Here is a 57,671-nt window from a genome sequence, read left to right as displayed (position 1 = left end):
TCAAAGGCCATTTCAGGCGTCGCCGTGACCTCGTGGTGATCTGTCCCCAAATGCTTGGCGATTGCAGCGGCGTAGTCGGCCTCGTTTGTAGCATCATGGTCGAACCGGACGGTAAAGCTGATGACTTTGCCAGCAGCTTGTTCCTGCATCATAGCGGTGATCAGGCTGGAATCGATCCCGCCTGACAGAAAGGTGCCAACAGGGACATCCGCAACCATGCGCTCACCAACTGCGGAATGCAACGCATCCTCAATCCCGCCAAGTGCCTGTGTCTCATCGCCGTAAGGATCTGCCCGGCACGCTTCGACCCTGTCCCGCAGATCCCAAAACGTGCGCAACCCATCGACCAGATCTTGTGATGACACAGGGGGGGCGTCCAGTTGCACTTCAACCATAGTCCCCGCCGGGAGCTTCATCACATCCTGGTAGATGGTCAGCGGCGCTGGGATAAACGCGTAGCGCGCGTATTGCGCCTGCGCGCGCCTGTCGGCCTCGCGTGTTCCAAACGCGGGGTGGGCGCGCAAGGCTTTCAATTCCGAGCCAAAAAGCAGATGCCCGCCTTTGACGCCCAAATACAAAGGCTTCTTGCCTAGTCGATCACGGGCAAAGACGACCCTGTTGCTTTGCCGGTCGAGTACCGCAAAGGCAAACATGCCGTGCACCAGGTCAAGGGTTTTGCGAATACCCCACAGATCCATCGATGCAAGAAGAACTTCGGTATCGGATGTACCGCGGAACGTGACCCCATGATCGATCAGCTGTTGGCGCAGGTCCAGAAAGCCGTAAATTTCACCGTTGTAGACAATGCAATACCGGCCGCTGGGGGACGTCATCGGTTGTTCACCGGTCTCCGTTAGATCCACGATCGCCAAACGTCGTTGCCCCAGCGCAACGCCCGTGTCGGGATCGACGAACATGCCGTCAGCGTCCGGCCCGCGATGCTGGATACTGTCGCACATCGCCTTTAGGGTCGAAGTCCCGTTCTCTAGGCCGACGGGTTTGAACGCAAGATATCCGGCTATTCCGCACATGAAATCATCTTCCTATCCGGCATGCCAGGCAGTAGATGCCCGCGTCTGCTCTCCAACACCGCTCAGCACTGAATCATAGGCTTTGGCGATGGCCGCCAGTGAGTAGCTGTCTGCAATGCAATCGCGAGCGGCTTGACTGCGCCCTTCATATTCTTCGTGTGACCAGTTCGCCGCATCAGTCAGAGATTGGCCAAGCGCCTGCGCGTCACGCGCGGGTACAACATACCCGCTTTCGCCAACGATTTTGGCTGCATCACCAACATCTGTCGTTACAACGGGTCGGCCGTAACTCATGGCTTCTGCAATGACATTTGGAAAACCTTCGGTGCGCGAGGATAAAACCAACATGTCGATGCTGTTGTAGAAGTCCGACATGTCATGCAAATCACCACATAGCACCACGCTGTCTTCCGGAAGCTCGTTTTTGGCAAGTAAATCGCGCAGCGCGAGGTTGTCGGTGGTGACACCGTCTCCGGCCAGTCGGGCCGTCAAGTCTGGCACAGAACGTCGTGCGATGGAAAAAGCCCAAAAGAAGGTCTCAAAATCTTTTTGCGGATGAAACCGGGCGGCCAACCCAAAGACCCGTGCCGGACCTTTTCGCGATTGCGCATTTTTGGGAAGCAAAAACCCGTTTGGCACGACGCTTGCGTTTGCTTCTGAGAATCCATACTTGGCGTGTTGCTGCAATGCGCGGGTCGAGTTGTAGATGATCCCATCGCTGAACCGCGAAAGCTTCTGCGACAAGCCAACTGCGACCCGGGTACTGCGGGTAAAGGCAGCCGGATCGTCCAAGGCCTGCCGCACCGTCCAAACCACTGGTACCTGCCGCATCGACATCAGTTTCGCAATCAGCCCGACGACCATCGCGTGATACATCCAACATAAAACTACGTCAGGTTTGTGGGTCCGGATCAGCCGCGCGATACGCCAGATTGCGCGCGGAAAGGACAGTGGGGATCTGGCATTTAGCGAGACGTACTCAACCTTGTCATTGCCCGCCATGGCACGGCAGCGGTCCGACACTTCGGTCAGGGCCACAACAACAGCGCGCTCACCCGAGTGTGCCAGCAAGCGCGCCAACATGGCTTGGGCTCCGCCCTGCGTCGAAAAATCTGTGACCACATGCAGAATCATCTAGCCAGCCTTCTGCACAGCCAACGCACGATTGCCGACGTCTAGAATACACTGGGCGAGGCGCCCGATATCGTCCTGAGACCAGGCCGGATCGATAAGGAAGGCCAGACTTGTTTCACCCAGCTCCCGCGCGACGGGCAGGCGATGGGTTGGGCCTAATCCATTCTTAGTAAAGGTTTCCTCCAGATAGATCTCGGAACAACTGCCCGAGAATGCAGGGAACCCGGCATCGGCAATCTCGGCAATTATCCGGTCGCGGGACCAGCCCGAGGCCAGAGCTTCTGGACGCGCAAACGCATAGAAACGGTAGTAAGCGTGGGTTAGCCCTTGGGACGGAACTGGCACTCGGAATGCCGGGCACGAGGACAAGGCGTTGGCCAGCAGTTCAGCGTTTGCGGTCCGGTGGGCGCGCCAATCGTTGAGCCGCTTCAACTGCACGCGACCCAGCGCGGCGGAGGGGCCGGTCATGCGCAGGTTTGTACCCGGACCTGAATCGTGCAGCCAACGAAAACCGGGCGGGTGTGATTTGTTGAATACGGTGTCATATCCTTTGCCGTGGTCTTTGTAGCTCCAGACCTTTGACCAAAGCGCGTCGTCGTTGGTCAGCAGCAAGCCCCCTTCGCCGCCCGTTGTCATGATTTTGTCCTGGCAGAATGAATACGAACCAAAGGTACCAATGGTGCCAACATGCCGGTCGCCGATCATCGCGCCGTGGGCCTGTGCACAATCCTCGATCACCCACAGATCATGCGCGCGCGCCAGATCCATTATCGCATCCATGTCACAGGGCCAACCGCCCAAATGCACTGGAATGATCCCGCGCGTGCGTGGTGTTATGTGAGGCGCAATTGTCTCGGCAGTCAGATTCTGTGTGACTGGGTCGATATCCGCAAAAATGGGTATGCCTCCCGTCAGCATCACGGAACTGGCGGATGCGATGAAACTGCGCGGCGTCACAATCACTTCATCCCCGGGGTTCAGATTCAACACATGCATCGCGGCGTCCAGTGTCAGGGTGCCGTTGGCCATCGCGATCGCATGAGAGGACCCGGTATAGGCGCAGTATTCTTCTTCGAACGCGCGCACATCAGGACCGGTCCAGGCATTAACCTTACCCGAGGCCAAAACCTGACTGACGGCATCGATCTGTTCCTGATCGTAGATGGGCCATGAAGGCATGTTCAATCCTCCTGTTAGACGACGGTCCGCACCAGCACGAACCCTTCGGCTGCGTGTCGGTGAACCGTCGCGCCGCGCAAGGTTGCCAATGCTCTGATACTTTCGACCGAGCGTTCGTGCGGTGGAAGCTTGGCCTGGCTTTCAAACATGGCAAACGCCTTAAGTTTACGTTCCAGCGTGTCCGTGATGTCGACAAAGACATTGGGTATGAAAGGCGGCGTCAGATACGGCGCGTTCCAGTTTGTTTCTGATAATGTTTCGTAGGCGGCAATGGTCGCTGGATACTCATCCTGATGTGGACGACTGGCCACGAGGCTGGACAGGAACGTCAGCTGGTGGTCCATGTGGATGTCGCCAGGATGGGGCGCCAGGATCAGATCAGCTCCAAGGTCGCGCACCAACGCACCAAGGGCTGCGTTCAGGTCGGAATGCGGCTGTTCGGACAACTCGGCTGCGGTGAAATCCAACCAATGCGTTTTTGTCACCCCCAAAAACTCATGCGACCGGCGAGCCTCAGCCCGGGTAATTTCAGTCTGGGCATCATCGAATTTTGGCGGTTTTGCGCGTGTGACGACAACCACATGCACTTCACGACCCGCATCGGCCAGCCGCGCGATCGTGCCACCCGCACCCAACACCTCATCATCGGGATGAGGGGCGATGACCAGCGCGGGGCCTGCCCCGGCGCTGAGTAGATCAGTGGTAATCATGTTGTCTTTCCCAATTTCGAATGTATGGCCGGGGGGATGTCGGCCCCTGACCATTCCAGAATATCCAGACATCGCCCGTCGCCGCAGGCCACGGTGAAGCCCTGGCCGTTGATGGCCTGCACCTGACCGGGCAGCCCAATGTAGTATCCTTCTGGCTCGGTACGGGCGGATTTTGTCACCACCAGTTGACGGCCATCAGGTCCATAGGTGAAGGCACCCGGGTAAGGTGGGCCAGATGCCCGGATCAATCGATCAATCTCGGCAGCCGGGTGGGACCAGTCGATCAACCCGTCTTCGGGTCGGCGGCGCGCGCATACACTGATGCCGGTCTGGGGCTGTGGTTCACGTGGAATGTCGCCGACGGCGATCTGCTCCAGTAAGGGCGGCAAAAGACCTGAAATTGCGCGCAGTGACCGATCATAAAGATCGCGGGCTGTGACCTTGTCAGGATCAACGGCATATCGCGCCTGGGCCGCGATTGGTCCGTCATCCGCCCCTTCGCCCAACCAGAATAGCGATGACCCGACATTGCTTTCCTGCATAAGAACAGTCCACGGTATCACGCCACGTCCGCGCAGACGTGGCAGGGCCGAAGGATGAAACCCAATGCAACCGATCCGTGGTATGGCGCGAAACGCTGCATCGCAAATTTGCGACCAACCGATGACGAGGATCAGATCAGGCTGCACCGCTTCGATTTTTTCAAGGGTTTCAGGGGCGTTGGTCTTCTCAATATACTCAACCGGAACGCCGTAACGATCGGCCACAATGTTCAGATCAACGAAATCAGAGTGGCGATGAGAAAGATGAGGCGGCAGTGTCAGAACCAGATCTGGTGCATGGCCTGCCGCGCAAATCGACACCAAGGCGGCATGAGACGTTTCGACAGCGCCAACCAAAATCGTTTTCATGCCGGTGACCCCTGTAAATTGGCCTTTGCTGGTGGATGGTCCCGCAGCCATTGGGCGGCGGCGTCAATACGATCGGTCCGGCGGTTTTCACCCCAGATGGCGACGCCAACAGTTTCAGCCATGATGCGCAGATCCAACAGGGTTGATCGATGCGCCACGTACCAGATATCCAAACCTAGTTTTTCTGTATTGCTGAGGTTGGTGTTGCCGCTGACCTGTGCCCAGCCTGTCAGGCCGGGTCGAACGGAACAGCGATACTGACCTTCCGTCCCAAAGCTTTCAATTGTTTCGGGCAACAACGGACGGGGTCCGACCAGCGCCATATGCCCGCGCAAAATCAGCAGCAGCTGCGGGATTTCATCCAGCCGCAGTCGCCGGATAAGTGCCGTCACCTTGGTTTGACGTTGATCATCAGGCAGCAATGCGCCGTTTGGTCCACGGGCTTCGGACATGCTGCGCAGCTTGAACAGTTGGAAGATCTGTCCATCGCGCCCGCATCGTGGTTGCGAAAACATCAGCGGCGCACCCACAGAAAAAAGCACAATAAGGCAAGCGATCAGGAAAAAGGGCAGGGCCACCACACCCAAGACTACGCATAGCAGAATTTCGGGCACTCTATTCACACTTCAATCCAACTCAGTACTATGCGGCGGGCCACAACACATCAAAATCAAAAAAAATTCGTCAAGCAGGGCTGACGAGAAAACTGCACGCGGGGTGAAGAAAAAGATACGCGCACCCCACTGTGTTCGAATTGGATATGATTTGCAAGAAGTGCTGAGCCGGGTCAGGCGAATCAAGTCATACGGGGCGCTGTTCCCCGAGTGGGGCGCTTTGACCAGTAAGAAATCATAAACGATTCGCCGCGTTTTAATGAAATTGTTTCCGACTTCAGCATCTGAGAGTACGAGAGTGGCAACCGGGACCAAATTACCCAGTTTTGTGCGAATGCCCTCTGTTTTCTAGGATTGTCCCGACAAATACACTAAGAGCATCAACAGTGTCTTGCGATTGTCACCAGATACCGGTTCAATCGCAAGAGGCGAGATGGGTTAACTCCCGGATGACACGAAACCGATTCTTTGGGCCAAGGTCGCGTAAATGTGCCGCCCAGATGAAGGTCGGAATAACGTTTTACTAACTGGAAAGAGCAGTGCCAGATAATCTTGAACGACCCTATCAGGCCAATCAATTCGAACGTTTTGCTCGGCCGATGATCTGGACCGTATTGCGACGGCATGCGGTGCTCATGATCGGGATTTGCATCCTGTTTTTTGTGGCAGCTTATTTCGTGCTGAAACGGTTGGAACCGAGCTATAGCGCGCAATCCACTGTTGTGATGGCGCAGCTGGATACCCGCGTTCGAACGACGGACGTTCAACTGGAAACTTTCGAACTATCGCGCGTGGCGATCGAAACCCAATTGGATATCCTCAGATCCCGCGTGTTTGCCGCTGACGTGGCACAGAACATGGATCTATACACCAACACCGAGTTCATGCCGGCACCGCCACCGGATCAACCCGCACCGCCCGAATTGCGGCGCGAGCAGGTCGTGGACAAGTTGTTGGGGTCTTACAGCATTGCGAGGCAAGGCGAGAGTCTGGCGATCAAGATTGATGCGGAATCCCATGATGCACGACTGGCTGCAGATATAGCCAACACGGTCGCCGAAACGTATATTGCCGAAAGCGACCGGGATCGTCAGGCCGGTATCACCCGGTCCATCGATTTCCTGCGCACCCGCGTCACACAGCTGAATGAAGAGTTATCTGCTGACGAAATCGCGCTGGCTGCGTTCGTTCGGGAAAACAGTCTTGATGACGAAACAATGCCTGACCGCCAACGTGCTGATATTGAAAGATTACAGGCGATATACGACGTTGTATCGGGTGATGATCCTACATCGCCCGAAGCAGAAGAACTGAAGGTCGAATTGGATCTGGCACGGTCGGATCTCTTGATCCGATCAAGGGCCGAGCTGCGATTGATAGGCATGGAGCGTTCGCTTGAACTGCTGCGGTCGCGGTACCAAAGCTCGATTGAGCGATTGAATGAGTTAGAGACTCAGTTGCAGTTTGTATCGGAAGGGGCCCGGCAGGTCACAATTGCCCGTATCCCGTCCCGCCCGTTCTGGCCCAACCCTGTCGTGATTTTGGGTGGCGGCATTTTCGCTGGAGCATTTTTGTCCATACTCCTTGTCGCGTTGCTCGAAGCGTTGAACACCCGGATCTGGAGCGACGGGCAAATCAGCGCGTCTGTTGGAGCCGTAAACTATGGCTTTCTACCTAAAATCAAGAGACGCAAGCTATGGGACAAAAAACAGGACCTTATCCCGTTTTTCATAGAAAACCCGCGCTCACCATATGCCGAGGCATTGCGAAATTTCCTGACGCTTTGGTTCAATCGCGAAGGTCTGGGGAGGGTTGTGCTGGTGACGTCTGGCCTTCCGAGCGAAGGAAAATCGACCGTTGCCGTCTCGATTGCGCTGGCGGCTGCCCGTGAAGGTTTGAAAGTTCTGGTTCTCGATCTGGATTCCTACAGGTTAGGCGCCAGCCGCACGCTCGACGCCGTGCACTCGATAAATTCACTAGAGGACGCGGCGTCGGGGAAAGCCCGGCCAAAGGCGTTGAAAATAGAAGGACTGCCGGAGGGCTCGATTTCGCTGCTCAACGTTGCTGTCCGCTCGGATGCATCGGTCAAAGATGAAAACGCGCTCTTGAGTGAGCTTAAGTCGCGTATTGATCCCAGCTATGACCTGGTTTTGGTGGATACGCCACCGATTCTGGTGGTCAACGATGCCTGCCGGGTCGGATCGCTGATTGACGGGACATTGTTTGTTGTGCGCTGGGGGCGTACGCGGCTTGAAGAATTGCAAGACGCATTCGAAAAGCTGGATATGCATGGGATCGAGGCAACAGCGACCCTGATCAATGATGTGGATTTGGACAAGCAGCGCCAATACGGTTACGGGACTTATTCGTATTATAGTGACTATAGTAAGGCGGGTTACTCGTGACGGGAAAGCTTGTTGCCCTTGCCAGTCAGGTCGGCAGACACTAGCTTTCTTGACATAGGCGATGGCCCAGAGTTTTTTCAGCGCGTGATTGATCGATCATTTTTGATCAGTGTGTAAGAATTGGTACCGCAGAGTTTTGCATGATCATCTGGAAATGATCGCACGCCCTGCAGCGTTAGTGAGTTGGGAGACAAGATTTTGAACAGCTGTTTCAGAATATTCCTTTTGATTTTTGCGATGGCGGCCAGCTCGGTCTTGGCCGAAGGCTATCGCTTGTTGCCGCAGGACCGAGTGTCCCTCAAGGCGATGCGCTGGGACTCAGCCTCTACGACTTACGTGACCTGGGACGGCGTAACCGGCGAGTATTCGATTACCGGAGACGGAACCTTGATGGTCCCGCTTGTCGGTCAGGTTGATGCCGAAGGGCACACCCCGGCGGAACTGGCTGCGCTTCTGGAACTGAAGTTCCGCCGTCAGATTGGTATGGCAGAGCCCCCCAGGATTGCACTGGAAGTCGTGGGCCACCTGCCCATTTACGTACTTGGCGACGTGAACTCGCCGGGCGCATATGACTTTCATTTCGGGATGACCGCGCAGCAGGTGCTGGCCTTGGCAGGCGGCACCATCCGGCCACCGATTGAGTTTTCGTCCAGCAATGATTTCCAGATTCTGCGCATGGGCGGCGAAATCCGTTTACTGTCGACGCAGATCGGAGAGCTGGAGCAGGAAAGACAGCGGCTGGTTGCGGATTTGGCGATCCTGGAAAGCGACGAGAACAGCGGCGAGCTCCCTGAACCTCCGACAGGTCTTGAAGGCGAGATACTTCAGGCAACTCTGTCTGCGCGCGAAGGTATGGGAGAACGCATACAGGATTTGCAAAGCCTTTTGACTGAGCAGATCGCAAGTCTGACCACACAGCTTGAGCTGCGCAACACGCAGATCGCGAATGTCAGCAAAGAACTCGAGAACCTGAACTCCCTTAAGGAAAAGGGCCTGACGGTTTCAAACAGGGTCACAACAATGACCAATCAACTGAATGATCTTGAATCCAAGAGATTGGACCAGGAAGTTGCGCTGTTGGTCGCACGGCAGGATTTGAACCGCGCGGAACGGGATCAGCTGGAACTGGGCGACAACGCGCGTTCGGACACGCTGGTTCAGCTAAACAGTGTGGAAAGTGAGCTGGGGTCCCTGAAAACAAGATTAGAGACCGCAACGACCCTGCACGGCGAATTGGCAGCTGCAGGCTTGCTCAGCGACGACGACGTGGCCAGTGAAACGATCATAGAGTTCGTCGTGACCCGCGGCGTTGGTGGTCAAACGCAACGCGTGACGGGCACTGATCTTGTCAGGCCTGGTGATACAATCGAAGTTGTCAGGCGAACTGTTCTGACCTCAAATTGATGATTTTGGGTTTCCGGGGGATGACCCCAAAAGTTCTAGTTTACGAGTTTGTATTATGACATTGCCTGAAGACCACCCTGTCGACTTTCTGATCATTGGTGCTGCAAAATGTGCCACCACTTGGTTGCAGCAGTCATTGACGCAAACGCCGGCCATTTACATGCCGGGGCCTGAGCTGCACTTCTTTTCCCGTGAATACGATAGGGGGATCGGTTGGTATCGGAACCAGTTTGACGGCTGCGAAACCGCGGATCTGATTGGCGAAAAATCGAACTCGTATCTGACTGTGCCCGAGGCCGCTGCGCGCATCCGTGATTTCGCGCCCAATGCCCGGTTGATCCTGCAGATGCGTGACCCGGTGCAAAGGGCCTATTCCGACTACTGCATGTTGTTTCGTCGCGGCGAAGTCTCTGAGCATATTGAGGACTACCTCGATCCGGCGCGCGCTGCAGATGGTCGATTTCTATCGGACGGTCGCTATGCCCATCACCTCGACCGTTTCTATGATCTGTTCCCTGTTGACCAGATTTTGCTGCTTGCGTTTGAAGACGTCCGAGGCAACCCAGTTGGGAACCTAGAGAAGGTCAGGGCGCATCTGAATCTCAGGGAAACGTTGGAGCCGCCTATCAGTAAGAAGGTCAAGGATAAGAACGCAGCAATGGTTCCTCTGCCTCTGCGCAAGGCGCTGGCGCCAGTTCGATTTGTGCTGGATCCGGTGCGCAACACGTGGCCGGTTCGATCTTTGCGCAACGCCGTCGCACGGCAAGTGGAATATCCTGCACTGACTGACGATCTGGCCAGACGCATGGCCGATTTTTATGCCGAAGACATTGCCCGGATCGAAAAGCGTGATCCGGATGTCAGCCACGCATGGGCACATGCCCAAAAACACCAACCAGCGCGAATCAATTGACTGCTTGTCATGATCAAAAGGCAGCTAAGTTTCCGAAGTGGAAACAAAAGCCGAATGTGGACACTCTCGTATCTGCTTGGCGAGCTTCGGCTCCAGTGCCCCTAACAGAGAGAACAGCAAGCGAACGCTGGGAAATTGGACATTTCTTTGGTCAAATGATGTCGACATTGTCAAAAAAGCGTTTTGATCCGGCTATCGCTGTGATACGTTAACGCTATATTTAGACGATATTGGCCGATGTATCGGTTGGTTTGAATATTAGTTTGGTTTGTATGAGTGAGAAGGGGGTCTTGGTTTCGGGTACTGTTATTTCTTGTGCTTGGACCGTTGTGGGGGACTTTTACTGAAATAAGTCAGACTTGCTGATGCCATGTGGGCGTTGGTGAATGAGTGCGGCTTTTGAGGCGGAACGGCTGTTTATCGGTCCGTCAGGTTGAGTCGATTAGTAGTTGGGCAATTTGTACGCCGGAGTTCAGAGTATGTATGAGCGTGAGTTGGTTAAGCTCAAAAATGGATCAGTTAATGATAACGCGGTCGAGCCCGAGCTGAAGCTGGGTGATTTTGGGTCCATAATAAAGCAAAAACTAAATGAACTGAGAGCGAACCGCCGTCTGGTGATTGGCGACGTGCTTGCTTCGGCAATTTCTGTTGTCGTGGCAGTGGTTCTTGCAAATGGCGGCGTGTTGCCCGCCCAGCCGGCGGCCGTATTGGTTCCCCTGGTGCTTATGTCGTGCCTTGTCGCGCTGGCAATTTTGCCAATGTCCGGAATTTACAAGCGTCACACACGCTCGACGTCGTTGCGTGATGTCACATTGATCGTCCGCGCGTCCGCACTGTGTGTCGGGACACTGGCGCTGCTTGGTTTGGCAGTTCAGATCACGGCTCAGGTACCACTGGCCGTATATGTCATCCAGTTCTTCTTGATCGTTCCGGCCTTGGGAAGCCTGCGCATTCTGGCGCGTAGCACCGAGTTCAAGCGCAAAGTACAGGGCTGCTCGGAACGTTCGGATGGTAAGATTCCTGTAATCCTTGTCGGTACCGGTGCCAGCTGCGATCTGTTTGTTCGCTCGCTGAGCAATACGGACTCAAAATACGAACCTGTTGGCATCATCGACGACGCCCGCAATACGCAAGGCCTTTACTTCCACGATGTAAAGATCATCGGCTCGTTGCTGGATGCGGATGTTGTCATCGAACGCCTGAAGTTCAGCGAAACGTTGCCTCAGCGCTTGCTGCTGACGGAACCCGTGACTCACTTTGAAAGTGATGGCATCCGCAAGCTGACCCGTTGGGCCGAAGCCAATAGCATCACCGTGTCTCGTCTGACCGGGTTGGAAGAGCTGGGCACTGAAAGCTCAGGTATTCGTACGGTAAACCCCGAGGATATTCTGGATCGGCCGCAAAAAGCGGTTGAACGCTCGATGCTGCGCGAAATGTTCGAAGGCCGCCGGGTTCTGATCACCGGTGCTGGTGGCTCGATCGGCAGTGAACTGACCCGTCAGATCGCCTCGTTCGAACCAGCCGAAATCGTCATGATTGAGAATTGCGAATACAATGCCTACTCAATCGACATGGATCTGAGCCAGAACTTCCCGGAAGTGACGCGTCGTATCTATGTCGCCGATATTCGCAGCGCCGACCGTGTGAACTCGATCTTTGAACGTCATCGTCCTGAACTGGTGTTCAACGCCGCTGCTCTGAAGCACGTACCGATGGTCGAACTCAACCCCTGTGAAGGTGTTCTGACCAATGTAATCGGTACCCGGAATGTCGCTGACGCCGCACGCAACGTGGGCGCAATCGCGATGGTTCAGGTTTCGACCGACAAGGCCGTGAACAGCACCAGCGTCATGGGCGCGACCAAGCGTGTTGCCGAGTTCTACTCGCAGGCGCAGGACCGTGTAACCAATGAAACTGACGAAGAAACCCGTTTCTTCTCGGTTCGCTTCGGTAACGTACTGGGCTCGTCTGGTTCGCTTATCCCGTTGTTCCAGCGTCAGATTTCCTCTGGCGGCCCGCTGACTGTCACCGACCCCAAAATGGAGCGTTACTTCATGACGATCCGCGAAGCGGTCCAGTTGACACTGGTTGCCGCAGCCAAGGGTCTGAATCTTGAAGACAGCCACGGTGAGATCTTCGTTCTTGATATGGGTCGTCCTGTGAAGATCGTCGATCTGGCAGAGCGCATGATCCGCCTTGCTGGTCTGGTGCCGTACAAAGATGTCGACATCAAATTCATCGGTATCCGCAAAGGTGAAAAGCTTTATGAAGAGCTGTTCGACGTCACAGAAGAGCACCGTGACAGTGGTATTCCAGGCGTGTCTTCGGCCATCCCCGAGGGTGTGTCAGCCGCGCGTCTGCGCGCCATGATCCTGAAGCTGGAACAGGCGGCACATGAAGGAAACGACCTTGCCGTCAAGAAACTGCTGAAAGAGCTGGTGCCGGGGTATGGTGCCAACGGACTGCGCCCAATCGAAGCGAAAGATCTGACGAACCGCCCGGCAAAGCCTGCAGTTCCAGCGATCTCGGCCAAGAACGTGGTGAACGGCTTTCAAACCTCAGAGTCTCTGGAAACCGTCGGCAATTGCTAAAATTATAGTCTAATGCATTTTATTTGGCGGCCCGACCCCGCTGCCGTGTGTAGTACGAGTGAATAAGGGCTCTTTTGAGCGAGTTATAAGAATGTCAGGACTAAGTCACTCTGGCGCATATCGCCCCACCCAGCACAGGTGGCATCAAATCCTGCGTTTCTTAGGTGCCGGTGTCGTAAACACGCTGTTTGGCTATACTGTATTTGCAGGCCTTGTGTGGTCGGGCGCACATCCTCAGTTGGCGCTGGTCATACAGTTTGTTGTTGGCGTGCTTTGGAATTTTCAGGTGCATGGTCGCTATGTGTTTTATGTGCAAGGCTATGGTCGCCTGCCACATTATGCCGTGTCTTATGTCGTGATTTACGCCTTTAATGCCTTCCTGTTATGGGGTCTTTTGCAAGTGGGGCTTGATCCCTATCTGGCCCAGGCCATTGCATTGGGTCCAACAGTTGTCTTGTCTTACATTTTGATTTCCCGTGCCCTGCGCCCAAGCCCGCAGGAGATAACGCAATGACTCAGTCCACCGACCCAATGCTGGATGCTGGTCACAGCAACGACACATCAGGTGCCCCAACCCGAGCGGTTTTTGGCAGCGTATTGACGCGAGTTCTGATCGCGGGCGTTTTGGTCCTTCTGTTTGTGGCTCTTTATGGGCGCATCATGGGGTATGGCTTGCGCCGGGACGAGTTGATGTTTGTGCCGCCTGCGGAATTACTTGGGTACTCAAGCCTTTACGGAGACTTCTTCTACAATCATGTCCCAAACTCGGCTTGGTTCTATCGCGGGTTCTACCTGATGTTCGGCGGTGAGGGGCTTTTGGCATCTGCACGCTTTGGTCAGTTCTGCGCCTGGCTATTGCTGGCCTCGGGCGTCGGTTGGGCAACATGGCGGATATCAGGTTCAGCGCTGTTATCAGTGTTCTTTGTGGTGGTTTTGGTCATTAACGAAACGCTGCAAACGCAGGCGGGCATGGCGGCCAGTAACAACCTATTGCCATTGCCTTTTGCAGCATGGGGCCTGGGACTGTTTATAGTCGAAACACTACGGGACCGGCCCCGCTTTGCTCAGTTGCTGATATCCGGTCTGCTTCTGTCCATAGCAGCCGGCCTGAAAGTCAGCGCGGTGATTTTCATCCCACCCGTCGCGGTCGCCGCTTTCCTACTACCTTGGCATCTGCCTTTTTCTGAACGGCTGCGTTCTGTTGTTCTGCCAGTTCTGATTGGTGGTTTGGTGGGTGCACTGCCACTGTTTTGGTATCTTGCAGCGGACCCTTCCGGGTTTCTTGCGCATGTTCTGAAGTTCCACACCGGGCCGCATATTGCCTATTGGCAGGCCAATGCTGCCTCAGAACCGGGTCTGGCCATGGGCTTGGGAAAAAAGATCCAGCTTGCCTATGCGACATGGTTCAGCGGTGCTGCCTTGATTGGCCTGATGGTCTTGTTTTTTCTGGGCGTTCTCAGCGTAGCCAAATCGACACAAACGCGCACCGGACTGGGGCAGATCCTTATGGTTTTGGCTGTGCTTGGCATGACCGCACTGTTCAGCTTTGTGCCGACGCCAGGCTTTCCACAGTATTACATACAGCCTTTGATCGCAGTGCCTTTGCTTGCCGCATTGATCTATCGTCTGGTCCCTCATGAAAAACGGGCGCAGATTGTTCCGCTCTGTCTTGCAGGATCTGCTTTGTTGTTCCTGCTGGGTGCCCCCCGACTTGCCCCCGGACTGCTTAGTTTGGCGAAACCAGATAGCTTTACGTCTGCTCGGATCGCAAAAGGAGGGGCCTCCCTTCGTGAAGCCGTAGCTGACAGCGCAAATCCAGACGGGCCGGTCGCAACATTCATGCCGCTTTACCCGCTGGAAGCACACCTGCCGGTCTATGTTGAATTGTCGACCGGGCCATTTGCCTATCGCATCGCACCATACACCGACCCGGAACTGGCAAAGCAGTACATTATGGCCGGGGAAAAGGACCTGCTGACGCTGTTTGATTCCAACCCGCCCTCAGCATTCCTATTAGGATATGATTCTGACCTTGAGGCGCCATTGTTGCGATATGCGAATGAAAATGGCTACGCTGCAGTGCAAAAAGACGGGTTAAGCAACCGCTATGGCGAAGGTGTGATATACTTAAGACGCGCAGATGCGGCAGAATGACAATGGAGCAGCACCAAACCCGCTCATGACTCGTTGGCGGAGACACCCTGAGCTCCAACGTGAAAGTGTAAATTTTGAAAAGGTTTATTTGAGGGAGTAGCACGAATGAAAACAATTCTTCTGGCAGGAGGGCTGGGTTCACGGCTCGCCGAAGAAACAGTCGCGATTCCAAAACCGATGGTCGAGGTTGGCGGCAGACCCATCATCGCGCGCGTTATGGATATTTACAGCCATTTCGGACACCGCGATTTTGTTGTGGCCGCTGGATATAAGGCGCTGCTGCTGAAGCAGTTCTTTGCCAACTACCACCTGATTGCGAACAATATCTCAGTGGCTCTCGACACCGGAGAGTTGAAGCTGGTGCCATCTGCGCCGGGCGGTTGGAATGTGTCAGTGGTGGACACTGGTGCCCACACCATGACCAGCGGGCGTATCCGACGCCTGAAAGAGTGGATGAACCCGGGTGAGACTTTCATGTGCACCTATTCCGACGGTTTGGGTAATATCGACATCAACGCGCTGCTCGATTTCCACAAATCACACGGCAAACTGGCAACGGTGACCGCTGTGCAGCCACCTGCGCGGTTCGGGAATATCGAACTAAAAGGTGATCGCGTGGATGCTTTCACTGAAAAAGTGCGTCGGCGTGAGACCTGGATTAACGGCGGGTATTTCGTGTTTGAACCGGGCGTCATGGACTACATGGTTGATGACACAGAACCGTTGGAACAGTCGCCACTGTCCCAGATGGCACGCGACGGAGAGCTGATGGCGTACCGCCATGATGGGTTCTGGCATCCGATGGATACCATCCGTGACCGCAACGCCCTGAACGCTCTGAGCGAGGAAGAAACGCCACCCTGGATGCAATTCGGTGAAGAAGCCTCGGCTGAATACCCGGTCGCAATTTGAGGGCAAAATGACGGCTCAAGAGACTCAGATGTTCGGCGGCCAGTTCAACGGCCGCCGCGTCCTTGTAACGGGGCACAGCGGCTTTAAAGGCGGCTGGATGTCGCTGTGGCTGCAACGCCTGGGGGCCAGTGTTACTGGTCTTTCGCTACCGCCAGAGCCGGGACCGTCCCTGTACGATGCCTGCGACATCGGCGCGGCGACGGACAGTCGTTTCGCCGATATCCGTGATCCAGCCCAGCTATCGAAAACACTGGCAGGGGTCGATGCCGAAATCCTGTTTCACATGGCAGCGCAACCGCTTGTTCGGAAATCATATCGCGAACCGGCTGAAACATTTGCGACGAATGTTCAAGGCACTGCCAACGTCCTGGAAATCGCCCGTAAGATGCCGTCACTAAAGGCGGTGATCGTGATCACCAGCGACAAATGCTATGACAACCACGAATGGGTTTGGGGCTATCGCGAAAGCGACCCGTTGGGTGGCAAAGACCCCTATAGCGCCTCGAAAGCGGCAACCGAACTTGTGGCACAATCTTATGCGCACTCGTTCTTTTCCGACACCAACGGTCCCAGGTTGGCAACCGTTCGTGCAGGAAATGTGTTTGGCGGTGGTGATTGGGGTGAAGACCGGTTGGTCCCAGACGTCATCCGGGCATGGTCTAAGGGCGACCCGGTTGTGATTCGAAACCCGGCCAGCATTCGACCTTGGCAACATGTGTTGGAGCCGGTCTCTGGTTATCTGCAGGTTGCCGAAAGAATGCTGACGGACGGAGAAACTTTTGCCGGGGCGTGGAATTTTGGACCCGATGTTTCTAGTACCGTCGATGTCCGGCAATTGGCAGACATGATTCAGCGCGCCTGGGGCGCGGGTGCGCCAGTCTTCAATTTCCCGGATCAGACATCTGACGCGCCGCACGAGGCCGGCATTCTGCGACTGGACAGTACAAAAGCCCAGACCCGATTGGGCTGGCGTCCGCGTTTGACATTGCAAGACGCGATCAATCTGACCGCAGATTGGTACAAGACACATGCCAAAGGCGGGAACATGGTAGAGATCACAAATACACAGATCGACCATTTCGAACGCCGGATATCATCTGTAGAACCAGACCGCCCGACGGTCGCAGCGCAGTAAGCGACATTTTTAGGAGTAAGATTAATGAGAGTGAATTACGGGCAGACTGTACACGGCCAGGAAGAGATTGATGCCGTTGTTGAGGTTTTGAAGACATCTACCCAAATGGGCCCAAAAGTGCGCGAAATGCAGGAGAAAGTGTCCTCTCTATTTGCCAAATCGCACGGGATTATGACCAATTCGGGTTCATCCGCGAACTATCTGGCAGTCGAAATTCTGGATCTGCCAAAAGGCAGCGAGGTGATTACACCCGCGTTGACCTTTGCCACAACCGTTGCACCGTTGGTGCGTCAGGGACTGATCCCTGCTTTTGTGGATGCCGCAGAAGGCACTTACAACATCGACGTGGATCAGATCGAACGGATGATCACGTCAAACACGTCTGCGGTTATGATCCCATCGCTGATCGGTAACCTGCCTGATTGGCGCAAGATCCGCGAGTTGGCGGATGCACATGGGTTGAAAGTGATCGAGGACAGTGCCGATACGTTGGGTGCCACGATGGAAGGCGTCAGCACCGGAAAATACTCTGACATCTCGACCACTAGCTTTTATGGCAGCCACGTCATCAATGGCGCGGGCAATGGCGGTATGCTGTGTGTGAACGACGACGAACTTGCCCGCAAAGCGCTGCTGATGCGGTCCTGGGGGCGCAGCTCATCGCTATTTGTCGAGTCCGAGGCCATCGAAAATCGCTTTAACGTACAACTGGATGGTATTGAATATGATGCCAAATTCCTGTTCGAAGCGCTGGGGTACAACCTGGAGCCTTCGGAAGTGAGTGCAGCCTTTGGGTTGGTGCAATTGGGTAAACTAGGCAACAACATCAAGGTTCGCGAAGAGGCATACGATGCCCACCGCGCCTTCTTTGCTCAGTACGAAGAATGGTTCATTCTGCCCAAACAGCTGCCGGGGTCTCGTACAGGTTGGTTGGCCTTCCCGCTGACCATCCGCGAAAACGCACCGTTCACCCGGCGCCAGCTGCAGATTTTCCTGGAAACATCCGACATTCAGACCCGGCCGGTCTTTACCGGCAACATTCTGCGTCAACCGGCGATGAAAGGTCTGGAATATCGCAGCGATCCAGCGGGTTACTCGGTTTCGGATTCGGTTATGCGTGGCGGTATCCTTCTGGCATGTCACCATGGCCTGACCCAGCCTCAGATCGATTATATGCATGAAAAAGTGACCGAAGTCCTGGCGCCTCATGCTGCCGGGCTTTCGCGGGAGGCATCCTGATGCCGCTGGCCCCGACCGAGGCGATCCGGGATCTGATCCGGGATGATTTCAAGCAAGGGTCTGGCCCTTGCGCCGTCAACGGCGGGGTGCCGGTTTTTGTACGCTATGAAGACTCGGTCATTGAGCCTCCTAAACCAACGGATATCGAGGTTGAATCCCAGATCCACCGCCCGGCTTATCGTGGCCCGATCAAGTTCCTGAAACGGTTGGCTTCGCCGATCAAGCAGGTCACTTTACGCAACGTGGATCGGTTTCTGTCCGAGATGAAGGCATTAAACCCGAACCCTCGTGTTTTGATCGTGGGCGGCGGCAGTGTTGGGCAGGGCATGGGAAAGCTCTATGACGATCCCAACGTTCAGATCTTCGCCTTTGACATCTATCAATCGCCTAATATCCAGTTCGTGGCAGATGCCCATGACATTCCGATGCAGGATGATGTCTTTGACGGCGTGGTCATTCAGGCCGTGCTGGAACATGTCCTCGACCCGCGTCAGGTGGCATCCGAAATTCACCGGGTTTTGAAACCGGGTGGTCTGATCTATGCGGAAACACCTTTTCTGCAGCAGGTCCACGAAGGCCCCTATGATTTCACGCGATTTACCGAAAGCGGTCACCGTTATCTGTTTCGCGCGTTCGAACGGATCGATTCAGGGGCCAGTGCCGGGCCGGGCGTACAGTTCATGTGGTCGGTGGATTACCTGTTCCGGGGATTGTTCCGGTCGCGCACAGCGGGGAAAGTGGCCAAGCTTTGCGTTTTCTGGGCGCAATATCTCGATCGTCTGATCCCGGAACCTTACCGGGTCGATGGCGCCAGTGGGGTGTTTTTCCTGGGCCGAAAGTCCGACACTGTGTTGAAACCAAAAGAGGCCGTTACGCACTATCAAGGCGCACAATAGTCGTGCGACGATAGGCAGGCAGAGATGGGTATGCTTGAACATTTGGGACATTTTTTCTGTCCGGGCAATACGTTATGATGCGTGTTCTGGTTACCGGAGCAAACGGGTTCATTGGCTCTCATCTGGTGCGGGCCTGCGCTGCCCGTGGGGATCATGTGACCGCGCTTGTGCGGCCAACTGCGTCTACAGACCGACTGGCTAATGTGGCGTCAAACTTAAATGTGCGCCGGGCAAACTTGACCACAAGTACAGACATCCAAAACGTATTCGAGGAGTGTCGACCCGATCTGGTGTTTCATGCCGCAGCCAAAACCCGCATTCCGGCGGCTGCGGATTTGTCTGATGCTGCTGACAGCTTGCATGAAAACGTCCAGATCCTTCTGAACGTTTTGCGTGCAGCGGCGAGTTGCGTAGCACCTCCCGGTGCCTTTGTCCGGCTGGGAACAATTGCGGAATACGGTGAAAACCCTGTTCCATACGTCGAAACGCAGTGTGAAAAGCCGCGAGACAGCTATGGTACGTCAATGCTGACCGGCACCAAATATCTCGAAATGCTGCGATCTCGGTTGCCGTTCCCGGCAGTGACCGCGCGCCTGTCTTTGACCTATGGGCCGGGGCAGACCGGACAGCAGCTTGTTCCCTATCTCATCGACAACCTGTTGAACCATCGCACCGCGCAAATTGGCAGACCGGAAGATGCACGGGATCTGATCCATGTGGATGATGTGGTGCGCGGTTTGCTTCTGTTGGGTTCCGACCCATTGGCAGCGGGCCCTGTCGTAAACATCAGCACCGGCTTACCCACCAAGGTCCGCGAAGTTGCATTGATCTTGCAGCGATTGACCGAAACACCCGCAGCACTGCTGCAATTTGGCACGGCAAGCGGCCCGGCAATCGACTTGATAAACCATCCGGGATTGATGAAATCCTGCTATGACTGGGCGCCAATAGTGGCCTTAGAAGAAGGTTTGAAAACCACTGTAGATTGGGCCAGGCGGCACAATCCGGGTACTAAAGTGACAGGACAGGTAACATGACACTCGTTTCAATCCTTATTCCTGCCTACAACGAAGAAGAAAATGTGCAGATGGCCTATGACCGGGTTATCGCGGTGTTCGACGGGTTGGACGGGTACGAGCCCGAGATCATCTTTACCGACAATCACTCCGAAGACCGAACATATGAGATCCTGTCCGAACTGGCGGCGTCCGATCCGCGTGTCCGGGTCATCCGGTTTGCGCGTAACATGGGGTATCAGGCCTCGGTCCTGACGGCGTATCGTTCGGCCAATGGGGCATGCGCTGTTCAATTGGATTGCGATATGCAGGACCCGCCCGAGCTGATCCCTCAGATGTTGGACCTGTGGCGGCAGGGGAACCACGTCGTGTATGGTATCCGCCGCAGCCTGCCGGACGGACGCGTTGTGGCCGCTGCGCGACGCAGCTTTTATGCCCTGATTGATATGATCAGCGATGACGATTTGCCACGTAACGCAGGAGAGTTTCGCCTGACAGACCGCCGCATTCTGGATGAGCTGCGCCGTGTCGATGATCGATCACCTTATGTCCGCGGGCTAATCAGCGGTATGGGGTTCAATCAGGTTGGTTTCGAATACGACCGCGCAGCGCGCACGGCTGGAGACTCGAAATTCCCATTCCGCGCGATGTTGTCATTGGCCGTGGACGGGCTGATCAACCACTCGCTTTTGCCGCTGCGTCTGGCGTCGATGATCAGTTTGACAGTTGGGCTTTCAATGTTCCTGCTGATGGTCGGCTATCTGATCGCCAAGGTTGTCTTTGGTCATGACTGGCCTGCTGGTTTTGCGACAACGACCATCCTTCTGCTGCTATCGATGACACTGAACGCCATGTTCCTGGGCATCCTCGGCGAATACATCGGGCGTATATTCCTGCAGTCCAAAGACTTGAACCGGCCAATCATCGAACATGAACTCAATCGACCCGGCCCTAGTGACCAGACAACCGCGCCGCTGCGCGAGGCTGAAGCGCCACGTAAGAAGATGTCAGGATAATCCCGCGTGAAGCTGTTGATAATTCAGGGCGGTTTCGGGGCAGGGGGTGCCGAAAAGATTGTCTCGATATTGGCTGCTCATCGCCTTGAGCGTAGAGATGAGGTACACGTCGCGGGCCTGACCATGCCCGTGGGCGGGTCATATTTCCCCTATCCAGACGACGTGACCTTACATGTTGCCAACTCGAATGGCGGGCAGTTGGATCGCTATCGACACATCCGGAATGTGGTTCAAGATGTGTCGCCTGACGTGGTTGTCACCTTTCTGACGAAGATTAATGTTCTCACGCTTATGGCGACCTGGGACCGGCGTACGCCCGTGATTATCTCCGAGCGAAACAACCCGCGTGCGCAATCTGCCCATCCGTTGTGGCGCCACGCCCAAAACCTGCTGGCCCGCCGCGCACGCACGGTGGTTATGCAGACACAAAGAGCCAGCGAAGACCTACCACGTGCGATCAAGCGCAAGGCGCGCATCATTTCAAACCCCTGCGCCTTGCCTGCTGGCGCTCGCGAGCAATTGGGTACAGGAACAAGCAATCTTGTCGCGGTGGGACGTCTGGATCGGCAAAAAGGATTCGATTTGCTGCTGTCGGCGATGCCTCAAATTCTGAAAGGCCATCCGGAGACGCAGTTGACCATTTATGGTGAGGGTCCAGAACGAAAAGCGCTGGAAGTTCAGCGAGATCGTCTGAATTTGACTGATATCGTTTCACTGCCGGGTTCAAGCCCGGCGCCGGGGGAATGGATGCATGGGGCGGATATACTGGTCTTCCCATCCCGCTACGAAGGCTTCCCGAATGTACTGGCTGAAGCAACCGTTACCGGCTTGCCAATCGTCTCGTTTGATTGCCCTTACGGGCCGCGCGAATTGATCCGACCAGAAGAAAATGGCCTGCTGGTTCCTCTGGAAGACGTTGACGCATTGGCGCAGGCGGTGCTTCGGTTGGCCAAATCACCTGAGTTACTACAACGCATGCGGGATGCGGATTTGGAAAGCCGGGTCTGGCTGGCGCCAGATAACATTCTTGCAGAGTGGGACGAAACAATCGACGATGCGGTCTAAGGCCCTGAAAGCGCCGAGAGACAGAGAAGGTCAGACCGGGTGAATATCTCGAATACTATGCCGGACAGAACGAGCGAAATGCAGCTGGATGAGGATCAGGTCGAACGTCTTGGTCTCGTGGGTGTTCGCGCAATCGTGCGGCGCAATCTGACCCTGTTTTTGTCGGTGTTTGTCGCTGTAATGTTGGTCGCCGTTTTGGTCGTGCTGTTCAAGGACAGGCTGTATGTGACCGGGTCGGTCATTGTTCTGGATGACCGCAGAGTTACAATCCGTGCGGACCTTAGACCGATCGCCAATCTTGAAGTCGCGCTATCGGAAATGCAGACCGAGGTGGAAATTATCAGGTCTCGGGACTTTGCTGAGAAGGTCGTCAAGCGATTAGGGCTTGATGAAGACCCAACCTACAATCCGCTTTGGATGCGCGGGCTTGCTGACGCATATTCGCCCGTTGAAAACCTGACTGAAACAACGTCCAAGCTGCTGGAAAGCTACGTTGTTTCACCCTACCGGAACACGCTGGGGATCGGGATTCAGGTACATGACACCAACCCAAGCAGAGCTGCCCAGATCGCCAATGAGATCGCAAGAACCTATATCGATCTGACGCTCGAGATACAGCAAAGCAGCGCGCATGAGAAAATCGATCTACTTGTAGATCGCATGGGTGAGTTAGAGGAAGAAATTTCCGGCATCGAAGCCGAGTTGTCCAACCTCATCCTATCCAATCAACTGGATGACAAGGATGAAGGCACTGCTCTGTCCGCTGAGCTTCGGAATGTTCTTGTGCGATTGCGTTTTCTGTCTGAAAGCGAGGCACCCCAATCCGAGATCGAGCCGCTTGAACAACGAGTGGAGCGCGTGCAGGCGCAGCTTGAGCAACGCTCGAAAGCGGCGCAAGAACGTATTACCTTGGAACAACGGCTTGAAGACCTGTTAGCCCGGCGCCAAATACTTTTTCAGCGTAACCGTGACCTGGCAGTCCATGCCGGATTGATGGAGCCTCTGGCCCGTCAGATATCGGTCGCTCAGCCGCCACTGGAACCTGCGCTGCCAAACCGCAACACGGTATTGGCAGGAAGCTTCGCCAGCGCGTTGGTTATCGCCTTCATTACCATCCTCCTGCGGGAAATGCTGAACAAGCGGCTGTTCGTCCGCCGTTCAGTGCACCCCGCGCTGGGGTTGCAGGGGGCATTGGCCTTTCCTCGGTTTCCCCGGACTGCGCGCCACAGCATTTCCGCACTGCTTGCGCTGTTCGATCAACGCATGCCACCCGATCCGCGGGCGGAAGGGGCTCGGCACGTTTTGTCAGTTCTGATGGATAGGCTGTCCCAGGATGGATCGGCGCGAATGTTAATCACTTCGTCTTCGCAAACCGATCAATCCGCCTTCGTCACTTTGTGCCTGTCGGTTTCTGCGGCCAAGGATGGTTTGCGTGTTTTGTTCATAGACCTTGATCCGACGGATGACCCGTCAGTTGCAGATCTGTTACCTCGGGACAGGTCCCAATATGGTTTGCCGCTGTTGTTGGGCAATGCACTATTGATGACACAGGAGACCGTGGAGATCGCAGAAAAGGTCAAATATGTCAGACCTTCGGGGAATGATCAGGTTCCTGTAGATCTGTTTGATTCACATAACATGTGGTCCGGAACAGCGGCGTTGAGCGACTTGTATGACCAAATAGTCATACACGTCCCGCCCATAACTGAAAACGCCGCACTCGGACGATTGCTGTCCTTTACCGACAATGTTGTGTTTATCACCCGTGATCAGTCTTCCGGTGTCGAAGAAATTGTTCGTTCTCTGGAAAAGCTGCGGCAATTGAATCTGGAACCGACCAAGCTCGTGAATTTCGGATAGGCGCGGTGGGAACATGCTGAAGTCTGTCAACGAACACGTCATCCGGACACACACGAAGCCGGAAACAAGGCTTGAGTTCATACTTGTTGCGATAGCTGTCTTCTTTTCGCCGCTAAACTACTTTCGACCGGGGTTTGTGTTTTTCACACTCGGAGACTTATTCATTCTGTTGGCTTTCTTAGTGGTTCTGTTCAAAGGGCGTCTGCCGCTTCGCCCTTTGGGATCTGCCTCCACTCTTTGGTTCGCGTCTGTACTGACTTTTCTGGCGGGTTTTGCGGCTGCCTCGATCATCAATGGTGATGCGGTGGCGGGCGCGCTTGGACTCATGCAGTACTGTTTTTCATTTGTGCTTCTGCCATGGATTATCCTGCGACGATCGCGGAAAGAAACCGAGACGCTGATTTTCCTCTTCGTGCTTTCTATCGCGCTGGCGATGATTCACGGCGCCTACTATGTCAATTTCGTCCCCGGCCGGAACGATTTCGTAAGCGGGAACGGACGTCTCAGCGGCTTGTTCGAGAAGGAAAATGAATCAGGGGTTCTGGCCGCACTTGCGCTGGTTTTTTTGGTTTGGTTGCGGGGTGTTCGTCGCGTAACAACTCTCGTAGCCATTTCCCTTTTTATACCAGTAACTTATGGAGTACTTCTGACTGGTTCGAATACGGCTTTTTACCTTTGCATGGTGGGCACCACGCTTTTTGTTTTGCTGACCGGGTCTGTGAAAGCAACGGTCGGCCTGACAATCGGTGTTGTGCTGTTCTTCATCGCGGCTGTTCTGTTTGGTGAGCACTTCCTGCCGGAAGTGTTTCAGGAGCGCGTGTTCTCGGCGGTTCGAAACGCCGATATCAGTGAGTCCGGCACCATTGATGACAGGCTGTTTTTGATACAGGAATCCATGCGGTTCGGAAACGAAACGCTGTGGCTGGGATATGGAATCGACCAATACGAAGAAAAAAGCGCAATCGGCGCGCCAGTACACAACGCCTACCTACTGACTCTCACAGAAGGCGGCGCTGTTTCCCTTGTGGGTTTGGCTGGGTTGTTTGCTTCTGGAATATACGTGATCTGGCGTTACAAGATGATGATGGGCGATGCGAAGAACACTGCGCTGGCCGTCACAATTTTGTTGATGCTGATGATGGTTCTGAACACGGCGCCGCATTTCTACGCCCGGTTCTGGCTTGTACCGTGGATGCTGGGCTTGTCCGTTTGTCTGACAGGGCGGGATATTAGGCTGCCCTCGGTTGCGCGACGCCTAAGACGGGCCCAGTGACGTGTTGACATCAGTCATCAGTCAGCACAGTTTTGGGCGGATTTTGTTTAAGATGTTGATTGATCAGCACCCGTACGGATTGGATAGAAAGTGACTGGAGTGTGTTGTATTGCAATCACTTGAATCCCCAAAAACCGGGCAAGAAATACCTGTTCGCAAGATTGCAGTGGTTGCCAATCTGACGTCTTCGCTGGTGAATTTCCGCTTTGATCTGTTGCGCGAAATGTCGATGCGGGCCGAGGTCATTGCCTGTGGCCCGGAACGCCATGAACCCAGCGAGGCGGCCTTACGAGACATCGGCGTCAAGTTTGTGGAATTTCCAATGTCCCGCACCGGAATGAACCCGATCGAAGACATTGGAACCGTACGTGCCCTAAAGCGGATATTCGAAGACGTTCAGCCGGACACGGTTTTTGCCTACACAATGAAGCCAATCATCTATGGATGCCTGGCCGCACGACTGGCGCGAGTGCCGCAAAAATACGCGATGTGCACCGGCTTGGGGTATGTGTTCAATGCCCAGAATACCAGCTTGAAACGACGATTGGTCCGCGCACTCTCCTCCAACTTGTACCGCATGTCGTTGAAAGGCGTTGACGAATTGCTGGTTTACAACAAAGCCGACGAGGAAGAGTTTCAGGCCCGTGGGATGGTCAGCGCAGGCACTGAATTGAGCGTTGTGCCCGGATCCGGTGTAAATCTGACCAAATACGCGCCCTCAAGCCCACCCGATGGGCCGCCGGTGTTTCTGATGATCTCCAGACTTCTAAAAGAGAAGGGCGTTTTTGACTTTGTCGACGCCGCGCGCCTGTTGAAACGCGAGCACCCTCAGGCACGGTTTCAGCTTTTAGGACCGATGGACGCCAATCCCGACTCGGTTGATCAACATGAGATCGACACCTGGACGCGTGAAGGTGTGATTGAGTATCTGGGCGAAACAACGGATGTCCGCCCCTATTTGAAAAACTGCTCGGTCTTTGTTTTGCCCTCTGCCTATCGTGAAGGTATTCCCCGCACGATCCTCGAGGCGATGTCGACCGGACGCGCTGTCATAACCACGGACGCGCCGGGGTGCTCTGACCCGGTCGTCGAAGGCGAAACGGGTTTCGTTGTACCTATGCGCAACCCGCAAGCGTTGAGCCAAGCAATGGCAAAATTTTTGGACCAACCTGATCTGATTCTACAGTTGGGACAGGCCTCGCGCGAACGCGCGGAAGCCGTATTTGATGTGCGGCGGGTGAACACAATTCTGCTCAGAAAAATGGGGCTGCTACAGCAGCATGAGCAGTTGGTTCCAACCAAGATCAACTGAAATATTTCCAAGTTTCCCCTTCTGGAAAGGGAAGCTCCGAACATAAGGCCCAGCCCTGTTCGGGCGAGAAAACTCCTTTTTTTCCGTATTTTAGCAAAAAACTGCCAAACCTACGGGATTCCCCTAATACCCGTCATGCACATGCTTTGATAAATTAGGTTCAACCACAGATAAATACCGGTGAAGCCTCAGGGCACTATCACTCACTCGGAAGAAATGACCAGCATTTGGGGTGCTGGTCATTTGCTTTTTGGGGTGCTGTTTTGAACGGATGACAGGCTTCAGCGCAGGCGGTCCGGTTATTGATACCCGTAGTCTTCAAGCGGCAAACCGGTAAGTTCTTTGAGGATTGCATTGGATTCGGCAAAGGCCCCTTCGAACTGAGCTGCGGCTTGCTTTGCCATACGGTTTTCCAGTGCCTGATCCAATGCGCCCGGGAAAACACGGCTCAGTGGCCCGCTCAGCTTCCCAAACCGTCGGGTGGCGTAAGGAAAGGGGATCATCGCCCCAGTGCTGAGCTGATTGTTGCTGAAAATGCGGTTCACCCCGCGCTGCAACAGCTGAAAACTCTGCGAGCGCTTCGTGTTTGTTTTCACAAAGTCATGCTTTGGCGCTGCAACCCCTAACGAGTTGCACAAGCTGGACACAAAGGCATCGGAATCTCGAACAAACTGCTCGTAGGTCAGACCGTGTACGCGATCAGCGCCAAATAGGTTTTGGTAGTATCGAAAAAGCCGATCATACCTGTAGAAATCCGGTGTAAACATCGGGACACGGCGCATCATGGGTTCGATCTGCGCGATGTAGCCCTTAAAGGACTTGTGCCCCCCATCCGTAATGTACTGGCTGTACATAGACAGAATGCTTGAAAGTTGTTCCCGGAAGACGATGAGAACATGGGCTTCGGGGAAGGTTTGATTCAGGCGTTGCGCAATCAACGGGCTGTCGAATCCACCCGAAGCTGGGTAGCCTGAAAACCGCTCGTGCGAGAAAACAGCGATTTTTTCCGATTTGTGAGAAGCGTCAAGAAAATCCGCGTATTGTTCACGAACAGCAGATGAATCAAAGGTCAACGGTTGCGGCAATACGAATCTGTTTGAAAGGACGAATTTTCGTTCCTCGGGCGGACTTGCAAACGGACCATCAGACGTTGAGAACAACTGTTTCTGCAACGCGGATGTAGCGGTCTTGTGGTACCCGATGTGGAGGAGAACTTTTGCTTGTTCCATATAGCGTTAATTAATACCTAAACTCGATCGACCACCTAGTACCCGCACCTGGAAAGGATAAGCTACCGCGTTCTTCCACCCTGTTTTGGAAGGGCCCCAACTACATTTTCGCATGTTCAAAACCGGTTTCCCAAAACAGGACTGGATTTCCCTATCAAACTGCGCTTTCGTAAAACGATACAAGCGTAAAAAACAAAATGATAGAAGTAGGGGCGGATAGAATCGCCAAAAATTAGAGTTTGACGAGTTATGAAAGGTATTTGACCTGAGACGAGTACCAAGGTTTTTTTGCACCATGTTGTCTTTGGGTGCCCGGGTCAACGCCCGGAATTACCGTAATCAAGAACTATGACCCGGTTTGATGCCAGATCTCTGATTGGGCGGCTTGCCAAGAACATGTCATGGCTGTTCTTGTCCCAGATACTGATCGCAGTATTTGGCCTGGCGACCCTGATCATCACCGCACGGGCGGTGGGCCCTGCTGCGGTGGGAATTTTGGCGTTAGTAGATGCCTATGTGCAGGTCTTGGACCGGTTGTGCCGATTGGAGCCTTGGCAGGCGGTGATCAAATACGGCAGCGATGCCCTGACCGAGGATGATACCCATCGTTTTGGTCATCTGATCAAACTGTCGATTGTCATCGACATTATCGGGGGCATTTTGGCAGGTACGGTTGCGATCCTTCTGGCACCAACTGTCGCCCCAATGATTGGTCTGCCCGAGGACATCGGAGCATCTTACATAGCGTTGGTTGCGATTGGGCTGCTTTTTTCTTTGCGACCAACCGGCATCGCGGTTCTCCGAATTCACGACAGATTCGATCTATTGGCGATCTCGGACATGGTTGTGGCCGGGCTGCGCCTTATTGGAACGATCATCGTATTCCTGCTGGATCTGGGTCTTTGGGCGTTCCTGGCCTTGATGCTGATGCATCAGATCCTGACCGGCCTCGTTGCCTTCTTCATTGCCCTGAGGGAATTGCAGCGGCGGGGCGTACGCGCCTTTATGTCCCTAAAACTGAGTACTGCCCTGAAGCAAAACCCCGGATTTCTGCGGTTCTTGTGGAACTCAAACTTTAACGTAGTTCTCCGGCAATCGACGCAGCGGCTGGATGTTTTGGTTGTGGGCGCACTGCTCGACGTGACATCGGTGGGTTTCTATCAGGTTGGCAAGCGCATTATGACCAACATCGTGCGCATTGGTGGCCCCATCCGACAGGTACTTTACCCCGAAATGACGCGACTGTGGTCAGCGCAGAAGCATGATCGCTTTTGGAAGCTGGTTCGCTATATCTCGCTGTTGATGTTTGGGGTTTCCCTCGCCATCTCGATCCCATTGGCATGGAAGATGTCTGATCTGGCCGTGTTGTTGTTTGGCGCAGAGTTCCAGGGCGCTGCGCCGGTGATGACAATTTTGATGTTTGCGGCAGTGATCTATCTAGGGGGCCTAGCATTAAATCCGGCACTGCTGAGTATGGGGCTCGATCGGGCACTGGTGCGGACAACCATGATGGCGACGGGAGTTTTTGCGATCTCCTTTGTACCGCTTTTGTTTGTTTTAGGGATCGAAGGCGTCGCCCTGGCCCACGTCATATTCAACATTGTTTGGACGACTGGCTGCATTTTAGCGATCCGGTCCTATCCGGCACCAAGATAGGGGACTATAACCCTTCCATAACGTTGCCCTATAAAGTTCGAAATTTACCAGTGACTTACGCTTAACGAGAAGAATAATGACCAAACGTATCCTTTTCCCTTTCGAGGGAGACACCGTAATCGGCGGAAGCCATGTCTCGGCCATGAAACTGGCCGCCGGCTTGGACAGATCAAAGTATGAACCCTACATTCTGGTCCACTACAAGGACGGACTGGCCGGTGAGTATGCCCGGTCTTTCGGGTTAGACTATGAGGTGCTGGAGAAGCCCGCCCTGATGTCTCCGGGGCAGATCAGCTATGACGGAGATTGCGGTCCGGCGCGCTACCTGCTTTCAAGTGTACCAAGTTTCATCTCGGTTCTGAACCGGATCAAGCCGGACATCGTGCACACCAACGAAGGGCGGATGCATTCGAATTGGGCCTTGCCGACGAAACTGTCGGGACGCAAACACATCTGGCACCATCGCCAGGACCCCACGGCCTTTGGGATCAACAAACTGGCTCCGGTCCTGTCGGACCACATCATCAGCGTCTCTCATTTCTCAAAACCCAGCAATCCTGTGCGGTCAGTGGACAAAAAGTTCACCGTTATCCGCAGCCCCTTTGACTTTAATCCCGATCCACCGGATCCCGCGACGGCGCGAAAAGGTGTGCTTGAAGAAATGGAGTTGCCGGATGATGCCTTGCTGCTGGGGTATTTCGGAAACTTCGTGCCCCGCAAACGGCCGGATCACTTTGTAAAGGCAGTTGCCGCGATTCAAAATCGCATGCCGGACGTGCCGGTCCACGGCTTCCTTTTCGGCAGCGTTGTTGATCGCGGGAACGCGTTGGACCAGGTTTGCAAGGACTTGGCCGCCGAGGCGTGGATGGACAACCAAATTCACATGATGGGATTTCGCCAACCGATTGATGGCTACATGGCGGCGATGGATGCCAATCTGGTGACCGCATTAGATGAACCCTTCGGTCGCACCCTGATTGAAACGATGTATCTGGGCACGCCAGTTGTCGCGACACGACATGGCGGCAATATCGAGGCGATTGTTGACGGCGAAAACGGTTTCCTTGTCGATCCATTTGACGCCGAAGGCTTCGTAGAACCTGTCATGCGCCTGCATCAAGATGGGGACATCCGGGCCAAGATTATCGAGGCGGGACAACGCCATGCCCGGGATAACTTTGGCATGGCCATCCATATCGATGGTGTCTGCAGGATTTATGATCAGCTGTTAGACTGATCGGTGACGCGCCCAGACTAGGATTTGGGCGCGTTCGTGACACCTGGAAATTGCAGGTAAGACAGGCGCCGGATTTCACGGCGCCCCCGCGCCAACGAGTCCAGGATCAGAGCGCATACAACCGATAGCATAGACGCTACAAACCCTGAGACAGCAACCAGCAATGAGGGTATGCGGTTCACCAGCCCGGTTTCCAGATACTCGACCAATACTGAAAGAAAGACCCACAATGAGGGTAGAAAGAAGATGTACGCCAGCGACAGGAAGAAGGTCATTGGCTTTTCTTCTTTGATCAAAAAGCTGATCATTTTGAGGATGCGCCACCCATCTCGGAATGTCGAAAGCTTGGAGTTAGAGTCCGGCAAGCGAGAGAAGTAGTTGGTCTCTATTTCTCCGATCGGCATGCGCATTTGCATCGCATGAACCGTCAGCTCGGTTTCGATCTCAAACCCGTTGGACAATGCCGGAAAGCTTTTGACAAAGCGCCGGCTAAAAACACGGTAGCCGGACAAAAGATCGTTGATCTTGTTGCTGAAAAAGAACTTTACCAAACCGCTGAACAACGCGTTCCCAAATTTGTGGCCTGGTCGATATGCCTCGGTTTCTTTGTTCACGCGAGCGCCATTCACCATGTCTAAGTTCTGTGAAACAAGAAGCTGCACCAGTTCTGGCGCGGCCGCGCTGTCATAGGTTGCGTCACCATCAGCCATGACGTAGACATCCGCGTCGATATCCGCGAACATCCGGCGGACGACGTTGCCCTTGCCTTGCAAGGCCTCGGTGCACACTGTCGCCCCGGCTTGCTGGGCCACACGGATTGTGTCATCGGTCGAGTTGTTGTCGAAGACGTAAATCGTCGCCTTCGGTAATGCCTGGCGAAACTGCGCAACCGTTTCTCCGATTGCAACCGCCTCATTGTAACACGGCAGAATGACAGCGATTTCCAACGTTCGCAGGTCTGGCAAAGCCGAGGCGTCGCCTTTGAAATCAACTGTGCCTTGGCTCATGAGCATGGCCTGTCCTCGAGTCTTTTAATTCAGGGCGATAGTAACTTGAGGATACGCCAACGAGCACGCAGTTAATTCATGTTTGAGTGTAAAAGAGTTCCATCTGTTGTCCGAACGACCTGTTTCAGGTTCAGTTCTTCGGTCAGCTCTTGTTGGGTCGGCAGATAGAACCGCCAGGTAATCTCGTCGAAGTAGGCGACAACAGCTTTCCCTTGGGCGAGACCTTCACGCATCTCGCTTATGGTTTTGTTGTAGGGGCGTCTTGGGTGTTCTTTGCCGGTGCGGCGATCGAACTTCATTGGCAACCATGTCGTCCCTTTGCCGGTCAACAGGTGCACCACGTCGGGTGCGTTGGTGTAGACAAATACGTCGGGCGCCAAACTGTTGATTTCAGACACCAAAGGTGACTGCACCCACTGAGGACCCGAGAAAAATATTCCTTCGCTGCGGAAACTGGAAATCAACACACCAGTTCTAATGAGATTCGATGCCAGAACCAACGCTCCAAAAACCAACAAACCGTTTCCAAGCAAAGCCTGCGCGCGTGTCTTTCCGTCTTCACGCAACATCACGCAGCATTGTGCGCCAATCACGACAATCAGCACATAAACCGGCGCAAAGTATGAGGGCTTAAGTGGCAGGTTTGGTTCGATCAATATCGACACTAGCAAGAGTGCAAAATGACCGAAGATGTAGACCGCTGATATCAGGGGGAAGGCGACAAGCTTTGCGTTGGATTGAGATCCATCCATAGAAAATACGTGTCGTTCGGCCCCGTACCAGACAACAGCAGCCAGCAGACCAATCAAAGCCAGCGCTGCTACGGCTTTCACAAATCCAGGGACAACGCTTGGGAAAAAGGAAACCCAGATCGAGTTTGCCCCTTGCATTAAAATGCCAATGGTTGCGTTGCCAAGGAACCCAAATTCACGCCCCAGCCCTGTGCCACCGGTTTTGGCTTCGATAACAGACCACAGAAGCAGCGGAGCCGCGACAACGGCAACAAAAGCAAGTGCGTGCAACACGCGCGTTTTTACGTTTCCAGAGCCGAGAAATAAGGCTGTCAGGACGCCCACAACCCAAACAGGCGCGCCATTAAAGCGTGTCAGGAAAACCAAGACCGAGACAAGCCCCGCCAGAAGCAAGAAACGAACCGATCCTGTTCCCGCGTAGACACTCAGTAAGCTCAACGAGGCAACGAGAAGGAATATGAACATCGCCTCCGACAGGACCGTGACGTGCAGTTCAAACACAAGCGGCGAAGTCAAAATCAAAACAGCAGACAAAACAGCGATGAGGCGCGTCGCACCGAACCCACGGACCAGGCCATACACGGTGACGGCGGTCAGAATAAGAAACGCAACGTTCAAAACCGTTGCGGCCGCGATGCTGTCGAGGCCAAACGCAGAAACAATATCGATCGCCCAGACATAGCCCGGGGAATTGCCCTGCAAAAAGTATGGAAAACTTAGGTAAAATGCAGAATCCGGACGGATACCAATGCCCCATGGCGTCGCCGCGACAAACATGATTGTGGCGACCATGGCGATACAGGCGCACCAAAGGACATCTGGTCGAGCCAGTCTATTTGAACGGACGGTGTTCACGACCGACCTCCTTCAATACTCGTCAACAAATAACGCGTTACACTCTTCATGATACTCTTTTTTTGCCCGGGTGCCTCAAACAACAAAGCTGTTAGGCTTAAATGCTACCAATCTCATAAAATGTATTGCCCGCCACAAACCCGTCTAATCCTACTTGTCGGGCATAGTGGGCCAAATCACTCGTTGAATTGATAAAGCCTGAATTTTTGAAGTTCAGTGAAGTGTTACACAATACACCAACGCCCGAGATGGCTTTGAACTCTGCCAGTAGGTCGTAGAAAAAGGCGTTTTGATCGCGCCGCACGGTTTGCACGCGAGCGGAACCATCCACATGAGTGACCGCCGCGAGTTTGGGGTCTATAACCTGTTGGAAGCTCAGCATATAGGGTGACGACCCTTCCAGATCGAAATGCAGCGGCGCATCTTCTTCCAGACATGATGGTGCAACAGGGCTGTTTTCCGCGCGCCCTTTGATCCGGTTCAGCCGCGCCCGCGTTTCCGCGTTGAACGGTGCAGCCAATATCGAGCGATTGCCAAGCGCGCGCGGGCCAATCTCGCAGTTGCCACGGGTCCAGCCGATGATCTTCCCATCATACAACGCCTGCGCCACATCCTTAAGGTTTAGTTCTGTCGCTGTAAGCCCGTCGAGATTGGCCTTGTCGTCGCAGAAGGACTGGCCTGAATAGACAGACCAATTCAACTTGGCACGCCCGGTGAAATGACGCATCGCGTCGACAGCCGTGCCAATCGCGCACCCGGAATCCCCGGTGGTTGGCGGGACAAACACATCCTTGAACAGGCCGTTTTTCTCCCACTTGGTGTTCCAGTTCCCATTCAAGCCGCAGCCGCCGGCAATGATCAGAGGATAACCCTCTTGCAGATGTGTTTCCGCAAACTCGTGGAACTGTTGGAAAATCGCGTCCGACAGTTTGGTGGCCAGGTTCTTCAGCCTTTGGCTGTCTGTTCCGATGTTGAAATACGGTGAATTAACAAAAGAGCTTTTGCGCAAAGGGTCAGTCGTTGTGTCTATCGACAGAATTTGATCGATCAACACCTGTTCTTCTTCCTCGGCTGGACCGCTTTCGCCGAAAGCACAAGCGGCCATCAAACGGCCCGGGTCTGCTGGCCGCAACTCACCGCCAGAGATTGGGAAATCCGGATCAGCCAAAGCATATAGGAACGCAAAGCGCGTGCCTGGTGAAGTCATCACGCGCCCGCGATGGTGAATGTTCAGGTTGCGGTCGATTTCATAAAAGTCGCCAAGTACGCCTTCCCAAAGCAGCACGTAACAGGGCTCTCCCTGCGCAAAAGGCGACAATGCATAGCTGCACCAGATATGGGCACGCTCATGGGTCGAGGTATAATAATCGAGTGTTTTGCCAAAGAACGTGCGTTTGCCGACCGTTTCTGACCCAGGCCCAATTCCGAAATATCCGGCTCCTGATGTTGTCACGTGATCAGTGCCATTGCTGGACCAGCCACTCAGCGCAAGGACATCTGGCAAGTCTTTGAACCACAGGCCAGCATCAATAAACGTGTCCGGGGTTACCGGTGTATATCGGGGGAAGCTGTTCTTTTCGGCTTCATACGAAAACAAAAGGCTGTCATCGGCGCTGTCGACGCCGGCGACGGTGCCATCGTGGCCAGATTTGAAAGACAGAATCTTCATCTTAAACACCTCACCAAACTGGCCGGTTTCAGATTCAACAGGTCATGCCACCGCTTGCAGCACAATCAGGGCCCAAACCCTTCCTAACGAACTGTCTTTGCAACATTCAAGCCAATATCCCGCATGCTCTGGCGAGACCAAACTTTGGCGATATGGGAACATATGCAAACCTGAAAATCTTAAACCGAACCAAATGCCAAATTTATCGCCATCAACCTAACAGATGGGGCAGGGGTCTTGTAAACACTCTTTTGTTGCTTTCGCTATAGCTCAAATGCAACGCCCGATTTTGTGAACGGATTCGCGACATCTGTATGATTGTTCGCAAATCAGGGCCAGTTCAGCTCCTGTATTTGGCCGCCGACTAGCTGCCAAAGCGGGTATTTGTATTTGTTTTTCAGCCTATCGGGCCGTTCCGATCCAATGCTGTAAATTTTTAGCCCGCTTAAGTGACCTACGACCTTGCGCCACCAATGCTCTGACCGTTACTCTGTGCCGGTTATCGGCAGTATATTTGGCCAAAGGTGTTTTAGGTTATGTCAGTAATATTGGGTTTAGCGACGATGAATAACAGTGCAGCGGCGCTGTTTGTAGATGGCAAATTGGTTGCCGCAGTCGAAGAGGAGCGGTTGACGCGGGTCAAGAATGACGGCGCATTTCCGCATCATGCGATCACCGAAGTTCTGCGAATCGGTGGGCTGGAGTTTTCAGATATCGATGAGGTTGCCGTCTATTGGCAGCCGTGGCGGATGGCTGGACGTGGCGTTGGTACGGTACGCAAGATCTTGCAAAGCCCATCGGCGGCAAAAAGTGTGACAACCCGTATCGGCGCATTGTTCTCATCAAAATCCGCAACGGAAGGCCCGCAGGAAAGTGGCTGGATGGACTTGTTCCGCGTCCGGAAGATCCTGACGACTGAACATGGCCCATGCGACTTTAAACTGCACTACATCAATCACCACCTGACCCATCAACTTTATGCCGAGGCGATGCGCGATTGGGACAGCTTTGTATCGCTTTCCTATGATGGCGGTGGCGAAGAAAGCTCGACTATTGTGACCACTGTCCGCAATGGCAAACGCGAAGGTATAGCGGATCACCGCTGGCCCAACTCTTTGGGACATTTTTATTCTGCGTTCACCGGCTTTCTTGGCTTCAAGATGCTGGAAGGCGAATACAAGATGATGGGTTTGGCGCCTTACGGCAAACCCATCTATCGCGATGCGATCCTCAAGGAAATTCTGCTTCTCGAAGATAATGGTGGCTATCGCGTTAACACCACGCTGTGCGACTATCACTCTGCCCTGCGCGGTGTGTTCCACCCGCGTCTTGAAGAGCTGTTCGGAGAGGCGCGAACGCCGGGAACTGCCCCGAATGAACGCCACATCGACCTAGCAGCCTCGGTTCAGGCGGCATTTGAAGACGCGCTGCATCACATTCTTGGTCCGGTTCGCAAAGCAAACCCCGATTTGCGCAAGTTGGTCATTTCAGGCGGGTGCGCGCTCAACGTGACAGCCAACGGAACATTGATTTCGAAAGATACGTTTGACGAAATCATCATCCCACCCGCGCCGCATGATGCGGGATGCGCGGTGGGCGCGGCGTTGGCCTGCGTTCCCCATGACAAAGTTGATCTGACGTCGGTCCGTAATCCCTATCAAGGGGCGGAATGGGATACTGCTGCCATTACCACGGCCCTGGATAGCTGCTGCGCGCAGCCACAAACAGCACTGGGCCAGGCTGAATTTCTTGAACAAGTGACCGGCCTGCTGGCCGATGGCAAGATCATCGCCTGGTTTCAGGGTCGTGCCGAATTTGGCCCCCGAGCACTTGGTACGCGGTCCTTCCTCGCTGACTCGCGAAAGGACAGCATTCGCGACGACATCAATGCAAAGATCAAGAAACGAGAGCATTTTCGCCCCTTTGCACCCAGCGTAGCAGAAGAGGCCGCTTCGGACTTTTTCGAGATCGATCAATCCAGCCCGTATATGAACATCGTTGCCCGCGTTCGCGACGAACGCGCCGCAGATATTCCGGCGATAACCCATACGGACCAGACTGCCCGCGTGCATACGGTATCGCAGTCGGCCAACCCGCTGTATCATGCGCTGCTGACCAAATTCGGCGAGAAAACCGGCGTGCCGGTCTTGTTGAACACCTCGTTCAACATTCAGGAACCCATCGTTTACACTCCGGAAAACGCCTGCGCGACCTTTGCAGCCTCGGGTGTTGATGCTTTGGTGATTGGTGATTTTGTTGTGCTTCGCGAAGCACTGAAAGAGGAAAGCCCAAGCAAAGCAGTGGCGTGATCGCGTGTTTCTAAGCATCGATTTCGAAGATTTCTCGCACGACCTGAAGCGTGAGCTTGGTGTTTGGGACACAGGACCGCTTCGGGTTGATGCGCTTTGGCGAAGTTATGAGACTATCGCCACCTTTCTGCAGGATCATGGTGGCCCGAGCGGCTGCACGGCCACCTTTTTCTGTACGGGCGTTGTTGCCGAAAAAGCCCCTGATCTTGTGGCACATATTGCAAAACAAGGGCACGAAATTGCCTGCCACTACCACTATCACGACAGCATGGACCGGCAATCGGCTGCGACGATTGAGCAGATGCTGGCGTGGGCAAAGGACAGTTTAGAACAGGCTGCAAACACTTCGGTCCGGGGATTTCGTGCCCCAAAATTCCGCCTGAACCGAAACACGCCTGAGCACTACAAGCTGATCGAGCGCTACTTCGACTATGATAGCTCGTCTTTCTTTGGAAGTGCGGATGAATGTCAGCAGTTTTCCAATTCGATGACCTTGTCGGAATTGCAACTGATTCCATTGTTTTCCGGGAAGTACAAAGGCAGTGGTCCACAAATACGACTGGGAGGCACTTACTTGAAGCTTGCGCCTGATACGGTTGCGCGGGATTTGATTACCCAGGCAAAAAGTACGGGAGTCGTTCCGCACGTTTACTTGCACCCATATGAAGCGGTTGATCATGGGAAATTTTGGGTTCCCAGGAACGACTTGAAAAAACTGGGGATTGGCAAGGCCACATATTGGGCCGCGCGGCAAAACCAATGGCTTCGATTTGGCGGGGCCCGTTTGATTCGAAAACTGGCCCGGTTGATTCCGCCCGAGGGATTGTCCGGTCGTTTGGACCAATTGCTGCTCGACAAATAAAAAGGGGCCGGTCAAAGACCAGCCCCAGTCTATCAGCTGAACCGAGGGATCAGTTCGAAGCTGCGTTCAACTTTTCGTTCTGCTCGCGCAGGGTGTCCGAGATGATCGCGTACCATTCGCCGGATTCGCGCATTTCGATCAGACCCTTGTTCATCATCGCAATATACTCACGCGCAAACGGGTTGGTCCGATGGGCAAGGAAGCTCATTGAAGACAAAGTCGAGACATATGGGTTTTCGGTAAGGTCGGCTGAGGTCAAGCCCATCTCTTTCATGGTCGCCGCGAACAGGTCAACTTCGAACGAAGCAACATCAGCGGTGCCGGTCAGAACGGCATCAAGGCACTCGCGCGCTGAATTAGGCTGAACCACAGTTGTGTTTTCGCGGTTCAGGCCGACTTCTTCCAGCACCACCATGCTCCAACCCGCCATACGACAAAGGGTCGAGCCTTCTAGATCTTTGAAGGTTGTCGCCTTTGCGTATTCGCTTTCCGGCAGGGTGAAGAAGCCACCAACGATATCATAGACCGGAACGGAAGCGACAAACTGGGTACACCGGGCTTCGGTTTCCGCAGACCATTCATAGGTGCGGTTGGTACAATCCGGCACGGTCCAGGCAATTGAGATATCAAACGCGCCAAGTGGCAAGAGAGTATCCAAATGCGAGCTCCAGTCATCTACAAAGCTGACAGAGTAGTCACGGCTGTTGCCAGCACGCTGAAGACTGGTGGTCGCCAGACGGGTCATGATGCCGCCACCGCCCAACGCTTCACTTGTAAACGGTTCCCATCCGTTGCCAGCCACCATCTTGATCGGCGGGGCGTAGACATTCGAGCGTTTGACGCTTGCCGCGCGCTGTTCTTCTGCCGCGATGAGATCCTGGGCGCTTTGGCCGTTGGGCAGGCTGCCATCTTCACAAGGCAAGGCCAGAACCAAGCCCGGTTCAAGCGCGCCGGGGTTCGTGATCACGTTCCGGTTGGCGTTGAAGATCGGCTGATAGTTCGATGAGCCATAGGCCGCGATGGCGATCGTGGCCATCGTGTCACCATCTGCAACAGTATAGTTAGTACAAGCTTCCTGAGCAGCGGCGGCACCGGCGCTCAAAGCGGTGACGGCGGTGGCCGACATCACAACTTTCTTAAGATTGAATTCAAACATGTCCACTTCCTCCAGACTTTTGATTTATCGGGCTTTTTGGAGCCCTATCCATTTTCCATTTGATACCGCAGGGCGGCTGACACGATATCGCGCCATTCGCCGGATTGCTGCATGATTGCCAAACCCTGATTCAACGTCTCAAGGATCGCTTCCCCATCGGGATTATCTTTGTGGGTCATGACGTTAAGCGACTTGATGGCCGCCAGGTTTGGATTTTCGATAATGCGATGTTCGTAGCCCAGGCGCCCGATTGCCTCGACCGCCAGATGAGCCTCGATCGCGACAATATCTGCTGTTCCTTCCATCACGGCATGGAAGCAGTCATCCGGTGATACCGGTCGCATCAAAGTAACGGCAGGTTCATAAAGGCCGACCACATCCATATGTGACAAAGACCAGCCTTCGGGACGGCAGATCGTCGTGCCCGCAAAGTCAGCATAGGTCAGAGTTTGTTCATAGCCCGAGCCGCTTCGCGCGAAGAACGTATCCACAACTTCGTAGAACGGGTTCGAGAAGTTGTAGGTTTCACAACGCGAACGATCGTTTTCGGATAGAGTTTCGGCCGCTTCGCAATTCGGACGCGACCACGGAAACGTTCCGTCGAAAGCCAGCGTCGGCATAAGAAGATCCAGATGCGAAGACCAGTCATTTACGAACTGGATCTTATAAGACTGCTCGGGTGCAGCGCGTAGCATCGCGGTCTCTACCAATTGTGTGTACAGGCCGCGATGCGGTAGCGCCTCATCCGTAAAGGGCGCGTAGTTTCCACTTGTAATCAACAGCAGCTGGCGGTCGCCAAATTCGGGGCGCGCAGCCACTCCAGCGTCACGGATCAGAGCAGCGCCTTCGGCACGGGCCGCCTCGATCTCTTTTTCCGCTTCGGCCTTGGCGGCAACTACGGCATCTTGGCTGGCTTGTTGCGCTTCGGCTTCTGCCGCGGCGACACGGGCTTCGGCTTCTGCGATGGCCTTTTCGGCACGCGCTTCTGCAGCTTTCACCAGTTCCGCTGCCATTGTGGCGGCAAGCCGTTCTGCCTCGGTGTCTGCCAGAACCGGTTCGCGCCCAATCTCTTCCAGGCAGGGCATGGTGAGGACATCGCCGACCCGAATAATGTTCGGGTTTGAGCCGATGACATCCCGGTTGGCGTCATAGAGGATGCGGAAGTCTTCGGTCGCGTAAACCTTTATCGACAGATCACGCAGGCTGTCGCCGCGCTGAATCTCATAGGTCGAACACGCCTCCTGGGCTGAGGCCGCGCCGGTAGCAGCGGCTAGTGCCAGGCTGGATATGATCAGATGTTTTCTCATAGTTACTGTTGCTTTGCCTTTTTAGGTTCTCTTCAGTTTCACGACTGCAATTGATAGGTTGTCCTGATCCGGATCGTTTTTGACCTGCAGCGCCTGCAATAACGAGTCCGCGATGTCCTGGGCCAATGCCTGTGAATTGTGGCTCAGGATGGTTTGTATCTCGGTGTTGTTCAGATATTGCAGCCCGTCGCTGCCCAAAATGAGAAGGTCCTCCGGCGTCAGTGTCAGCGGCTCTTCCGGGCAATCAACCTGAGGGATTGCTGCGCCCATCACGACCGAAGTCAACTGGTTCCGGTCAGGATGGGCTTGCGCCTCGGCTTCTGTCAGAAGCCCCTGAGCTGCTTGCGCGTCGATCATCGGTGCCATCGAGTGATCTTCGTTGATTTGGCGCAAGTCGCCGTTTCGGAAAAGATAAAGCGGGCTGTCCCCGATCGAAATCCAAAACACGCGCTGATCCAGTAACAGCACACCCAGAAGGGTGGACCCCATGTTGAACCCATCACCTTGTTCTTCGTTATGACTTGCTATTGCCGCATTGGCCTGCATTGCCGCCAAAGGAAGCGTATCAACCAACGTGGCCTCGGCCGAGTTGTCTTTTTCAAGCTCGTTGTCCAGAGAGTCGCGCCAAGCGGAAATCACCATCTCTGATGCAACCTCGCCTGCTTCGTGGCCACCCATTCCATCGGCGATAACGATATAACCCGAACCCGCCGCGTCAAACACGCGCGAAGCAATCGCGTCTTCCTGCGAATCGCGCTGTCCCTGATCCAGGATCAGCGCAATATCATATGCCGGGGTCGCCAACATCTATCAGGATTCCCGCCAATCAAAACCGTCGTCACAGAAGGCAACAAAACGCACAGAGGTTTCGCTGATCCGGATCAGGTCCCCGCTGGATAGTGGAACCGTACTCAGGACTGGTTTGCCGTTCAGCCGCACAAGATTGGCTTTACCTCCATGGCCCAGGTAACACTTTCGATCTTCAGGATCATACGCGATCACAGCGTGGTTGGACCGCGAGATCCCAGTGTCGCCGAAATCAAGTTGGATGGCCTGATCATCGTTGCGCCCAATCTGCATCAGGCCTTCTGTCAAGCCGATGCTGGCACCCCGACCCGGGCCAGACGTCACAACCAACCATCCCACTGGAAAGGATTCCTGAGCGGTTTCCGTTTTTGCGACTGGTGCCGCTGTTTCGATCAGATCCTGAACATGCGTGTCAGCGCGTTCAAAACCAAGGAAGGTTGTTTTGACACGAGACCGGCGGTCTTCGACCGGTGCCGGTTCGGTCACGGGTTGTTCAACTGGTTCCGGCGTCGCCTCGGACGTCGGGGCCGAGATATCGACAACAACCTCAGCTGTGTCCGCTGCGATCTCTTCGACGTTGGATACAACGTCGTCGTCGCCGACTGCGTCGTGCTCCGTCAGATGGAGGGTTAGGACCTGATCGTTCTCACTCGAACCCTCTGCAGACTCTACAGCAGGAACCTCAGCCGTGGTTTCCACGGTTTCGACCGTGGCATCAGGCGCAATGGCTTCATCTGCGGCTTTTTCGTCCTCAGCGACGTCAACTTTGGGGTCCTCAAAGTCTGGCATCTTTCCTTCGGGGATCAGCTCGTCCGTTTCCTCGTAAGTTTCAGATGCCATGTTTCCGCCAGCCAAGGCTGCTCGCAGGGCATTGAAATCGGCGATCGGCTCCTGCTTGTCCTCAGCGGGTGCTGCGCTTTCTACAACACCGTCATCCTGGGCTTTGCCGGCACCTTCGAGAAGCCGGCTGAGAGGGCTTTTATATTTGAACATGGTGTCGACACCTTAAGTTTGGTGGCGCGTAACTTGCGCCGTTGGGCTTCTACTTACCCCTGCGCACGGTGGCGCAGCGGCTACTACAACATTGATCAACCGAGAAAACTCTTAGCTTTCTGCGGCGCGCCGGTTCCCGCCAAGGTGGCCTAGACTTGGGGTGCCACCCTCAGCAAACAAACGCTGGCAGATCTTCTTGAACCGGTCATTCACTCCTGCGCTAATGGCATGGCCGCGGCGGCTTCGGCACCATTTCGCAACACGATAAAGCGCGCCTCAGCCTGATTTTCCGAAACAAGTTCGGCCAACAATGCATCCAAACTCTCTGACCCATCGAAAGCCATTCCGGTTTGTGCGTCACTCAGCAGGACATCATTTTTCTGAAGCGTGCCCACGCTTTCGGCAGGAACACTCAAAACCTCGGTCTGCCATTCGGCTTCGCCGATTCCGCGAATGGTGAACGCGTAGCCATTTTCAAGACCTACCGAACGAATGACAGGCAGCGCCAGCAGCCCATTGTTCGCTCGGGTTTTACCAAGGGAACGGTAGCGAGCTGCCACGCGCGTATAGCCATCGGGATCCACCTGGAGATTGTCCAGCACTTGCGCGGCAAAAGATGCGTCCGATCGAATTGGCTTGCCATTCAACGTGAAAATCGCCGCCCCACGGGTCACCCATTCACCGACGACTGCCATATCAACGCCGGGGTCGATACTGGTGATTGCAATCACATTGCCGGTTGATGCGCGACGACGGGATATGTCGAACGGGATCTCTACATCCCAATGCGCAAACGAGACCTGCGTTTCAGCGAGATTGACTGACCCATCCAGAGCGGCTTTGGGCCCTTGGTCTGTCGCCAGTTCGATAGCCTGAGGTTCAGCCTCAGTCGTTTTTGATTCTGCGGAGGCTGCTTCTGTGGCAGCTATTTCCGCAGTTTCGGCCTGTTCCTGCTCGACAGGCTGCGCCGCAACGCTTTCTGGTTCTGGCGCGTTTTCAACGACCGATGCTGGCTCAGGCGCCAAAGCGGCCGGTGTTTCTGACTCGGAAGCCACTTGTTCCGCCTCAGATTGTGAAGATTGGGTGACTGCGACTGTTGCCGCAGTTGTCGTGTCTGCGGTTGGTTCGGCCTTATCGCCAGACATCACAAAGAAACCACCTGCGGCAACGGCCAACGCCACAAGGGCCACGCCTGCGATCAGTTTGCCGTTGCCGCCTGACCCGCTCTGAACCACAGTATCTACGGCAACCGCGTTGTCCTCTTTGCCAGAGAACTTTGCAGGCTCGTCATCTTTCTTGTCTTCGTTGCCCAGTGCGATATCTGCGTTACCGGCCAGCAGGGCGGTTACAACGGCTTCGGCATTTTCGCTTTCTGCCTTGATCCTTGCCTGTTCTTCTTCTTTGTCCTTCCGGTCCATGCCGACGATGACGGACACGGGACGATAGGCAAACGTGTCAAACATCACGCCCGGACCGCGGAACATTCGCAACCAATCCAGCGCTGTGTCCAGACGGTCGGTGGCGTGCACTTCCATCGCTTTGTCCAGCGCCTCCAGGAACCCATCTGGGTAGCCGCCGAAACGACCGGAAAGCGGCTGATAAGGGTCATCCTGACCGTTATTGAAGGCGTTCAGGCGGGTTTGTCCGTCGATAGGGCGCTCGCCACTGATGGCGTGATACAAGGTAGCAGCCAGAACATAGAGATCGCTGCTGGGGCCTTGTTCGGCACCGCGAACGTAGAATTCATGGGGTGAATACCCGTCCTTGATGACGCGAAGGGTCATAAGTGCAACCGACTTATTTGCTGCCTGTTCGCGTGCTGCCCCAAAGTCGATCAGGATAGGGTCGCCATTCTCGTCTATCAGGATGTTGTCGGGCGAGATGTCCCGATGCAGCATACCGCTTTGATGGATGAATGAGACCGCCGACAGCATCTTTTCGGTGACCTGAACAATAAAGTCAGGTCCGCCGTCGTTTTCGGGATTTTCGACATAGTCGAGCAGATCGCACCCTCGGATCAAATCCATCGCGATGTAAGCGGTGTCGTTGTCTTCAAAGACCTGATGTACGTCAACGATATTGGGATGCACCAACCGCGCGTGGTTGCGGGCTTCCAAAATGAAAAGGTCGATAATTGCGCGCAGATCGTCCTTGTTTGCGGAATCGGCTGGTTCGACCAAATCGCCGTTCCGACGGCATAAGGCGCCGGGGTAACACTCTTTGATGACGACGTCGCGTTCCAGGCTATCGCGCGCTAGGTAGGTTATTCCAAACCCACCATTGCTGAGGAAGCGAAGAATTTCATACTGCCCGCGCAGAAGCTTTGCGCCAGGTTGCAGTCCTTCGATTTTTGGTTCGTCGTGCGATGCACCGACAGCCTGATTGTGGCTCATTACTTTACGCCCGTTCTACTCGTTTAGCGGCATTAATAACTGCGTAAATAACCCACGAACTCACAACCAAAACAAACGCAGGACACTTGAGAACGGTTAGACGTTTCAAATTTGACTTTATTGGGGCCGCCTCATGGCTTCACTATGGATCGTTTTTGTCGTATTTCTATATATGGTATTTCTCCCATATACAAACACTATATATCGAGACCTAGGGGATGAAATGTGAAAACTGATCCACCCGATTCAGACGGTTGGTCTACGAATTCGAAACAATGTAGGGCTGATTCTGCGCGCCTTCGAATCGCCGCGAAGCCGCGCAATCTAAGCGTGAACGCGTCAGGTTCCGGTTTTGGACTGTGATTCTGGAACGGTGCTACCGGCCCAGGCAAGGTTGTCACTCAGCTGTGCCAGAATGCTGATTGCATCCTTCAGGGGTGCGTTGCCACTCTCGAATTGTAGCAGCAGCAACAGATCTGTCGCTTTCTCGAACTCAGCCGGAATCCAGTCGGCATCGGGATCGATTTCATCGCCTTGCTCCAGGCGCTCGGCAAAATCCTCGACAATTTCCTGACAACTTTGCAAAAAAGCGGCGGGTTCGATATCCGTGGATTCACGTAGATCCTCGTAGATACTGGCGATGGCTGCCAGCCAATCCTCAAGAATGGGGTTGTTCAGCGGGGGCAATGCAGATCCAAGGGTGGCTTGCATCGACGTGCCATCGCTCTCGGTCTGTTCGGGCTCCGGCCCCTGCAGCGTTTCAAGAAATGGCAAGAAGTCCTGCTGCAGGTCCTTGCGCGCGGCGTCAAGGTCGCACTGGCGCCGGTTTGAGGCGACCTCGAGCACCTGTTCCGCCAGATTTTGCCCTCCGCAAGTTTCCCAAAGCTTGAAATCAGGCTCGGGCTCTTGTGCCATGGCGCGGACCGCAACTGGCGTGCCGATTGGCACAACAGTGCGGAACATGGCGCCCTTTTCCTTGTTCAAACGGGCCAAAACACGATCCAGCGCATCATGGACAGGCGGCAAGTCCGAATGGGTGACCGCCAACAGGCTGTTCTCGCGCAATTTAGATGGAACCTGGGCCCAAAGATGGCGTTCAGTCTCGCGCCAGGCATTGGTACCATTGGTGCACCAGATGGCACAGTCGACGAATTTCAACAGATCCAGAGTCTGCTTATACGTATCATCCAGTGCACCCGAGCCTGGCAAATCAAACAACGAGATTTCTTTAAGGGCAGGCGTGTTAAGACCCACGGAGATGAAATCAGGATTGTCCGCCGCCGCCTTTTCCAGCGCGATCCCGGAATAAGTCTTGGGTTCCTTTTCCCACCAACCCACGGTGGTTTCAGGTGCGTCCGCATAAGCGACAATCACCAGTGGCAATTTCAGGTGTTGTGGCCCGGTCGGCAAGATATCTGCGCCGGCCAACATGTTGGCAAGGCTTGACTTTCCAGCCCCAAACTCTCCGGCGAAACCGATATTTACCGCATTGGACAGACGTTCGGCATGGGCCAGAGCCCGTGCGCGCATGTCATCCAAAGCCGCGTCCGATGGCAAGTCTTCTGACGCGTTCAGAAAGCGCTCAAGCTGACGCACTTCCTTTTCGGTTCCGGGAAATTCAATCATTCCGCAGCCTCTGCTTGTCGTTCTTCCGCAATGTTTGTGCCAAAGGCTGTCTCCAGCTCATCTGCGATGCGGCGCGCCCGGTCGAATGCGACTTGCGCTTCGGCCTGTGCATTTGTTTCATCGGTTCCGGATCTGTGTTCAAGATGCCCGGCCAGCAAAGCCAGATAGTGATCCAGAACCGTAGTCAGTCTTTCAGACAGGTCATCCCGCGCAGTGTCAATCAGATCGTCGCCGATCAATTCGAATTCCTGCACGATCATCTTTTCCGCGCGTGACACGACGCTGTTGCGAGAAATCAGGCGCGATAACCAGTTTACACGCAATTCAACTGTAATTCCACGTGTCAGTGCCGTGGTATCCGGACGGAACCAGCGCACAGCGCTGGTGTTCATGCGGTTGTCGACGGGTTCCTGCCAGCCGGGCAGAGCTCGGAGTGCGGCGTTGCTTTGCATGTCAATCGCATAGAGTTCGCTTAGCATGCGTTGCCGAACCACCTGGGATGCACCTTGAACCAGTTCTCTCATCCGCTCGCGCAAGGGTGTGAAATTCAGTTCGGTTGCGCCGCCTTTGGCCAGCAAGGGCGATTGCCCGCCAGACCCCCGAACGACGGCGGAAACAGCTTCGGCCACGGTGTCATCCATAACGCCGCGCAGATTTGCCAGGACATCGTCCATGTCCTGGGTAATCTCTTGCGTTTTGCCCGCAACAAGACTGCGCAGGTCGGCCAGGGTTTTGTCGTTTTCATCTGCGCTGGCCAAATTGGCCGCGTTGTCATCTTCCAGCACACGCAGATGAGCCTGAGACCGCTCCAGCTCGCCCCGGGCGAAACTGTTGAGATGCTGCCATGCCATCCGCAATTGTTCATTACGTGGGCCATCAGTCAAAGCTTGTGTTACATGGCGGCGCAAATCCGGCAAACCAGAGGCTATCATTGCCGCAAAGCGCAAGACCGCCTCGCGACTGATCGGGCCGGGACCCTGTTTGATCTCTTCCACGCCGTCCAGATACTGTTTCATCTGTTCAGGATGGGCGCGCAGCCAAGCCAGGACGTGATCATGGTTTATACCCGTCTCATCGCCGGTCAGCGCGAAATGTGCCCACTGAGCACTGCCCATCGATACATCGATATCCGCGTTCCCAAGTGCTTTTTCGAGCCCTTCCATAACGTCTGCGCGCACTTTCGTGGCGTCTTCTGCCCCATCACCTAATTCGTCGACGCGGTTGATGAAAACGACGATCTGACCAAGCTCCAAGGCCTGCATCAGCCTGAACAGCTTCAGATCAGCTCGTGATAGGGCCTGATGTGCCGAAAGGACGACAACAAAGAAGTCGGATTCCTTCAGATACTGGCGCGAGATCTCTTCGCGGATCAGCAGTGGGTCGTTTACGCCGGGCGTGTCAGTCACGGTTAATGGAAACGGGAAATGGCCGACGTCAAAATACACCTCGGCCTTGCGGGTGATGTCGCTGTACAAACCCCGGTCACTGCCCGGATCCAAGACGCCGTCATCGGCCGGGTCATCACCTGCGCAGACATACCGCGCAAGGTCGTCCGACGTCAGATGGTCCAAATCATGGTGTTGGCCAAGCAATTGTTCGTAGCTATCGCCCAGTCGCCGCCGCGCCCGGACTTGCATCGCCTCGACCTGTTCTTCGATCATCTCGCGTTTGTAGCTGTCCTCGTCATCCGGGAACATGTTGCGCAACTCTTCACCTTCGACGATCAAGGATTGCCACTGGTGATTATCGAAGAAGTGAAACTCTGCCCCATCGGTCCGCCCGGACGGGTGTCCAAAATGCATATCCGTGATGACAGTCGTCCACGGGTTAACGTCTGATGGCAGGTATTCTGCCTGACCGGTAAATCCATTTATCAAACGGGATTTTCCGGCTTTGATTTGCCCAACAAATGCGATCGAAGGTTTAAGGTTGGTTAGATCACCGACAATACGCGAAATAAACTGACGCGTTTCATCGTTGCTGATCTCGTTCATATCTTCGGCAATGCGAATTAACTCGCGACGACTAGATTCACTCATAACTACTATCCTGAAACTTGAAACAATAAACTGAATTATTCGAATTTATAAATGTTACGGACGGAGTCATTTTCCCGTCTCCAGAAGCGAACTCCAAAGATTGACAACCGCGCCCAATTTGCGCGCTTCATGCACAGCAACTGCAATTTGCTCGCCGTCATGTACAACGGCCAGACCTGCGCCTTTTCCACCCGAAGGGCGCATCACGATCAGTTGGGGGTGGTTTAGTTCTGTCTCTGTATCGTTGTCCCAACCCGCCAGATCTGCAGCGAAACGCGCCAGCAAATTTTGATCTGGTTGCATTGTTCCGTCAGGCGCGCATTGCCCTTCGAAACGCAGCGCCTCCCCATCCGCACTTGCCATCAAAACACGCCCGGTCGAAAAACGGTGGACCCCGTCAAAAAAGTCCTGAGCCAGGCTTTCCCTCTGCTCGACAATGTCTTCTTCAGATTGTACGGTAGCGGGCGCTTCTTCGGTTTCCTGCACAACCGACACAATGGGTTCAGAAGGCAGCTCAATCTGCTCACACGCGGCTTCAATTTCGCTGAGTGTGATGCCGACGTCATCAGCTTCAAGCGCTGTATCCGGTTTCAGCGACACCAATTCCAACGGGGCAGGGGCGCTGGAGATATCCGAAACAATCTGTGCCAGTTTGCCAACCAAATCTTCGCGCGCCTCGGTGGCAAAATCAGGAATAGGTCCTGATCGAACCTGGAAGACATCTGTGACCCGCGAGCTGTTAACCTCGATCGCCAGGCAGTCGCCATTTGCTGCAGTGAACTCCAGACGGCGCGGCAGAACGGTTCCGCGAATGACACGCAGAATTTCCACGCGGCGGGTCGCAGCAGCGTCACCAGAAACCAAAACGGCCGGCGACAATCTTGCCACCGACGACCGCCCGATATCTTCGAGCATGTCCAGTATGTCAGTATCCATCATGACGTGACCCCCTCTGGTCCCGCTCAAACTGCGGCCGCAACCGGCCCCAAGCTGAGATGTGACTTTGTTAGTGCCAAACCGACATTCGCGCTGTGCCGACAGATGTAGCAAACCACGTGATCCGGATATTCTTGGGTTCGCAAAAAGATGTTCAACCGGTCTTGCGAAAACACTGCGATTTCACCAAATCCCGGATTTCCCGCGTCTTCCGTTCCCGCCTGCCGTAACAACGTTTCAAAAGCCGCAACGCCACGTCCCTGGAACAAATTCGCCACGGCAACCGCCAGCGCATCCAAGACATTGGCACTGTCTTGATCAGTAAGACATGTTCCCAAAAGCATACCCGTTTCCATGTCAACATACCCGCCTGCAATACAGTCGGGTATGGTGTCCATTGCGGATTCAAGTGCGGCCTGGATCGACATATAACTATCTGTTTTCCATTACAAATTATCCGTTACCTTGATTCGGATTCCATTACAACATATGCCATTCTGCGCCACTGTTTTCGCTGGCTGTCGGGATTGGACGTAAGGACTCCTTTACTTGTCGCGCATTGTGTTCGACGGCGATCTGGTCAAATTCAGCAAGAAAGGCTTTGAAGACGTTCATCAATCCATCCGCATCTTCAGGAAGGTCTTCTCTGCCGACGATTTCCTGCCACATAGACGACGCGCTCAACATCGAATCGACGGATACATCAATCATTTCACCCGCGGCGGTTTCTTTGATCTCACCGGCATCCACGGGCTGCGGTGCGCTTTCAACCTCGATCAACCCGTTGGATTCTGGTTCGGGCTCATAATCGTCAACGTTGTCATTCGATTGCTCAGCCATCAGGGCCGTAATGGAAGAGACCGAGACTTCAATGCCGCGATCTTCCGCTGGTTCAACGGGTTCCGGTTCTTTGCTTTCGACTTTGGTTGTGTCCGCCAGGGACTCGTTGAGAGAAGCCAGAAGATCTTCTGAGTTATCCGCCTCTTCAACCTGCAATTCGTCTTCGGTGGGGTCGTTGTCGAAGAGGGTTTCTTCCTCGATGTCGTCATCAAAGTCCGGGTCATCAAGCAGGTCGAGATCGTCATCATCCCGGTTGGACTCGGACATGCTGCTCAGATCAAGCGGACCGTTGGACGTATCCTTGAAGAAGGCACGCAACTCGTCATCGTTGCTGTCGGCAGGTCCTGCCACCGGCTCTGCTTCGGGCACCATTTCCGCCCGCAGCCGCTCGGCCTCCTCCGAGTCAATTCGCGTCCGTTCCGCATCGTCAGAGCGCCGCTCCACCCGAGCAGGGCGCACCGGGAAGCTGGTCACAACTGAAGATTCTGCCTGATCAATGTCTGTGCCATCGGTCAGAGGGTTCACCAACTTCAACGGCGAGGTACCTTCTGCACCCGTTTCCAGCTCGGCGGATTTTGATGCCGGGCGCAAAGGTTGAACTTTGGGCGCGTCGGACATGCTTTTGTCGATCTGGTACCGTGCCAACTGATCCGCACGGGTGTCCATGATGTGCTCGGTAATCTCGAGGAAGCTATCGATCATTTTGCCGCCGCCGCTGCGCGACCACATCTCGGCATCGCCGGTTTTATCCCGTGCGGTAATCGCGTCCCGGGCAGAGAACAGGATCGAGCGGTTGAACAAATGGCCGGCTTCGCGATTAACGCGACGCAGCACCTTTTGACGGTCTTTCTGTCCCAGTGCATCCGCCCGAGTGACCAGCAACAGAGAGTTGTTTTGCAGCCGATCGGGCAGCGAGACCCACGTTGCACGCTCGGTTTCTCGCCATGCTTGGGTGGCATGGGTACACCACAAGACACCGTTGGCCTGCCCAACAGCGCGCTGCCAGACATCTGTCGATATCTTAGGGTCCGAAATTCCGGGCGTGTCGATCAGATCAACGGCCTCAAGGATATCAGCCTCAAGGAAAATTCGGATGAACTGCGCGTCGTTCACACCAACCGCTTCAAGCTGATCCAGTTCAATATCTTCTGTGCTGCCGTCCTGACGCTTAACATAGGCTGATTGATTGCCCCAGCTGAACCACACGGGCGGCAGTTGCGTTGCGGTGACTTGCGTTGGCAACGTCTGCGTTCGCAACAGAAAGTTCATAAGCGTCGATTTACCGGCACTGAATTCTCCCATCAGAGCGAAGACCGGCTTGCGACGAGACCATTGCTCGATGCGTTCCCACGCCTTAGGCGAAATGAAGCGGGTTGTTGATTCTTTTGCCATTTGTTCGCTCATGCCGCTTCGTTGCTCAGATCTTTAAGGATGTCGCCCAGGATGTCGTCCCGAGACTTCTGTTGCTGTAAACCTGCCATTAGCGCAGAATTCTGGCCTCCGTCCTTCTCGGCAGAAGCCGAGATGCTCAGCAGAGTTTCTTTTTGCTCGCGCATGAAATCAGCCAGAATTGCCCGAACATTCTCCAGCACGGCAGCGACCTGATTTTCCTCAATATCCTTGGTGATCGAATTCGCTTCGGATGCAATCAAGCGCGTGTAGTCCGCTGCATACGCCTCGAAACCCTTGCGCTTTTGCCACCAACGCCGCCACCAAGTGCTCTGAAGATCAAGCGCGATGGTACGGCCAATGCCAAGTGGCGGCGGAACACGAGGGACAATGGGCGCTTCGATACTGAATTCACCCAAATGATTGCCAAGAAGCTTATGATACAGTGTCTCTACATCTGCAGCAGCAGCGGAATACAGCGCACCTGCGTCTTTCCGCATAGATCGCGCAAAACTGAAATATGCCGCTTTTTGCAGGGTTCGCAGCCCGGCCGGATCATACTGCCAGGTTCCTTGCTCTCCATTCATCTCCAAATGCGAGATCAGGGAATCCGTCGCGCGTTTGACAAAGTTGGCTTCGGCAGAGTTCAGCCGCTCCAGTATCTTGTCACGCAATGCCACTGTCAGGTCTGCAACTTTCTTTTCGTATTCGGCGGAAACGGTTGCGATCGCGTCTTCTGGCGATACACCATCCAAATCGCGTACAACGCCTTCGCCACTGGACAGGGTTTTAGCAACAGCTGTTGCGCGGATCTGACTAGCGATGTTGCGCGCACGATGACGAACCCGATCCAGCAGACGCGTGCCTGCACCCTCGGCGATGCGTTCGCTCATGGCAAGCAGCAGATCGGGAAGGCCGGACAGGGCCCAGATCTTGTCGAGCGAGGCCGCCTGATCGCCAAAGCCCGCTGCCAGGTAGAACGTGTTCAGGGCCTCGCGGGATTCCTCGGTCAGAATATCCGGATTGCCAGTTAAGGCAGCTTCGGCCCACAAGGCGCTACCGAACACAACGCTTGCATTCTTGTCGATGTTGTTCTGTTTCAGCGTGTCCTGAATCCTGTCACGGATCTCGGGCACCTGAGTGACCGGATCCGACAATTCATCGATGCGGTTCACGAATAGAATGATTTGACGGTTTTCGAACTGAGAGATGATCCGCATCAGCGCCATATCCATTGTCGTCAGCGCCTGACTGGCCGCCAACACGACAATACACACCTCAGATCCGCGGAGACTGCGCAACGTGATCTGCTCGCGCACCATGAAGGTATCGTTTACGCCGGGTGTGTCACACAGCTTTAGTGCGACCGGGTATTGCGGAATGTCCATATACAGTTCCGCTGACTTGGTCACATCAGCAAAGCGCCCTGTTTTGGGATCAATGTCAGGATCGTCCTCATCACCGAGGCAGACGTAGCGCTGGATCAGCTCTTCGTCGAAATACTCATACTGGTGGCTCTGGCCCAGAACCAGATCGAAATGTTTGCCCAACCGCTCTTCGGACTTGGCTTTCATTTCCCCAATTTGGCGACGAATGTCATCCATTTCGTCGTCGGCACCGGCCCGATTGGCCAATTCGCCCAAACGACCACCACCGACCATCAGGTTGTCCCATTCTTCCTGCTCAAAGAATGTAAACTTAGATTTCGTATCGCCGTGCGTGCGCGTGTTGATGTTCAGGGTCGTCACAACGGACGTCCACGGGTTCACATCTGACGGCAGCAGCCCAGGGCGACCTGCAAGAATGTTCACAATCGACGATTTTCCGGCCTTGACCTGACCAACCATCGTAACGCTGGCGGTAAAGTTCTCCATCCGCGTCTTAAGCGTGGCCAGCCGCGCCGAGGACCGTGCATCGGCCACCTCAGTCAATTGGTCTATCTGCGCGGTCAGCGAGGTCATTGCTGACGTCATAGGCGCCAGCGCTTCGTTACCGACAGATAAAAGGTGGTCGTTGCGCGCCATTATCAGCCTCCGGTTCCCGTTGCAGCGATCTGGGGTTCTTGTGGAACACCACCGGCAGGGATGCCGGTCAATGTATCAATACGGGCAATCAGTTCTATCGCATTCCCCAAGATCTCGGCCTCGGCCCGTGGCGAAATGGTTTCATAGGCCAGGGAATCAGCCATAACCTCGATCGAACTAAAGCGATCGCCGTTTTCCAGGCTTGCGACGCGTCGTCCGGTTGGAAACCCGTCGGATTTTGCCGCTGGTAACGGCATGCGCGCATTGGCCAGCAGATAGTGCTCGCCAGAGTGGGTGCGTAGGGAGATGCCAAAACCCGTATTCGGATAATCCCGGTTTAGGGTCTTGAGCTCTCCGAGAAAGCTTTCACGAGCGAAGAAGACAGCGTCTTGCTCCGAAGCAGTGGTAGAGTGGTTCAAATCGGTCACAGCAAACACCTTGTTGTGGAGTTGAGCGGAAAACTCGTACGGGTACCGGAACGGCGAAGAAGACTCTTTAAGTCCTTGCCTCTAACAAGAACCTTCAAGGCGGTGTTATTTTGACGCGAATAAGATCTTTTGGCGTTTGAATTGTGGCGCAAATGTGGTGTCGCGGCGCAGGAATGTCTCAACCTTTGCGGGTGTTAGTGTGCCGTCCGGGATGACGCCACTCTGAATGACAGCCATTGATGGAGGTATTTTCGCCTCGATCAGGTGCTGAAAGCTTCCTCGGCTCTGGTCAGAAAACTGAAATTGCGCTTATTCGTCAATCATCCGTTTTGAATTATGTGCGCCTATCCTTCGCACAATGTTCTATTGACCTTCATGATACTGTGGGTCGCCAACGGCGTGTCTTTGGGATGGAAAGAGAATGAGAAATTTAGTATATGTCTCATACGGATATAGGGTGATCTTGAAGCGACCTAATTGAGTATCGTTGTGAAACTTTTCCTGCGCTTTAGAAACGGAGATTCAACGTGACATAGACCCAGGCACTCAACGTATGCAAGAATTGCCAAGCGCTTCATAGCATGCCTGTAATACCAGTTCACAAAACAACATTGAAAAAAGGCAAATCGCGTGTTCGCAGAGCTTGATCAAACGGATTCGGGCGAAGTGACAAAACCCAATTGACCAAGAGCCGGACGGATTATTCGCACCACTTGCTTCGTTCGACCCATCAGCATGTTCAAACCCTAGGTATCTGCAATATCGCAACCATGCTTGGATGCTACTTTCAACAATCTTGACGGCAGCCTGATTTTACCTCTCGCACTCGGATGCAAGCTTTGCTATTGAGCGCCTCATTCCGGCACTTCGGTGCTTGGTTGCGGGTGTGGCGAAATTGGTAGACGCACCAGATTTAGGTTCTGGCGCCGCAAGGCGTGGGGGTTCAAGTCCCTCCACCCGCACCAAAGTAAATTTAACATAATCATTATTCTCAGTACCGTTCCGGCGCAGAAACCACCCTGTCGGAGTACGTAAATAATGAGACGCGTCTCCCCAAGAATTCAAAGACTTAAATTTTTTTGTGCATTTTGGTGGATTACGCTGATCTTGGCTTATGAAGCTTGTCTCAGCATGCAGCAATATGACTGTCGACTACGACACGCATGGTGAACATCCGAAAGCTGACACGGCTCTCAGACCAACGGTTTAACGGCGTTAGGTCACTTGCTGAACATTGTTGAGCGACTAGGTGCCCTGCCCTGATCGCTTGCGGCCCATAGCAGTCGCTCGACCGAACCCTGTCATGCTGCAACGCGGCCCGCCATTGCTGCCGTTCATACGCGACGCAGCATTCCGAAATGATCTATTCTGTTGTTGAGGCGAAACTAACTCTAATGAGTTTTCACATGGAGGTACGATTGAACTGCGTCGATCTCTGTTGCTTAACATCATGTCCACGCCCGAACTGGGTGGTATCAATCCGGTCTCAAACCTTCTATGGCTGCCTGAAACCAAGAGAGGACACCCAATGCCTAAATCCAAAAAACCCAAGGCAAAGCGCCCGGGTGCAAACCCTGTCAAGAAGCCTGCTTGGCATCAAGCGCTCAACGGCACTGCCGGACGACATGGGGAAAGGCCAATTAAAACTGGCAAAAAGGCACAGAATAAATCGGCGTAGGCCGACTGCAATTTTGAAGTGACTTGGTGGGATAGCCGTATTGGGCATCTTGGCAACTGCGAAACAGGAGTTGCGCCCGTGGTAGAGCCAGAAACATTTGCGTTCCTTGCGAATCTCGGAATGAACAACCGCAAAGCCTGGATGGGCCAGCACCGCGAAGAACGCGACGACGCCTCGCGTAATTTCGCTGGTATCGCAATGACACTGCACGACTATGCTGATCGCTTTGATCCTTTAGTGGCTGAGGCGGGGATCAAACCGAAGCGAAGCTACACCAAATCCTTTCAGGAGTCACGAGACCGCATCGGGCGTGCTCTATACCGCTCGGACGTGGATGTTTTTGCCAACGCTGGTGATCCCGAAGAAAGCTTCGGATACTATCTCCACATCGAGCCAGGAAATTGCCACGCAGGTGCCGCACTTTTCAAACCCTCGAAGGCCGCGCTCGCCCGAATGCGAACGCGTTTGATCGATGATCCGAGCGGCTTGACAACCATCTTGGACGACCCTGAGTTCAAGAGGACTTTCCCAGACGGAATTGTCACGCGAAAGGCGTTGAGTACTGTGCCGGAAGGCTTTGCAAGTAACGACCCCGCTGCGCCCTATCTGAAAATGGCTGGCCTGGGATGCCGCAAAGATTTGCCAGACGCTCTACTGCTTGACGACGAGGCAATCGATCTGATGATTGAGATCTTCCGCGCCGCCCGCCCGCTGGTGCACTACTTCGACTGACTCTGCGCAGAAAGGATTGTGCGAGCGTGGATGTTTTCGTGGGATGGCGCTTCATCCGTGAACACCGTCTGCTCTCTAGGCAATGCAAAACGCGTGCTGCTGTAAGCTAATTTATAGCGCTCTCAGTCCCAAATAGCCCGTTGATACGCAAAACCCCGCTGCCATCGGACAACGGGGGTTGCTTTTCAGCGTCGAGGAATGATTACATCATCCTTCGCGTTCCAACTTCTTACGTGCCAGCTTTCTGGCGCGGCGGACCGCTTCAGCTTTCTGGCGCGCGTTTTTCTCGGACGGCTTCTCGAAATGTTGCTTGAGCTTCATTTCTCGGAAAACGCCTTCCTTCTGGAGCTTTTTCTTAAGAACCCGAAGGGCCTGATCGACATTGTTGTCGCGAACACTAACCTGCATGTGGTTTACACCACCTTTCTAGTCTGAAGTTTGCAATGATTTGCAGGAACGGGCCAAATAGCAATCTTGTCCTAGATTGTACAGCATACCGGTTACAGGTGGGGCTGGAAGTAATCGTCATGCTCACGGCATCTGCAATTTAGATTAGATGATATTGAGTCGCACATCCGCCCATGGACTAAGCCGCTCGCGCGGCAATGGCGCATTTGGCTGATGTTGCGCGCATCCCATGAGGCCCGCATTTTGCGGTCTCGCTGACCTGTCTGACGATTGAGGTTTCTCAATCTGATGACAGGAGGTTCCGATGACAGAGGAGAAGATGAGCCCGCTGCGTGCGCGGATGATGGAGGACATGCGCATCCGGGGGATGGGCGACAAAGCTCAGAAGTCGCACATCAGAGCAATCAAGGATTTCGTTACGTTTCTCGGGCATCCGCCGGATACAGCTACGCCTGAGGAATTGCGCGCCTATCAACTGCACATGACCGATACCGGGGTAACGCCCTCGACTTTCAACACGCGGATCGTGGCCTTGCGGTTCTTTTTCGGCATCACCTGCGGTCGTGAGG

45 protein-coding genes and 1 tRNA gene (1 of these 46 running past the window's edge) are annotated in these 57,671 nt (G+C 54.4%); 23 read left to right on the top strand and 23 right to left on the bottom strand.

Annotation, left to right across the window (positions count from 1 at the left end; all coding sequences use genetic code 11):
• The 6 genes in view from asnB to D9K61_RS00210 are tightly spaced (at most 14 nt apart) and all read right to left on the bottom strand, a layout consistent with a single transcriptional unit that may run on beyond the window.
• Positions 1-1,031, bottom strand: the 5' portion of a protein-coding gene (gene asnB / locus D9K61_RS00235; protein ID WP_120631260.1) for an asparagine synthase (glutamine-hydrolyzing). 904 nt of this gene lie to the left of the window's left edge; 1,031 of the gene's 1,935 nt are visible here — the first part of the coding sequence; its start codon is at positions 1,029-1,031; its stop codon lies beyond the left edge, outside the window.
• Positions 1,032-1,043: 12 nt separating this feature from the next.
• Positions 1,044-2,165, bottom strand: coding sequence for a glycosyltransferase (locus D9K61_RS00230; protein ID WP_120631259.1), 1,122 nt, complete (start codon positions 2,163-2,165; stop codon positions 1,044-1,046).
• Complete coding sequence (locus D9K61_RS00225; protein ID WP_120631258.1) at positions 2,166-3,344, bottom strand: DegT/DnrJ/EryC1/StrS aminotransferase family protein; 1,179 nt, start codon at positions 3,342-3,344, stop codon at positions 2,166-2,168.
• A gap of 14 nt (positions 3,345-3,358) precedes the next feature.
• Positions 3,359-4,054: a PIG-L deacetylase family protein gene (locus D9K61_RS00220; protein ID WP_120631257.1), complete on the bottom strand. Its 696-nt coding sequence runs from the start codon at positions 4,052-4,054 to the stop codon at positions 3,359-3,361.
• The gene (locus tag D9K61_RS00215; RefSeq protein WP_120631256.1) at positions 4,051-4,965 is read right to left on the bottom strand and encodes a methionyl-tRNA formyltransferase; all 915 of its coding nucleotides are present in this window, start codon (positions 4,963-4,965) and stop codon (positions 4,051-4,053) included. The genes D9K61_RS00220 and D9K61_RS00215 overlap by 4 nt, the downstream gene beginning before the upstream one ends.
• On the bottom strand, positions 4,962-5,579 hold the full coding sequence (locus D9K61_RS00210) for a sugar transferase (RefSeq protein WP_216825723.1): 618 nt from the start codon (positions 5,577-5,579) through the stop codon (positions 4,962-4,964). The genes D9K61_RS00215 and D9K61_RS00210 overlap by 4 nt, the downstream gene beginning before the upstream one ends.
• Before the next feature lie 539 nt (positions 5,580-6,118).
• Between D9K61_RS00210 and D9K61_RS00205 the strand changes: the two genes are divergently transcribed.
• The 16 genes from D9K61_RS00205 to D9K61_RS00130 all read left to right on the top strand — a co-directional run bounded on the left by D9K61_RS00205 (position 6,119) and on the right by D9K61_RS00130 (position 26,770).
• The gene (locus D9K61_RS00205; protein WP_120631255.1) at positions 6,119-7,984 is read left to right on the top strand and encodes an AAA family ATPase; all 1,866 of its coding nucleotides are present in this window, start codon (positions 6,119-6,121) and stop codon (positions 7,982-7,984) included.
• Positions 7,985-8,221: 237 nt separating this feature from the next.
• Positions 8,222-9,388, top strand: coding sequence for a polysaccharide biosynthesis/export family protein (locus D9K61_RS00200; protein ID WP_120631254.1), 1,167 nt, complete (start codon positions 8,222-8,224; stop codon positions 9,386-9,388).
• Between the two features lie 55 nt (positions 9,389-9,443).
• The gene (locus D9K61_RS00195) at positions 9,444-10,301 is read left to right on the top strand and encodes a sulfotransferase (RefSeq protein WP_120631253.1); all 858 of its coding nucleotides are present in this window, start codon (positions 9,444-9,446) and stop codon (positions 10,299-10,301) included.
• 479 nt (positions 10,302-10,780) lie between these two features.
• Positions 10,781-12,892, top strand: coding sequence for a nucleoside-diphosphate sugar epimerase/dehydratase (locus tag D9K61_RS00190; RefSeq protein WP_120631252.1), 2,112 nt, complete (start codon positions 10,781-10,783; stop codon positions 12,890-12,892).
• Between the two features lie 91 nt (positions 12,893-12,983).
• Complete coding sequence (locus D9K61_RS00185; protein WP_120631251.1) at positions 12,984-13,406, top strand: GtrA family protein; 423 nt, start codon at positions 12,984-12,986, stop codon at positions 13,404-13,406.
• Entirely contained in the window at positions 13,403-15,046 is a 1,644-nt protein-coding gene (locus D9K61_RS00180; protein WP_120631250.1) for a hypothetical protein, read from the top strand. The genes D9K61_RS00185 and D9K61_RS00180 overlap by 4 nt, the downstream gene beginning before the upstream one ends.
• A 105-nt stretch (positions 15,047-15,151) precedes the next feature.
• Complete coding sequence (rfbF, locus tag D9K61_RS00175; protein ID WP_120631249.1) at positions 15,152-15,958, top strand: glucose-1-phosphate cytidylyltransferase; 807 nt, start codon at positions 15,152-15,154, stop codon at positions 15,956-15,958.
• Positions 15,959-15,965: 7 nt separating this feature from the next.
• On the top strand, positions 15,966-17,093 hold the full coding sequence (rfbG, locus tag D9K61_RS00170; protein WP_120631248.1) for a CDP-glucose 4,6-dehydratase: 1,128 nt from the start codon (positions 15,966-15,968) through the stop codon (positions 17,091-17,093).
• 24 nt (positions 17,094-17,117) lie between these two features.
• Positions 17,118-18,332: a DegT/DnrJ/EryC1/StrS aminotransferase family protein gene (locus D9K61_RS00165; RefSeq protein ID WP_120631247.1), complete on the top strand. Its 1,215-nt coding sequence runs from the start codon at positions 17,118-17,120 to the stop codon at positions 18,330-18,332.
• Complete coding sequence (locus D9K61_RS00160; RefSeq protein WP_120631246.1) at positions 18,332-19,228, top strand: class I SAM-dependent methyltransferase; 897 nt, start codon at positions 18,332-18,334, stop codon at positions 19,226-19,228. The genes D9K61_RS00165 and D9K61_RS00160 overlap by 1 nt, the downstream gene beginning before the upstream one ends.
• A gap of 77 nt (positions 19,229-19,305) precedes the next feature.
• Positions 19,306-20,265 carry an NAD(P)-dependent oxidoreductase gene (locus D9K61_RS00155; protein ID WP_162946662.1) on the top strand — a complete coding sequence of 320 codons (960 nt, stop codon included), beginning with the start codon at positions 19,306-19,308 and terminating at the stop codon, positions 20,263-20,265.
• Entirely contained in the window at positions 20,262-21,260 is a 999-nt protein-coding gene (locus D9K61_RS00150; protein WP_120631244.1) for a glycosyltransferase family 2 protein, read from the top strand. The genes D9K61_RS00155 and D9K61_RS00150 overlap by 4 nt, the downstream gene beginning before the upstream one ends.
• Positions 21,261-21,266: 6 nt before the next feature.
• Positions 21,267-22,325, top strand: coding sequence for a glycosyltransferase family 4 protein (locus D9K61_RS00145; protein ID WP_120631243.1), 1,059 nt, complete (start codon positions 21,267-21,269; stop codon positions 22,323-22,325).
• A gap of 57 nt (positions 22,326-22,382) precedes the next feature.
• Complete coding sequence (locus tag D9K61_RS00140; RefSeq protein ID WP_120631242.1) at positions 22,383-24,185, top strand: hypothetical protein; 1,803 nt, start codon at positions 22,383-22,385, stop codon at positions 24,183-24,185.
• A gap of 13 nt (positions 24,186-24,198) precedes the next feature.
• Positions 24,199-25,458, top strand: a complete 1,260-nt coding sequence (locus D9K61_RS00135) for an O-antigen ligase (protein ID WP_120631241.1) — start codon at positions 24,199-24,201, stop codon at positions 25,456-25,458.
• Positions 25,459-25,567: 109 nt separating this feature from the next.
• Entirely contained in the window at positions 25,568-26,770 is a 1,203-nt protein-coding gene (locus D9K61_RS00130) for a glycosyltransferase family 4 protein (RefSeq protein WP_216825722.1), read from the top strand.
• A gap of 299 nt (positions 26,771-27,069) precedes the next feature.
• On the opposite strand, the gene D9K61_RS00125 is transcribed toward D9K61_RS00130, so the two are convergent.
• Positions 27,070-27,999: a sulfotransferase gene (locus D9K61_RS00125; RefSeq protein WP_120631240.1), complete on the bottom strand. Its 930-nt coding sequence runs from the start codon at positions 27,997-27,999 to the stop codon at positions 27,070-27,072.
• Between the two features lie 396 nt (positions 28,000-28,395).
• On the opposite strand from D9K61_RS00125, the gene D9K61_RS00120 reads away from it, so the two are divergent.
• Positions 28,396-29,655: a lipopolysaccharide biosynthesis protein gene (locus D9K61_RS00120; RefSeq protein WP_216825721.1), complete on the top strand. Its 1,260-nt coding sequence runs from the start codon at positions 28,396-28,398 to the stop codon at positions 29,653-29,655.
• A 76-nt stretch (positions 29,656-29,731) separates the two neighbouring features.
• Positions 29,732-30,892 (top strand): glycosyltransferase family 4 protein, encoded by a 1,161-nt coding sequence (locus D9K61_RS00115; RefSeq protein WP_120631238.1) that lies wholly within the window; start codon positions 29,732-29,734, stop codon positions 30,890-30,892.
• Positions 30,893-30,909: 17 nt separating this feature from the next.
• On the opposite strand, the gene D9K61_RS00110 is transcribed toward D9K61_RS00115, so the two are convergent.
• The 3 genes from D9K61_RS00110 to D9K61_RS00100 all read right to left on the bottom strand — a co-directional run bounded on the left by D9K61_RS00110 (position 30,910) and on the right by D9K61_RS00100 (position 35,175).
• Entirely contained in the window at positions 30,910-31,899 is a 990-nt protein-coding gene (locus D9K61_RS00110; RefSeq protein ID WP_162946659.1) for a glycosyltransferase family 2 protein, read from the bottom strand.
• A gap of 71 nt (positions 31,900-31,970) precedes the next feature.
• On the bottom strand, positions 31,971-33,506 hold the full coding sequence (locus tag D9K61_RS00105) for a glycosyltransferase family 39 protein (RefSeq protein WP_162946658.1): 1,536 nt from the start codon (positions 33,504-33,506) through the stop codon (positions 31,971-31,973).
• 97 nt (positions 33,507-33,603) lie between these two features.
• Entirely contained in the window at positions 33,604-35,175 is a 1,572-nt protein-coding gene (locus D9K61_RS00100) for a carbamoyltransferase C-terminal domain-containing protein (RefSeq protein ID WP_120631235.1), read from the bottom strand.
• A 536-nt stretch (positions 35,176-35,711) separates the two neighbouring features.
• On the opposite strand from D9K61_RS00100, the gene D9K61_RS00095 reads away from it, so the two are divergent.
• Together D9K61_RS00095 and D9K61_RS00090 are read left to right on the top strand one after the other, a co-directional pair.
• On the top strand, positions 35,712-37,484 hold the full coding sequence (locus D9K61_RS00095) for a carbamoyltransferase C-terminal domain-containing protein (RefSeq protein WP_120631234.1): 1,773 nt from the start codon (positions 35,712-35,714) through the stop codon (positions 37,482-37,484).
• A gap of 4 nt (positions 37,485-37,488) precedes the next feature.
• A complete protein-coding gene (locus D9K61_RS00090) occupies positions 37,489-38,346 on the top strand; it encodes a polysaccharide deacetylase family protein (protein ID WP_120631233.1) in 858 nt (285 codons plus the stop codon).
• Positions 38,347-38,395: 49 nt separating this feature from the next.
• Here D9K61_RS00090 and D9K61_RS00085 read toward each other — a convergent pair whose 3' ends face one another.
• The 12 genes from D9K61_RS00085 to D9K61_RS00030 form a co-directional block, all read right to left on the bottom strand.
• Positions 38,396-39,502, bottom strand: coding sequence for a transporter substrate-binding domain-containing protein (locus tag D9K61_RS00085; RefSeq protein WP_120631232.1), 1,107 nt, complete (start codon positions 39,500-39,502; stop codon positions 38,396-38,398).
• A 44-nt stretch (positions 39,503-39,546) separates the two neighbouring features.
• The gene (locus D9K61_RS00080; RefSeq protein WP_120631231.1) at positions 39,547-40,809 is read right to left on the bottom strand and encodes an ABC transporter substrate-binding protein; all 1,263 of its coding nucleotides are present in this window, start codon (positions 40,807-40,809) and stop codon (positions 39,547-39,549) included.
• Positions 40,810-40,830: 21 nt separating this feature from the next.
• Positions 40,831-41,616 carry a PP2C family serine/threonine-protein phosphatase gene (locus D9K61_RS00075; protein WP_120631230.1) on the bottom strand — a complete coding sequence of 262 codons (786 nt, stop codon included), beginning with the start codon at positions 41,614-41,616 and terminating at the stop codon, positions 40,831-40,833.
• Between the two features lie 3 nt (positions 41,617-41,619).
• The gene (locus tag D9K61_RS00070; RefSeq protein WP_120631229.1) at positions 41,620-42,609 is read right to left on the bottom strand and encodes an FHA domain-containing protein; all 990 of its coding nucleotides are present in this window, start codon (positions 42,607-42,609) and stop codon (positions 41,620-41,622) included.
• A 209-nt stretch (positions 42,610-42,818) separates the two neighbouring features.
• Entirely contained in the window at positions 42,819-45,002 is a 2,184-nt protein-coding gene (locus D9K61_RS00065) for a serine/threonine-protein kinase (RefSeq protein WP_120631228.1), read from the bottom strand.
• 339 nt (positions 45,003-45,341) lie between these two features.
• Positions 45,342-46,628, bottom strand: a complete 1,287-nt coding sequence (locus tag D9K61_RS00060; protein ID WP_120631227.1) for a dynamin family protein — start codon at positions 46,626-46,628, stop codon at positions 45,342-45,344.
• Positions 46,625-48,667, bottom strand: coding sequence for a dynamin family protein (locus tag D9K61_RS00055; RefSeq protein ID WP_120631226.1), 2,043 nt, complete (start codon positions 48,665-48,667; stop codon positions 46,625-46,627). Before D9K61_RS00055 ends, D9K61_RS00060 begins: the two co-directional genes overlap by 4 nt.
• Positions 48,668-48,733: 66 nt before the next feature.
• Positions 48,734-49,606 (bottom strand): hypothetical protein, encoded by an 873-nt coding sequence (locus tag D9K61_RS00050; protein WP_120631225.1) that lies wholly within the window; start codon positions 49,604-49,606, stop codon positions 48,734-48,736.
• Between the two features lie 23 nt (positions 49,607-49,629).
• Complete coding sequence (locus D9K61_RS00045) at positions 49,630-50,001, bottom strand: hypothetical protein (protein WP_254055632.1); 372 nt, start codon at positions 49,999-50,001, stop codon at positions 49,630-49,632.
• A gap of 82 nt (positions 50,002-50,083) precedes the next feature.
• Positions 50,084-51,835, bottom strand: a complete 1,752-nt coding sequence (locus D9K61_RS00040; RefSeq protein ID WP_120631456.1) for a dynamin family protein — start codon at positions 51,833-51,835, stop codon at positions 50,084-50,086.
• A gap of 8 nt (positions 51,836-51,843) precedes the next feature.
• Entirely contained in the window at positions 51,844-53,856 is a 2,013-nt protein-coding gene (locus D9K61_RS00035; RefSeq protein WP_120631223.1) for a dynamin family protein, read from the bottom strand.
• 2 nt (positions 53,857-53,858) lie between these two features.
• A complete protein-coding gene (locus tag D9K61_RS00030; RefSeq protein ID WP_174235066.1) occupies positions 53,859-54,284 on the bottom strand; it encodes a hypothetical protein in 426 nt (141 codons plus the stop codon).
• Between the two features lie 880 nt (positions 54,285-55,164).
• Between D9K61_RS00030 and D9K61_RS00025 the strand changes: the two genes are divergently transcribed.
• Positions 55,165-55,249: transfer RNA gene (locus D9K61_RS00025), tRNA-Leu, on the top strand.
• A 791-nt stretch (positions 55,250-56,040) separates the two neighbouring features.
• A complete protein-coding gene (locus D9K61_RS00015; protein WP_120631454.1) occupies positions 56,041-56,694 on the top strand; it encodes a DUF2461 family protein in 654 nt (217 codons plus the stop codon).
• Positions 56,695-56,901: 207 nt separating this feature from the next.
• Here the strand turns inward: D9K61_RS00015 and rpsU are convergent, their stop codons facing one another.
• On the bottom strand, positions 56,902-57,102 hold the full coding sequence (gene rpsU, locus D9K61_RS00010) for a 30S ribosomal protein S21 (RefSeq protein ID WP_120631221.1): 201 nt from the start codon (positions 57,100-57,102) through the stop codon (positions 56,902-56,904).
• A gap of 304 nt (positions 57,103-57,406) precedes the next feature.
• Between rpsU and D9K61_RS00005 the strand changes: the two genes are divergently transcribed.
• Positions 57,407-57,671, top strand: a 265-nt coding sequence (locus D9K61_RS00005; RefSeq protein ID WP_162946656.1) for a site-specific integrase, incomplete at its 3' end; no start/stop codon positions are given.

This window comes from Ruegeria sp. EL01, assembly GCF_900313035.1.
In the GTDB taxonomy this organism is placed as follows: domain Bacteria; phylum Pseudomonadota; class Alphaproteobacteria; order Rhodobacterales; family Rhodobacteraceae; genus Ruegeria.
The sequence above is the reverse complement of the archived record's forward strand: the minus strand, read 5'-3'. Positions and strand labels throughout refer to the sequence as shown.

Excerpts from the sequence above, each read along its gene's own strand:
- D9K61_RS00230 (WP_120631259.1), bottom strand. The coding sequence starts at position 2,165 with ATGATTCTGCATGTGGTCACAGATTTTTCGACGCAGGGCGGAGCCCAA.
- D9K61_RS00225 (WP_120631258.1), bottom strand. The coding sequence starts at position 3,344 with ATGCCTTCATGGCCCATCTACGATCAGGAACAGATCGATGCCGTCAGT.
- D9K61_RS00220 (WP_120631257.1), bottom strand. The coding sequence starts at position 4,054 with ATGATTACCACTGATCTACTCAGCGCCGGGGCAGGCCCCGCGCTGGTC.
- D9K61_RS00215 (WP_120631256.1), bottom strand. The coding sequence starts at position 4,965 with ATGAAAACGATTTTGGTTGGCGCTGTCGAAACGTCTCATGCCGCCTTG.
- D9K61_RS00200 (WP_120631254.1), top strand. The coding sequence starts at position 8,222 with ATGGCGGCCAGCTCGGTCTTGGCCGAAGGCTATCGCTTGTTGCCGCAG.
- D9K61_RS00195 (WP_120631253.1), top strand. The coding sequence starts at position 9,444 with ATGACATTGCCTGAAGACCACCCTGTCGACTTTCTGATCATTGGTGCT.
- D9K61_RS00190 (WP_120631252.1), top strand. The coding sequence starts at position 10,781 with ATGTATGAGCGTGAGTTGGTTAAGCTCAAAAATGGATCAGTTAATGAT.
- D9K61_RS00185 (WP_120631251.1), top strand. The coding sequence starts at position 12,984 with ATGTCAGGACTAAGTCACTCTGGCGCATATCGCCCCACCCAGCACAGG.
- D9K61_RS00180 (WP_120631250.1), top strand. The coding sequence starts at position 13,403 with ATGACTCAGTCCACCGACCCAATGCTGGATGCTGGTCACAGCAACGAC.
- rfbF (WP_120631249.1), top strand. The coding sequence starts at position 15,152 with ATGAAAACAATTCTTCTGGCAGGAGGGCTGGGTTCACGGCTCGCCGAA.
- rfbG (WP_120631248.1), top strand. The coding sequence starts at position 15,966 with ATGACGGCTCAAGAGACTCAGATGTTCGGCGGCCAGTTCAACGGCCGC.
- D9K61_RS00165 (WP_120631247.1), top strand. The coding sequence starts at position 17,118 with ATGAGAGTGAATTACGGGCAGACTGTACACGGCCAGGAAGAGATTGAT.
- D9K61_RS00160 (WP_120631246.1), top strand. The coding sequence starts at position 18,332 with ATGCCGCTGGCCCCGACCGAGGCGATCCGGGATCTGATCCGGGATGAT.
- D9K61_RS00155 (WP_162946662.1), top strand. The coding sequence starts at position 19,306 with ATGCGTGTTCTGGTTACCGGAGCAAACGGGTTCATTGGCTCTCATCTG.
- D9K61_RS00150 (WP_120631244.1), top strand. The coding sequence starts at position 20,262 with ATGACACTCGTTTCAATCCTTATTCCTGCCTACAACGAAGAAGAAAAT.
- D9K61_RS00140 (WP_120631242.1), top strand. The coding sequence starts at position 22,383 with ATGCCGGACAGAACGAGCGAAATGCAGCTGGATGAGGATCAGGTCGAA.
- D9K61_RS00135 (WP_120631241.1), top strand. The coding sequence starts at position 24,199 with ATGCTGAAGTCTGTCAACGAACACGTCATCCGGACACACACGAAGCCG.
- D9K61_RS00125 (WP_120631240.1), bottom strand. The coding sequence starts at position 27,999 with ATGGAACAAGCAAAAGTTCTCCTCCACATCGGGTACCACAAGACCGCT.
- D9K61_RS00120 (WP_216825721.1), top strand. The coding sequence starts at position 28,396 with ATGTCATGGCTGTTCTTGTCCCAGATACTGATCGCAGTATTTGGCCTG.
- D9K61_RS00115 (WP_120631238.1), top strand. The coding sequence starts at position 29,732 with ATGACCAAACGTATCCTTTTCCCTTTCGAGGGAGACACCGTAATCGGC.
- D9K61_RS00110 (WP_162946659.1), bottom strand. The coding sequence starts at position 31,899 with ATGAGCCAAGGCACAGTTGATTTCAAAGGCGACGCCTCGGCTTTGCCA.
- D9K61_RS00100 (WP_120631235.1), bottom strand. The coding sequence starts at position 35,175 with ATGAAGATTCTGTCTTTCAAATCTGGCCACGATGGCACCGTCGCCGGC.
- D9K61_RS00095 (WP_120631234.1), top strand. The coding sequence starts at position 35,712 with ATGTCAGTAATATTGGGTTTAGCGACGATGAATAACAGTGCAGCGGCG.
- D9K61_RS00085 (WP_120631232.1), bottom strand. The coding sequence starts at position 39,502 with ATGTTTGAATTCAATCTTAAGAAAGTTGTGATGTCGGCCACCGCCGTC.
- D9K61_RS00080 (WP_120631231.1), bottom strand. The coding sequence starts at position 40,809 with ATGAGAAAACATCTGATCATATCCAGCCTGGCACTAGCCGCTGCTACC.
- D9K61_RS00075 (WP_120631230.1), bottom strand. The coding sequence starts at position 41,616 with ATGTTGGCGACCCCGGCATATGATATTGCGCTGATCCTGGATCAGGGA.
- D9K61_RS00070 (WP_120631229.1), bottom strand. The coding sequence starts at position 42,609 with ATGTTCAAATATAAAAGCCCTCTCAGCCGGCTTCTCGAAGGTGCCGGC.
- D9K61_RS00065 (WP_120631228.1), bottom strand. The coding sequence starts at position 45,002 with ATGAGCCACAATCAGGCTGTCGGTGCATCGCACGACGAACCAAAAATC.
- D9K61_RS00060 (WP_120631227.1), bottom strand. The coding sequence starts at position 46,628 with ATGATTGAATTTCCCGGAACCGAAAAGGAAGTGCGTCAGCTTGAGCGC.
- D9K61_RS00055 (WP_120631226.1), bottom strand. The coding sequence starts at position 48,667 with ATGAGTGAATCTAGTCGTCGCGAGTTAATTCGCATTGCCGAAGATATG.
- D9K61_RS00050 (WP_120631225.1), bottom strand. The coding sequence starts at position 49,606 with ATGATGGATACTGACATACTGGACATGCTCGAAGATATCGGGCGGTCG.
- D9K61_RS00045 (WP_254055632.1), bottom strand. The coding sequence starts at position 50,001 with ATGGACACCATACCCGACTGTATTGCAGGCGGGTATGTTGACATGGAA.
- D9K61_RS00040 (WP_120631456.1), bottom strand. The coding sequence starts at position 51,835 with ATGGCAAAAGAATCAACAACCCGCTTCATTTCGCCTAAGGCGTGGGAA.
- D9K61_RS00035 (WP_120631223.1), bottom strand. The coding sequence starts at position 53,856 with ATGGCGCGCAACGACCACCTTTTATCTGTCGGTAACGAAGCGCTGGCG.
- rpsU (WP_120631221.1), bottom strand. The coding sequence starts at position 57,102 with ATGCAGGTTAGTGTTCGCGACAACAATGTCGATCAGGCCCTTCGGGTT.